Raw genomic sequence first — 43,268 nt, forward strand, 5'->3', positions numbered from 1 at the left:
CCGACCGTGGACACCGGCGCCAAGCGGCGCGGCCGGATGCGCGGGGTGGTTGGACCCAACACCTACACCGCCTAATTGAACTCCTGATACAGGGGGGGGGCCCGCTCGGTATTCCGGTGCGGGCCACCCGCGTCTTCGCGGCTTCCTAACTGCTGCCGAACATGCCCGGCCCGAACCCTTGTCCGTAACCCTGCCCGAAGGGGCCGCCGTATTGGTTGTAGCCCCAACCGAATAGCGGGTTGTTGTTGCAACTCCAGTTCTGGAACGGACCGAAATCGCACCGGTTGTAATAGGGGTCGTACCGGACCTGAGCGACCCCGGGGGTACTCGGGGTAGCCGAGGCCGGCATCGCCATCGCGGTCAACGGGATTGCGGCGATCGCAGCGGCGACGGCCACTCGGGCCGAGATGCGGCGTGCGCTGATTGTGGAGAACAACGTAAATCCTTTCGACTCTGCGGCGAGCGTTCCGCCCGCCATCCCCCGTGCGGGCCTGTCCACGGCCTAACCCCCGAGGACAGGTTCGGATCCACGGCCACCGCCTCGCGGTCGCGCTTACCGACGGGGCAACGACTGCACGACTTCACTCTTGCGCACTTGCCGCGAAAGGTCACGGGTGTTTCCTCCCCTGCGGGCCAAATCGAACCGCGGCATTAGGGGCTGCCCCTATGCGAGTTGCTGGTCGATCGCGGACCGGTCACATGGTGATTCACGAGGACGTCGGAACTCTCGATGATGTGAGGTCGCGCTGGTCTTGCCCGGTCGCCGGCTCGTTACTCGCTCGTACCGATGCCGGGGCCTAAGGTTCTCCCGGACAACGGGGTCAGGTAGCCGAAGATTCTCTGACCGAACGGATGGTGAGCCTTGCCCAACCCCACCGATATCGACCCGCACGCGACCGTCTCGAATCCGGCTTCGGCCGGTCGGCGTCCCGAGGCGATCCACCGCTTTCTCGTCCAACCCGCCGACGCGGGCATCGTGGGATCGGTCGACGGCGGCAAACTCCTCGAGTGGATCGACAAAGTCGCCTACGCGGCCGCGGCCCAGTGGAGCGGCCGCTACTGCGTCACCGCCTACGTCGGGAACATCCATCTCGACCGGCCCATCGCGGTCGGTGAGCTGGTCGAATTGCATGCCGGTCTGGTCCACACCGGCCGCACCAGCATGCATATCCTCGTCACGGTCTATTCGACCGATCCCACCCGGGTGAAGCCGGTGCAGTCGGCGCAATGCCTGACCATCTTCGTCGCGGTGGACGACGACCGGCGCACCGTCGAAGTCCCGCAATGGAATCCGACGACGCTGCTCGAATCGCAGCGGCACCGGCAGGCCCGTGCCCGCATCTCGGTGCGCAAGCACATCGAAGAGGCGATGGCCGCGCAGCGATACACCTCCGAGGGCACCGCGCCGAGCGCCACGCTGCGGTTCCTCGCAGCGCCTTCGGACATCAACTGGGGCGGCAAGGTGCACGGTGGCCGGACGATGCGGTGGATCGACGAGGCGGCGTACGTGTGCGGCGCGGACTGGGCCGGGCAGCGCGTCCTCACCTCCTACTTCGGCGGGATCCGCTTCTACCGGCCGATCGTGATCGGTCACGTCGTCGAGGTCACCGCGCGGTTGATCCACACCGGCCCGCGCAGCATGCATGTCAGCGTGCACGTCACCTCCACCGACGCGCATTCCGACGAACCCGCGCTGGCGGCGCACGGCCTCGCCGTGGTCGTCGCGGTGGACGACGACGGAAAAGCGCGAGCCGTGCGGCAGTGGGACCCGGTTTCCGGAGAGGATCGGGCGCTCGACGCGCACGGCAGGCACCTGATCGAACTGCGGTCGTTGGTCGAACCGTTCACCACGGCGAGCGCCGTGCCGTCCGACGCCGAGCCGAGTCATTTCCGGATACAGGGACCCGTCTAAGCTAGTTACCGATGAGTAAGTTCTTCGTGTCGGTCGATGAGGTGACCGAGCGCCTCACCGAGACCGGGTACCTCCCGTCCCTCGATATCGCCACCGCCGTGTTCCTCGCGGGCCACCTCGGCAAGCCTCTGCTGATCGAGGGTCCGGCGGGCGTCGGCAAGACCGAGCTGGCCAAGGCCGTCGCCGCCGCGACCACGTCCGACCTGGTACGCCTGCAGTGCTACGAGGGCATCGACGAGGCCCGCGCCCTCTACGAGTGGAACCACGCCAAGCAACTGCTCCGCATCACCGCCACGGACGACGAAGGCTGGGACAGCACCCGCGACCACGTCTTCACCGAGGAGTTCCTCCTCGCCCGCCCGTTACTGGCCGCCATTCGCAACCCACGTCCCACGGTGCTGCTCATCGACGAACTCGACAAGGCCGATGTGGAGCTGGAAGGGCTACTGCTCGAGGTGCTCGGCGACTATCAGGTGAGCATCCCCGAACTGGGCACCGTCACCGCCGTGCGCAAGCCGTTCGTCATCGTGACGTCCAACGCCCACCGCGAACTGTCCGAAGCGCTCAAGCGCCGCTGCCTCTATCTGCACATCGATTACCCGACAGCGGAGCTGGAGCGGGCGATCGTGCGGATGCGGGTTCCGGAGCTGGACGAGGCGCTGGGGGAGCCGGTGGTCCGCGTGGTCGGCGCGTTGCGTCAGCTCTCGTTGCGGAAGGCTCCGTCGATCGCCGAGACCGTCGACTGGGCGAGGACATTGGTCGCCCTCGGTGCGCGCAACCTGAGTGGCAGCGTTGTCCGCTCGACGCTCGGTGTGCTCTTGAAGTATCAGTCCGACCATCGCTCGGCGATCGAGGAACTCGGGCTCCTCGATATCGACGCCGAGCAGGGGAAGGCGGCACAATGACGCTGGTGCTCGATCATGCGGCCGGGTCCGATTTCGTCGCTCCGGTTGATGCCACGCCTCCCGCAACCGGGATCATCGTCGCCGCATCGGAGCCTGCCATGGGCGCTGCGCAACCGGGCCTCGTAACCGGACCAGATCCCACCCGTACCGGCGGCCGTGATGATCTGGCAGCGAGACCCAACCGCTGGACGGCCGATCGCCTGACCTCGACAAGTCGCGGCGAACCATGAGTACGGCGGAACGATCCGAGAGGCAGGCGAAGAGCCGTCCCGACTCGATGACCGACCGGCTCGTCGAGTTCGTCGGCCTGCTACGCGACCACGGAATCAACGCCGGACCCAGCGAAACCATCGACGCGGCCGAGGCGATGGTCGCCCTCGGAATCGCCGACCGTAACCGCCTGCGCTCCGGCATGGCAGCCTGCCTGCTGCGCCGCAATAGCCAACGTGCCGTGTTCGATCAGCTCTTCGACCTCTACTTCCTGACCGCGCAGCAGCCACAGTCCGCCGACCCGTCGACACCCGAATCCATCGAAGCGCTGCGCGATCGGCTCGTCCACGCACTGGCACAGGACGATTCGGAATCGGTCGCCGAACTGGCTCGCCAAGCGCTGACCGAACTCGGCGGCTACGGCGGCGCGGGAACCGGGCAGTCCTCCGCACCGGTCACCACCGCGTCCGGTGCCGGCTGGTCCTCCTACCTGACCATGAAAGCCCTACGCCCGGAAGAACTCGTCGATCGCATCGTCGCGGGCATGAACGGCTCCACCCGACTCGACACCACCGTTCACACCATCGAAGCCACCCGCCGCCTCGCCGCATTCCGCACCGCCGTCCAGACCGAGGCCCGGCTGCGCTCGGCGCAACTGCGCGGCACCGAATACATCGCCCGCCGCGGCGTCGACACCAGCACCGACCAGATCGATTTCCTCGGCGCCCGCGAACAAGACCTCGCCGAAATGCGCCGACTGGTCCACCCTTTGGCCCGCAAACTCGCCACCCGCCTCGCCGTCCGCCGTCGCAAAGCCGTGCGCGGCCAGATCGACCTGCGCCGCACCCTGCGCCGCTCGATGTCCACCGGCGGCGTCCCGATCGACCCGGTCCTGCGTGCCCGCAAACACGGCCGCCCCGACCTGGTCGTCCTCGCCGACATCTCCGGCTCGGTCACCGGCTTCGCCGAATTCACCCTCCAACTGATCCAAGCCTTGCAAGACCAGTTCAGCAAAGTCCGCAGTTTCGGTTTCGTCGACACCTGCGACGAGATCACCCACTTCTTCACCCCCGGCGAACCGCCGACTCCCGGCACAGCTGCCCGAATAGTTCGCTCCACGAAGGTCGCTCGCTTCGGCAGCTCCAACTACGGCGAAGCCTTCCAAGGGTTCCTCGACAATTACGCCGACGCGCTCGGTCCGCGCACGTCGGTGCTCATCCTCGGCGACGGGCGGACCAACCGCACGGACCCGAATCTCAACGCGGTGCGGACGATTGCCGACCGAGCGAAACACACCTACTGGCTCAATCCGGAACCCTCGCGGTCGTGGTCGACGGGGGACTCCGCAGCCCTCGTGTACGCGGAGTGCGTGACGATGCACGAGTGCCGGAACGTCCAGCAGTTGACCGAGGTCATCGCGCGGTTACTACCTGCGTAGGGCCGCGAATACGTTCCGGCGAGGGCGATGGCTCGCCCCCACCGCATCGAAGGCGCACCTGCGCGACTTCGCCATCGGATTCGAATGCCGGCTCCCGAATCACCTACCGAAGGTTGCCTGACAGGCGCGCTAGTTCGTCACGAGAGCGAATCGTTCCGCGAATTGCGACAATCGGTCGTGCTGCTCGTCGGCGGTCACCGGAGGCAGGTTTACGACGATCCGGGTGACGCCATGTTCCGCGAGTTGCTGGACCTGCTCGACCGAGAGATCGGCAGAGCCCCAGCGGGTGTACTCCAGGGCGGCGGGGTCACGGCCCGCTTCCGCGGCCGCCTTGCGCGCCAGCTGGATTTGCAGCTCGCGCTCCGCGTCGTCGAGCATTCCGCCCGCGAAGTAGCCGTTTCCGCGTAGACCGGCGCGGCGGGCGGCAGCCCGGCTGGATCCGCCCACGTGGATCGGAAGCTCCGCTACTTCGAGTGGTTTCGGGTAGCTGCAGAGATTGTCGAAGGCGTAGAACTCACCGTCATACCCGACCCCCTCGGGGCCGCCCGACCACAGCAGCCGCAACACATCGATCGCCTCGTCAGCGCGGCGACCGCGGGTGTGGAAATCGACTCCCATCGCCTGCGCTTCGCCCGGCAGGGCGCCGAGGCCGACGGTGAGCAGTCGCATGCGACCTTTGGACAGGACATCGATGGTGGCCAAGCGTTTGGCAAGAACCACCGGATGACGATATGGCAGCAACAGGACGCCGGTGCCGAGCAGCAGCCGTTGCGTAGCTGCGGCGACGAAGCTCAGGCAGTCCAGCGGATCGAAGTAGGGCGACGTCGGGGGCAGTTCTCCGGCACCGTACGACGCGCCGGGGTACAGAACGATGTGGTCCTGGAGATACAGGGCCTCGAAACCACACCTCTCGGCATGCTGGGCAAACCCGACGAGTCGATCGGGATCGGTCCCGTTGAATAGCGTGTTGTAGCTGATCGAGAATTTCACAAGCCACTCCTCTGTATGCGCATCGGCGGCGGAACCATCGGCGCAGTTCGGAGCTGTCGGGTGAGTCAGCACGTACGCGGAGGCCGCGATGCGGCCCGCGCGCTCGCTGCCAGCGCACCAGACTCTGCCGTCCGTAACACCTCGAACATGCGAGCGCTCGTCCCGGAACGATCCGCCACCTGCCCGACCGAGATGCGACCTCCTCACCACGCCAGCGTCGCAACGGTAAACCTTGTCGTCGACGTCAAGGCAAGACCGGGCGCAGTAGGATCTTCGTCGGCAACCTCGACGCAGCTCAGGCGAGCCGCGATCATCCGGCCGCAACGGCGACGATCCCGAATCGCGGTCGCGCGCAGAGCTTCAGGTCAGGTAGTGGTCGACGACTTCGCGACGCTCGTCACCGGACGCTCAGGTCACACGGCCGGATGTGACGAATTCCCACCGTCATATGTGATCCAGGTCATTGCCCGAGCGGGCGTGGTTGGGCATCGTCGTCACTTCGCTTCGGAAGAACCTGGTTGGAGATGCCTGAATGGCCGACCACAATTTTGCTTACGACCTCACGCTGGACGAGGCACGACGGCGCAGCGCCGTCGTCGCGGCGCTCGGGGACGACTGGGATCCGGTCGCGGTGCTCGCCGAAGAAGAGCTGGCCAACGACATGCTGTACTCGAATCTCGACGATGAGCAGCAGCGGATCTACGAGGAACTCGTCGGGGCCGGGATCCTGCCGGATCGGGCGACGCGCAAGGTCGCCGACTGATCCCACCGCCGAGTACGAACCATGACAGGCGTTCGGGACGCCGCCTCGTGACCTGGCTGCCCCCCGGCTGAGATTCGATGGATGCGCGGTGATGCGGCTCCCCGGCCATTTTCGAAGTTGGCCACGCGGCTATCCGAGGCTCGACCGGGGGGCTGAGCCTGCGCGGGAGCGACGGACATGAGCACCGCATCGGCAGGTAGGAACCCGAGACGATGTGGCGATCGACTCCCTCCGAGATCGCTGTTGCGACCGGTCATCAGGTTGGCTACGAGCCGACGCCGCCGGTGCCAGGACGGCCCTTGCCGAGCACGCCGCGCTGAATCGTGCCGCCACTGGTCGGAACGCCTCGGTCGTGGACTGCGGTTCCGCTCGGGCGCAAGAAGGTCCCGGCGGCCAGGACCACCGCGGCGCCGACCGCCGGGTACACCAGGGCGTCGGCGTGCCGATACCAGAAAGGGGCGTAGCGGCTATCGGTGGTGTCGCAGAGGTCATCGATCACCCGGGTGTCCGTTGTCTGGTCGACACAGATCCCGACGTGGATCGGCTGCGCGGTGTCGGTGGTCGGGGTGATCCGAGAAGTGGTCGTCGACGGTGGGGTAGTGGTGGTCACCGGTGGAGTCGTGCGAGGCGGGGACTTCGAGGTGGTCGCGTAGATCGTGGTGACGATCGGGCGAGGCGCGGCGGTGCCACCAGCCCCGCACCCACTCGACACAAGCGCCATAGCCACCAAGGCGGGCAAGGTGTACGAGACACGCCGCGACGCCATAGCCCGCTTCTGACGATCGCAGCCCGATGCGCCGCTCATTCCTCCCCTTCCGGTCCACCCGAAACCACGGTCACGAACCGCCCGATGCTAGCAACGAGCCAGAGCGCGCACGATCGATCCGCGGTTCGTGAAATGCCAATTGCCAGAATGTTTTTTCCCGCTCAGGCCCCAAGGATCGTCCCATGCCGAAGTACGCGCCGAACAACCGGAAGAACTCATCAACGCGAAGTGCGTGACAATGCGCGAGTGCCGGAACGTCAAGCAGTTGACCGAGATCATCGCGCAGCTCCTGCCGTGACTCGGTCGCTGAGACAGCGTCCTATCCGGATGCGACCCGAACTCGGTTCCGGGTGCGGTGCATTCGCCGATGACCGCTCGTTCGTCAGTACGTGGCAGCACCCCGCTGGTCCACGCGAGGCTGCTGAAGATCGCGCACCAGAACATCGAACCGCGGGGCACCCGGCCAACCCGGTCGGAGAGTGCCGACGCGATACCACCCCCACCGGCGATAGTTGCGGTACGCCCGATGATTGTCCGGGCGGACCAGGAGTGTGGCGCGCTGCTCGGGCCGGTTCGCGAGCAGTTCGTCGTGCAGAGTCCGTGCGATACCCCTTCCGGTGAACTGCTTGCGCACCATGACCTCGCTGAAAGCAAATGTGCGCGAACCGTTCTCGACCGTGAACACCGTGTGGTCACCTTCGTCGAGTCGCAGTCCTTCCCACCACGCGGTCTCGGCGGTGAGCGGCCAACCCCACGCCTGCCCGCAGAGTTCGCCATCGAGACGAGCGATCACCAACTCGAACGCACCCGCGCGGGCGGGATCGGTGTAGGCGTCGAACCGGTGCATGAACGCCTCGGGCGACTCGAACTCTGCGCCGGACTCGATCGCATCGACGTAGGAGTCCCGGAAGATCAACTCGACTTCGCCGCGCAGTTCGCGCGCCTGTGCGGCGGTGTAGTGCTGGAGACCAATGCCCTCTATCGGCCCGGATCGCTCGGGGCTCATGCTGTGACCACTCTCTCTGCCAGCTCATCGAATCGGGTCGTGAACTCCTCGGATCGGCCTTCGGCCGCGGCACGAACCGATTCGAGCCTTCGCAGGATGCGAGTGGAGGACACCGCCCCTTCGAGGTCTGCGAGCACCGATATCCCCTGATCGACGGCAGTTTGTACATCGCCGATCTTCGCCAGCGCCGTCGCCGAACCTGCGCGATAGCTCGCGGAGTTGCGGGCTCCGGCGTGTTCCAGCGCGAGTCCGTCGAACAGATCAGCGGATTTTGCGTGCTCGCCTAAACGCCCGTGGGCTCGGGCTTCGTGGTACCTGATTTCGGTGGCGTTGACGAAGCGCAGCCATGGCGGGCAATCCTCACGCGACTCGTGATCCACCGCAAAGTCGAATTCTCGCCAAGCTGTGGCGATAGCTTTGCGGTACGCGGCCCGGTCACCGAGAACTCCGTACGCCTGTGCCTCTCGTGTGGCGATGAGGGCATGGATGCGGCTGGGCTCGTGAGCATGGCCTCGCGCGAGTTGCCGGGCGCGGCCGGCGAGATTGAGCGCACGATGCGGGTTGGCCTCCTCGTTGCGTAACCGTGAGACCGCCAGCAGTGCGGCGTTCATGCACACATGCACGGTGAGTGGGTCGTCACCCGCCTGGTTCGCCAAGCTGAAAGCGTCGGCGTAGCAGCGGCGAGCGAGCGGATACAGGTCGGAGTCGTAGGCGAGCCACCCCGCGATGGTCGCGAGTTCGCTTGTGGCACGGATAAATTCGCGCCCGGCTTCCACGGAGAAAGCGCATGTGTCGAGCAGGTGCTTTGCGGTTTCTAGGGCTTGGACGGCGGTCTCCACCAGTGATGCGCCGCCGATGTCCTGTTCGCGGCGTCCGAGGTAGGCGGCGAAGTCGTTGAGCCGCCGCGCGTCGGCGACACCGATGCGCGGCGGAACAGTGTCGGTGTCGCCCGCCGGCGCCAGGAAGGCAGCGCCCATCAGAATTCCGAATTCGCGTCGCTTCACATCAACCTCGATTTCCGCCGCGCCGCGCTGGTCGCTCATATCCCTATCCAGGCTATCGTCCGCTGCGCTGGTGGGCAGCCGACGAATCAACGATGTTGCCGCCTCGCGTACGTCGTTGATCTCGGCGCGGAAACGGGCGCGCTGTTCGTCCGTGAGCCGAGCGAGTTCCGTATCCAGTGCGCTTGCGGAGTCATTGCGTACTGGCTTGTCCGCAGTGGCGCGCTCCCACTTGCGAATCGTCGCCACCTGAAAGCCCGTTCGCTCCGCGAACTGCTCCTGCGTCAGCCGAAGGGCCGCCGAGCGCAGTGCCCTGACCTCTACCTTCGTCCATTTGCTGACAATCATGCTCACCCCCTGTTCGCCCCTGCATGCTTGGTGGCGCAAGCGTATTACGTTCGTGCGGCTTTCATGTCTGGGATCGCACGCCGAACTCGGCGACGCTGGAGGAGGCCCCGCCGCCGGGTCGAATCCAGACTTTCACAGAGTCCCCGGCGGTGGGTGCCTACCACGTTGATCCAGCCGGAGGGACACCGAATGAGTTTGCCGAACGACATCAAGGACACGCCGTTGTCGGTGTGCCACTTCTACCGGACGGTGTGTGATCTACCCGCTGAGGTAGACCCGCCGCATACGGGGAGGATCGTGATTCGTACCGGCGTCGTGTGCGGATTCATGATGCCCGCCTTCATCGGTTCCGAGGTGAAGGCACAGATGCAGTGCCATGAACAGGAGACAGGTCCGATTCTGACGCATCCGCGCTCTCAACGCTGGACCTTCCTGGCGCATGCGGATCTTCCCGATGCGATCGGATTATTCGCGGAGATGTCGCGGTTGCAGGTATCCATCATCCGCAGTGGAGGGATGATCGCTCTTCCCGGTCCGGGCCGGCGCCCAGGTTTGTTCCGTGCATGGGTACAGCCGCCGCGCGACTCGTTCCGCCCGTCTGCACGCGCCGTGGTTGCTGCAATTCGGGAATGTGTTGTGCAGCAGACCAGCAAGCGGAGGGGGCTGGTACGCCATGCCGGATGACGCGCACGGGTGCGGTCCGGAATGCGAACCATGGATCACCGCCACTCATTGTGGTGTGGCGAAGTTCGACCACGCGACCGGCGAACTCCTGGCAGTGCGCTGCCCGTCGAAGACCTGCTGCGACCTTGTTGTGCCACTTGTCTCAGGCCGGATCGCACCGCATGCTGCACCGGTCGGTGCGGCACACGATCGGTGCCCATGGATCGGCGTTCGCGTAGTCGATGACCGTGCTCTGTTTCAGGCCGAAATCGCCGCGCCACGCCCAACCGACCTGTGCGTTCCCGATGACCGGTGGTCACAACCATGAACTCCGACGCCAGAGCGGAGGCGGAGATCGATGTGCTCACCGACGTGCTGACCACACTCGGCAAGGCCGCCAACACGCACGTCGGTCGTAGACTCGGCGACGCCGACCGTGCGCGCCTGTTCGCCGTGGTGCTGTACGAGTTGATCGTCAGTGCGCGCAACGTGGCCGGCCCCGACGCCGGACGGTTGTACGCCGCGCCGGTCCTCGATCCGATTATTGAAGGTCTCGCAGTAGCCGAGGAGGTATCACCGTTGGACCTGTTGATACCAGCGCTGCTGAACCTCCAGACCCCGCCTTAGCCAGGTGTCGCGGACGATCGGTCGCCGAGCATGCCACGCAGCGGCCCCAATGCTGTGACGATGCGTAGTCGCCGCGACGAGGCCTTCGGACTACGGCGAGGGAGAGCCCGATTCGCCGAATACATGTGCTGCGCGGACTGTTGCTTCTTCGGCAGGCATCCGCCCGCCTGCCGACAGCACTCCGACAACTGTTTCCTTCGCGATCTCCACAAGTTCTTCGTCCAGCGCTGATTCGTCCAGTGCTTCGAAGACGACGAACGGAGCCAGGCGAAGCAGCCGCTTCAGGAAATCTCGCAGTATCTCCCGGTCGGTCAGCCCTTTCAGATCCATGCGTCGCCACACTCGCAGGATCGACTTGATCAGGTGCGGACTGCCGCCCAAGGCTGCGCGCCGCGCGTAGATCTGGTCGAATGCTGCTTCGCCGAGGACTTGCAGCGCCGAATACGGGTCGGAATCGGCTGGGGAGTACACGAGGTGCGCTCGCCACCACATCCTACCGAACACATGACGAGTGAGATCGGAGCCGAGGACTCTGTCGACCGGCGGTCTAGGATAGCGCCAGTGGGCGACGTCGGGTAGGACGATCAATGCCAGAAACGCCCACACATCGCCGGCAGCGGCTTCCGCAGGCGCGATTCGCATTTCCTTGTGCAATGCAACGGCGAGGCTGAGATCGAAGGAAACCTTTTGGCGGGCGTCAGGTGGCTCCGGGAAGCCGGACTCCTTGGCCAGGTCGATGACGATGTCGCGAAGGGATCGCAACTTCTCCTGGTCGACTCGGGTGCCACCGGTCGCAACAAACACCGCTGATTCGTCCGCGATCGCCCAACGGTCGTGCAAGTCGAGCGGGGTGAGTTCTTTGTACTCGGTTGCGAGCAGTTTCGCGCGGTGGCGGAGCAACCGAGGGTACAGAAGTGTCATGCGACCCCCTCGAAAATCTTCACGGCCGCCTGCAACTCGGAGGCGAACAGGTTCGGGGACTCTTGTGCTGCCAGCCGGATGTCCGTGATCGACCGGCCAGGAAACAGTCGGCCGAATAGTTCCTGCAGTGTGGCACCCAAGGTTTCATCAATGTAGTGGGACTCATCGCCGAACTCGGCGAGGCGCAGGGCGTGGTCCACCATGGTGCGAGCCACGTCGGCATAGAGCGCGGACAGGGCGATTTTGTCTTCTACACGCGGGCTGCCTGCGCGTTGGAGGGCTTCTGTGATGACGGTCTTTTTTTCATTGACGAGCAGAAGGAGAGAGCCCATCGTCGCCGCATCGAGGTTCGTGCCGATCTCCAAATGCCACGCAGCGCCGCCGGGAAAGTTTGTGCGGTCGAAATCAACTATGGCGACCGGGAATTGGGGAGCATCACCTTGGAGGCGAATCTGGCTTCGGTCACTCCACAGAACCGAGCCACCGCGGCGGGGTGCTACCGGGCGACCACCGCCGTGTCGGCGCCGCGCAAGTACCAGCGCGGTGTCTAACAGCACGACACCGCCTAGGTCCGCGCCCGGAAGATCGGCTCGTAGTTCAACTTCGCCGTTCTCGGGCACCGCTGTGCGCATCACCGTTCCTCTAAGTTTCGATCCGGTAGATGTCCAGATCGCGGCCAGCACGAGTTCGGTACTCGGGTCCAATGTCGATTCGGCAAGGACTCGGCGCAGATCGACGGTGATAACTCGGCGCAGACTCAGTGTTGTCTGATAGTCCCAATGGGGGTAGGACTCCGGCAGCGGCAGTTCATTGCCGTCGACCGACAGCAACCACTCACCTGCCTGTACGGCGGTCGGTGACGGCTTCTTGTAGGGAAGAACGCGATGGGCCATCAGCCGACCGCCTCGGTGTAGAGCACGATATCGGTCATGGTGTCGGCCGCAGGCTTCACCACGGCTTTCCAGATCTGGCCGTCGCCGCCTTCGATGACGTATGACGGCACCTGATGGATCTCCCCGTGTGGGTCCTGCCAACCGACGAGACCTGGCATCTCGGCACCGGCGGGCGGGTCCATCTCGAGGCCACCGTCACTGTTCAGGGCAACGGCCAGATCGACGGTGACTCGTTGCGGAATGCCTACCGGCACCCGGAAACGCTGCACTACCACGGCATTTCCCCACAGTTCTTCGGGCTCGGGTTCACCGATATATTCGATCTTCGGGCGTCGCCGCCTTTGTTTGACGAGCTTTGCGGGCTCGGCGAATGGGTCGAGGTCGGAAGGATCGGTATCTCGCGCATGCCCGGCCGAGTCGCCAGGTTTACGTCCTCCGACGCTCGCGGTGTCCGGGGGCTCCAACTCTTCGACCTCTTGCCGTCGTCCACTCGGGCGCCGCGCGGGTGTCGGCCGAGCGGGCGGCGCGGTGTCACCTGGTTTGCCGTAGTCGGTGGCCGCCCCGATGCCCCACGCGCCGCCCACCAGAGGCGAGAGTCGTTCGCTGGCCGCTCCGAGAGACACCCGAGCGACCTCGACCCCGCTACTACCACGCGGCCCGAACATCTCTTCGACAGCTTCTCTCATGCGTACGAAGGTCATCTTGACGAAGGAGTAGTCGGGATAGTCCAGTGACTGATAGTTCCAATTGTCATGAGTCGGTGGCTCAGCCGCCGCATATACTTCGTCCATCGCGGGATCGGCGCGGAAGACACCCGCATACGCGGAGTACTCGCTCGCGGGTTTGGGACCGGGCCAATACGTCACCACCAGTTCGGCCGGGCGCATCAAACAGACGTGATGCACCATGCCGTTCTCGAAGCCCGCCATTCTCTCGGCGTCGGTGGGTTCGAACCGCTGCGCCATCGACTGGTGCAAGGCAAACCGCCCGAGCAGCTTCTTCGGCCTGCGACAGTGCAATTCTTGTGCCTCGCTGCCGACCATCTTTCGATAGGCCGAGACGAACAAGCGCAGCGACTTCATCTCAGCGGGTTCCGGCACCTTGTACTCGATACCGTCACAAGTCACCGAGAACCGCATCGGAACAACGCCACTCCGGTGAGGCATCATCTTCGGCCACAGCTGGCACGTGATCGTCTCCGCGAGATAACGGGCTACGTTCGCAGGTTCGGCACCCTCCAGATCCGGATCGAGGATCACGATCGTCGTTCCGGTCTCGGTGGCCTCGAACGGCCGTAGTCCTAGTTTTCGGGCCATCGCGTCGGCTTCGGCACCGAGGAGTGGCTCGATCACGTCCCCAGATGTGTCACCCCACCAGTGCCTACCGGTATAGCGCCGTTCGCGGTCGGATTCCTTCGCGTCATAGCTCTTCCACAGCGCGGCCCCCATCAGGCGGGTCTCATAGCGACCCTCGTATTGACATCTGGTGTGCACCAGAATCGTGCCCGATTTCGAGACGAGATACAGGATGCCCTTGCCGAAACCGTAGGTGCCGCCGCCTAATTCCTGATCACGTGGTTCACCGATATTGCGAAGAAAGGCAACGAAATCACGTCGACTTTCAGTGACTGCATCGGCTCGCGTCGGCCCTCCGAGTCCTCGGGTTCCTCGATCCGAAATCGACAACACGCGGATAGTGGGCTGCTGCAATGAGTCACGTAGCGGAAGAACCTGCTTCGCAGGAGCCCGACGCAGCAGATTGTCCCTCCAGGCGGGTGCATCGGCAGCGCTGACGGTCCGAAGATCGATGCGATAGTCCACCGAAGCGTCATCACTGCGGCGAGCATCCCAGCTGTTCTGCACTGATTCACGCACCAGGATGGTCAGGTGGTCGAGTTCAGGCTTGCCGAGTTGATTTCTGATGCCTTCTGCGGCGCTGGCGCCTTCCGGCGGAAACGGTTGGGATACCCAGGCAGGCGGGTTCACACATGCTCCTCGATCATCACCCGGATATGTCGTTCCACTTGGCTGTCCTCCATGGGGCCAGGCGTGTCACCCGAGAGGTCGATCGTGTAGTCGACATCGCGCACATTTGCGGAGACCGAGGCTGCTGCCAGGTCGATAGTGGTCAATCTCGGAAACGCGATATCGACGTTGTACCAGCGCTGTTCGTCGACCTGGTACCGGGCATGGCGGTAGTGGTCGTCATCAGCTTTGCGGTACCCGATTGATGCCAGCTGATTGAGAACGGCCGTCTCGTCGTCGGATAGCTCGAGCACGCGATTGATCAGATCGAGGAAGCCGATTCCTTCACGCACGGTCGGCTCCAGCCGAACCCAGACCAGCCCCAGGGTACCGTTGGCAGGAGGCTCCAACTGATCAAGGCCGTGGATTCGGATCTGACGACCGTTGGTGCTTGTCGATGTCTTCACCTCGATGGCGCCCGCGTCGGTCGCGAAATCATGACGATAGCCCGACGGCCCTCTCCACAAGAGGTGAGCACTGCTGTCATGTTCGAGAAGGCGCGCCAGCACGATCAGTTCACCGAACAGTCCGGCTCGTTGCTCCGGACCCAACGGCGGACCAGGGTTCTGGAACAGCGCCTTCCACCGATCGAGTACTCGGTTGAGAACCTTCAGCGGATTCTCGGGAGCCGCCTCGGTGGCGATGAGTACATCACCGCACAGCGTTGTGAAGATGTCGCTGAGATCCGGACGAAGACAGGCCAGATCGGCGTAGTCGTGTCTCGCCCGGTCGTCATCGAGGGTCCGCTTGTGCAACATCAGGACCGGTCCGTTGAGGCCTTTGCGTATGTTCTGATGCGCTCCGACCGGCACGAGCAGGTGCCGGTTGCCTGCGCTGTCGAGCGCGGCCGCCAGCGACCCGTTCGACGTCGGAACGGGTAGCTCGGAGACGGCAACGACCGACTCCATCGATGGCGGGTGGTGTTCGAGGCGTCGCCAGTGATCGTCCAGCACTCCTCGGATCTCGGACGACATCAGATGTCCTCGGCTTCGAGGGCGCTGAAGTCCTCCTCCTCGATCTCGACGCCGGACAGGTCTGCCGAGACGTAGTTGGCCTCCCATGCAACGGTGCTGTCGTTGTCCTCAGGCTTTGGGAAGACCAGGCCTACTCCGATGACGTGCTCTGGTGCATTCAGCGGTTTACGGCTGAGTTTTGGCGGTTTTGGATCCGAAACCTTGTCGATCGGGTACAGCACCAACAGTCCGGCGTCGGGTTGCTGTTCGGTACGAGCGTCCTTGATCTCTTCTTCGCTCGTGCTGGTCGTGATGCCGTCGAGATCGAGGCCTGCGTCACGACGGCTCATCAGTGTCTTGATGTCGGCGTAGTCCGGGGTAGAGGTGATCGAATCGATCTGAGATCGAACGATCGTTCCCACGCCGACCTGTGGTGCGAAGTCGAACCGCTCCGTAGCTTCATCAGCCGAGTTTCCGACCACTGCGATGTTCCAACGCCGGAGTGTCCCCGCGTTCCGAATGCGCTTCTGGATGTATCCGGCCATCAGCTCCGCATCGCATTCCTGCGACCGCTCATGGAACTGGTAGTCGCGTAAGAAGTCCAGCACGGCGTCACTCGACACATCGCGGATGAGATAGCGACCGTCCGCTCCGCTTCCCTCGACGCGACCCACTCGTACGGCCTCGCTCACGAGCTGGCGTGCTGCGTCTTGATTTTGCAGCAGCCATTCGGGTTCCAGTCGGAAGTATCGGGTTTGGACACGCAGTCCGCCATAGGAGGACGATGCCGACACCGCGTCCTTCATCTTCGCTGCTGCCGTCACCCGCAGTGCGGGGTGCGTCCGAAGACGGACCGCGAAGTTCATCGGTGTTTTGCCCTCAGTCATGTACACATCGATGTCGCGACGCATCTCGGTCTCGACCGTCGCGAGGTGGCGGAACCAGTCCTCGAGTTCCTTGGTCATCCAGATGCGTGGCAAGTCCGCGTAGCCCTTTCGGTAGCCGAACCAGCGGCCCATCTGCAGCAACGTGTCATATGTGGAGACCGAGCGCACGAAGTAACTAACGGATAAGCCCTCGAGCGTCAGACCACGCGACAGCGTATTGCCGCCAACGGCGATCGCGACCACGGGACCGTTCTCGTAGTCGAGGCGATCGGTGCTCTCCGAGTTGTCCATCACCACGCGACAATCGCGCAGTACTCCCGGCAGTTCTGCCGCGAGTTCATCAAAGGAGACAAACTTCTCTTCGAACTCGGCGGCGGGTACGCGAGAGGTCTCTTCATCCCAAAGTGTGCGCAACTCGCTCCGAAGCACCGGATCCTCCAGGTTGCGTCCGACTTCGGCTCGCAGAGACAGCATCGGGTCTCGGAAGCTGTTGTGGACGGCGGTGCGCACGCTGGTGTGAATCAGCATGGTGCAATGTGGATTTCCGCCGCCGCGTACTCGACGGGCAGCGGTCGTCAACCAGAAATACAGCACTGCGCGGCGCAGGGTTTCCGTGACGGTCGGGTAGAAGCTTTCGGCGTCCGCCCTGGTCTTCGGTCGGACGAGTTCCACATCGCCATCGGGGACAGTACGGATCATGTCGTAACCATCATCGACTTCATTTGGATCTTCGCCGTCCAGCGCGTACCGGCCGAACAGCACCTCAGTACCGAAATGACCTTGCGGCTGAGGCAGATTCACAATGAAGTGCTCGGGATAGAGATCCTCTGCCGCAGGATTGATCAGCAGGTTCGCGAACGGTGAGGCTGTGTAGCCGACGTAGGCCGACTTCGGAAGCGTGTTGAGGATCTGGCGAATCAACGGATTGATCGATTTTGTCGCGACAGTCGCCTGGTCGGCCTCGTCATCGATGATCAGCGCAGGGCAATCTGCCAAGTATTCCGAAGCGTCGCCGAGCCACTTCACCAGTTTGCGTAGCACCGTAGCGTTCTTTTTGACGACACAAAGCACGTGGGTCTTGTTCGATTTGCCGAAAAAGCTGGCTGGATTCGCGGTTGGTCGGAAATCGTGATCGAGGTCGGTGATCTGGGACCACAGCGTGGGGTTCGGCTCCACGAGCTGCTGGACCAAGCGGGCTTGGGTCTGTCTGCGGAGGCCGTTGTGAATCCCTGCGAGCACGATGAACAGCTTGTAGCCGCGATCAGCGGCCTTGGCCATCACGGCGGTGAAGTTGGTGGTTTTGCCGGACTGCACGTAACCGACGACCAGACCGCGCGTCGAGAATGTGCTCTGCCGTGGATGCTGTAGAAGTGAGACAACCCGAGTCGAGGAGCCGTCCAGACTGTCGATGGACGTCTTCGACCAGCCGTCCTTGGCCAGCCCAGCGCTGATCGAGGGCCACAACTTGTCATCGGGATGCGGCCCGGCGTACCAGGTTTCGTAGTTGTCGATTACAACGGAGTGCGGCTCTCGCATCTCCTTGATGCGCACGACCTCTCGCTCGTGACGGTCCACTATTCGCTTGATGACGTCATCGGGCATGTAACCCAAGCGGAGCTTCTTGATCGCCTCGGCCGGCGTATAGGTATCGAGCAACAACCTGAACAAATCGAACAGCTCGTCTTGCTCGTCAATCACATCGCTCACCGGCATCTCCCACTACGTGCTACCCCTACGTCGACGATGGGAGGTTTGACTCCCCCGCGTTGCGGGTAACTGTATCGGCTCGATCCGATGATCTTCGGGTAAGTGGACGAAGTGTTACCCCGCTGATGTCAGGTATCGGTCGTCGACGCGCGTTCGCTACAGGAGCGCGGCGTAATCGCTCGGATCGGCGCAGAAGGTGTGGGCCAACGCCCGACCACCTGCGTAAGCAGTCAGACGAACAGCTGCCCGACTCGCGCGAAGTGGTCCAGCGGCGCTGAGTCACGGGTGTCGATCCATGGACGATCGACAACCTTTCGCGCATCCTCGTGACTCACTTGCTTCCCCAGGGCAGCAGACAGGACATGCAGAGCGAGTACGGGTGGGATCGCATTGCCGATCTGCTGAGCGATGTCGTTGCCCGACCAGGGATAGTCGAGCGGGAAAGTCTGAAGTCGTCCCGCCTCGGCCAAGCTGAACCGGGGGCTCGCGATCCCCGCGCCGTCGACGATCTTGTTCCGAGACACCTTTCCGGTGATCGTGGCCGATGGCTCTCGAGAATGGCGACGACCTCGTAACTTGGGGTTGCCGCCTGTGCCGTAGTTCGAGACGACGTGGAATTCGTATCCGCGATTCAGCGCGGCGTCCATCGTCTCCCAGGGGAGGAGATCGGAATCACCCGCTGTGCGTTCGACACCTTTGCGGTACGGCCGGTGGGTGGCTTCCGGGAGTTTGCGCTTACCTTCGAGGCTGGCGATCAGGATGGCTCGACGCCGAGTCTGTGGAACGCCGAACTGTTCGGTGCGCAGTACGTCGCAGGTGACGTGATACCCCAACTTCTCCAGAACGGTGCCCATCGCTTGCCATATAGGCAGCACTGCCGGAACCTGTTCCAGCACAATGGCTTTGTATGGATCTCCACTGCTATGTGCGGCCAGAGCCCATCGCAAGGGCTCGAGTACGAGACCGGTTCGCTCGTCCTGCAGGGTCGCCAGGTCGGCGGAAACGTCCTCTTCGTTACCCATCCGGACGACGTACCGCAGGACCTCGTCCAGTGCCTTTCGGCCCGCCCCGGTGCCGGCGACGGTGAACGTCTGGCAGGGCGGGCCCCCGGCTAGTATCCAGGCGTTCGGCGCTGTCTCGGGTCCGAATCCACGTACATCGTGCGGGCGATCGTTCAGACCGGCAGCCGACCTTGTCGCGCAAGCGTTCTTGTCCCACTCGAACCCATAGACGCTCAGGCCCAACCATCGTGCCGCCACATCGAGCCCCCCGGGTCCGGCGAACAGGTCGATCATGTCGACCTGACGGGGCATCGGTTGCTGGTGTGGATCGGAGGGCATGACTCGCGATCTTAGCGGCGTGACGTGGTCTGCCAACCCAGTGCTCAGTAGTCGATCAACGCGGCCCGCAGGGCAAGGCCGACCGCGAACGCCGCGGGTGGGGGGGTCGCATTTCCCACCTGGCGATATCGCGCTGTCTTGCCACCTTCGATGCGCCAATAAGAGGGGAACCCCTGCAATGTAGCGACTTGATCAATGGTGAGTTTCACCATGCGATCGGAACCGAGGGTCGGACTCCAGACGAAGTCGGCAGCTGGTAGCTCGTCGCCGATCGATCGAGCGTTGACGCCGATTCTCGCCCAAGCTCGAACAGAGCCCTGAGGCCCGAGGTCTCCACCGCCGCGATCCCATGAGCCACCGACGATGGTCGGTGCGATCTCGTTCGCCTGTGCAGCCCACTCGTCGACCTGAGGCCAGCCGCGTGCACCCATGGACGGCCGCAACACCGTGCCGACGGTCAAGTTCAAGCTCGGAGGCGGAGCCGTCAGACTCATTTCGAAGCGTGTGATGCCGCCATCGCGCAAGGCGGCCAGCATACCCAGCAGTCGGTGCTGAGGTACCCCGAAGTCACGCGCGTCGACCACCAGCCAGCGGTACTCGTAACCAGCGGCATCGAGATACTTTTCGACGCATGACCTGCTCTCACGGTATTCGGGTCGAGTGACCATGTCGGGCACGTTTTCGATCAGCAAGGCGCGGGGTCGCAGTTCGGATGCCAACCGCCCCGTTGACTCGAGCAACTCCAATTCCCAGCCGCTGCCGCGCTGTCTCGATGCCGTTGCCGCAGATTTCACTCTCGGGAGGCCGGCGGCCAAGAGATCAATCTCTGTCGATCGCGGGAGATCGAACTGCGGTTCGAACTTCAGCAGGTCTTTGTTGAGGACATTCCAGTGAGGCCGATTCGTCCGCAGCGTCGCGCACGCGACGTCGCGATTGTCGAGAAGCAGGATGGGGTCGAATCCCGCCTGCTCTAGGCCGAGCGCGAGTCCGCCGGCACCCGCACAGAACTCCACCGAACGCATTCGCCGACCCGTGGGCACCACTCGAAAATCGTTGTGTTCTGCGTTGGACAATGCCTACCTCCCCGCCTGGTAGATGTTCTCACTCAGGATAGTGCGCAACTGTGACCACCCGTTCCGCTGCTCGGAATCGAAGGCTTGCACTACTCGAGGACTCAGTGTCCTTGCCGGTAGTGCGGGCGAGCCCTCGGACGTGCGTGCGTATGGCGGCGCTGCAAACCAGCGCTTCGTGGTCGTTGGGGAGAGGTCTCGTAGTCCTGATCGGACGGCGATGGTCGTGGGGACATCCACAACAAGGGGCTGACGTTCAGCCCGACGGCGGGGTCTGCGCCGCGGTCCGCAGCCGCACCGTCACCGGAAGATGATTCACCTCCAACGTGGCCCGCGCGACCTCGTGCACGCCGACTCCCGGAGTCAGCTCCAGCCGCGCCCGTGCAACTACCGTAGCCAGAATGGTGACCGCTTCGTACCACGCGAACGGCTCGCCGATGCAGTTTCGGTTGCCGAGGCCGAAGGGCTGATACACCCCGGACCGGGTCACGGTCTTGCGGTATTCCGGTGTCCATCGGTTCGGGTCGAACCGTGCCGGATCCTCGAAGTACTTCGGGTTGTTGTGCAGTGTGTACGGCGAGTAGAACAGCGTGGTGCCCGCGGGCAACGTGACTCCGGCGAGGTCGATTTCCTCGATCGTCTCGCGCGTGCCGAGCCAGGTCGGAGCGTATCGGCGCAGCGTCTCCGCCATCACTCGCTCGGTGTATTCGAGACGCTCAATGTTGTCGGCGGTGACCGGGCCGCCGCGTAAGACCTCGGCCACTTCCTCTTCGACGCGCTCCCGCACATCCGCTCGCCGCGCCAGCTCGTAGAAGGCGAAAGCCAAGGTGTTGGCGGTTGTGGCGAACCCTGCGGCATAGAGCGTCATCACTTCGTCGTGGAGTTGACGGTCGGTGAGCCCGGTGCCGTCGTCGAAGCGGGCGGCGAGCAGCATCGATACCAAGTCGCCGTAATCGGTTTCGCTCGCTCGGTATTCGGCGATGATGCGGTCGATCGCATCGGAGAGCCTGCGCACTGCGGCGTCGAACGTGCGGTTGCGCAGCGGTACGTGCGTCAGCCACGGCATCATGGTGCGTTTCGGTAGCTCGTCGACGATGATCGGGAACGAACGCAGCGACTCGGTGATCACCTCTTCGCCGAGTTCGCTGGCGAACAACGCCTTTGCGACGATTCGCATGGCCAGCACCCGCAACCGGTCGTCGAGCTCCAATCGGGCGCCGTCGCTCCAGCTGTCGACCATGGCGTCGGCTTCTTGCTGCATGGTTCGCACGTAGCCGGCGATTCTCTCGTAATGAAAGGCTGGTGCCATCAGACGGCGATGGCGCAGATGCTTGGGCTCGGCCGACACCGACAGGCCATCGCCCAACAGCGCTCGCATGGCTTCGAAGAACGCCCCCTTCTCGACGCTGTGCGCCGCCTTGCCGCGCAGCACCGCATCGATCAGCTCCGGCGCGGTCAGCAGGTAGGCGTCTCTGCTGCCCAATCGAATTCGCACCAACGGTTCCGGTGACCGGTGCAGTTCGGCGAAGAACTCCAATGGCCTGCGTCGGAGGGCCAGCCCGTGACCGACGACCGGCCACGCTCGCTGGACAGGGCGGCCGACAACCGTATGCGTACTCATGGAGGCCCCTCGTAAGTTCCTGTGCCATCTTCGCTCAGCAGTTCGTGTTTGTCGCGTCCGTCGACGAACATCGAGCAGCAGATATCGGGATGAGGTCGGGCGGGAGTTGCGGAATGAGTTTCAGACTGGCGGCGTATGCCGTATGCATCGAGGATGGGCGGGTGCTGCTCGCCCGTCACGTACCGCCCAGCGGCGAGAGCAACTGGACTCTTCCAGGAGGCGGTGTCGAGCACGCGGAGGATCCGTTCCACGCGGTGACCCGGGAGCTTGCTGAGGAAACCGGCTGCCACGGGGTAGTCGAACGTCTGCTCGGCGTGGACTCGAGGGTGATCCCCGCGGCCGCCGCGCGTGCCGGAGTCGAGCACCAGAACGTAGGCATTTTCTACCAGGTCCGCGTCACCGGCGGCCGACTCCGGCCTGAGCCCGACGGTTCGACCGCCGAGTCGATCTGGACTCCGATCCCCGACGTCGCGTGCCTGCGCCGGTCATCACTCGTCGATATCGGTCTCGCCTTGGCGCAGACCCTTCCGGCGACCGGCCACGTCGCTCCCGTCCCGGTCGGCGGTTTGATCCGGCATTGAGGTGCAGCCGCTTCTCGGATCGTCTCGGTTCGAGAGATCTCGGCGACCTCTCAGCGCCGAACTTCCGCTGTCTCGACAGCCCGGCCTTCCCGCCGCGACAGCTCGCACGCCTCGGCGATATAGAACGCCTGCAATGCGTCGACCGGTGTGCAGGGATTGTCGAGCTGACCGGTCGCGACTTCGATGAACGCCGACAGTTCATCGGCGTAGGCCGGACGGAACCGTTCCATGAACCCCGCATAGGGACGGTAGGGGGAGGGGCCGTGGCCGGGTTCGACGGAAGTCAGGGGCGCTCGGTCGTCCAGCCCGACGATCGCGTTTCCCTTCGAGCCCAACGCCTCCAGTCGCACGTCGTACCCCGTCCCGTTGTAGCGGGTCAGGGACACGGTGGCGAGGGTTCCGTCGTCCAGACGCAGTAGCACTGAAGCGGTGTCGACGTCGCCCGCTTCGGCGAAGAATGACGCACCCCGATTCGCCCCGAGCGCGTAGACCTCGGTGATCTCGCGTCCGGTCACCCACCGGATGATGTCGAAATCGTGGACTCCGCAGTCGCGGAAGATGCCGCCGGAGCGCGCGATGTATTCGGCGGGCGGTGGGGCCGGGTCGAGGGTCGTCGCGCGCAAGGTGTGCAGCCAACCGAGTTTGCCGGAGCGGATCGCTTCGCGCGCCGCGCGGTAACCGGCGTCGAAGCGGCGTTGGAAGCCGATCTGGACGGGGACGGGGGAGTTTCGGGTGTGGTCGATTACGGCGAGGGTGCCGGTGACGTCGGCGGCTACGGGCTTCTCGCAGAAGACGGGGATGCCCGCGTCGACGGCGCGGATGATGAGTTCGGGGTGGGAGTCGGTGGCGGTGGCGATGATCAGGCCGTCGAGGTCGGCGGCGAAGAGGGTGTCGAGGTCGGGAACGAATTCGACGCCGAGGTCGGTGGCGGTGGTGCGGGCGCGGGCCGCGTCGGCGTCGGCGACCAGAACGGTGGCCACGTTGGGCGATCTCCGCAGGGTTTCGGCGTGTGCGGTGCCGATGCGGCCGGTTCCGGCGAGGCCCAGCGTGACGGCTCGGTGGGAGGACATCGGCTCTCCTTCGTAGGAATCGCGGCGGGCCTCAGCGGCCAGGGGCGGTCGTGGTGGAGCGGACGACGAGCGAGGGTTCCAACCGGCGACGGACCGGCGTGGCGCGGCCGTCGCGAAGTCGTTCGGCCAGCGCCTCGATCGCGAGGCGGCCCATCTGGATGCGGGGCTGATCGATGGTGGTCAGCGCGACGTGACGCAGGGCGGCCAGCGAGGTGTTGTCGTAGCCGACCACCGAGACGTCTTCCGGCACTCGCAATCCCGCTTCTTGCAGCGCGGACATCGCCCCGACGGCGTTGAAGTCGTTGCCGCACACCAGCGCGGTGGGAAAGTTGTCGCGGGAGAACAGGTTCAGTAGTTTGCGCACCGCGGCCGTGCCGGCGGAGTCGGTGTGCTCGCTCGGCACGACCATCGGTTCCAGGCCGTGACGTTGCATGGCGGTCCGGTAGCCCTTGCGTCGCGGCGCGGAGGTCCACGCGCCGCCGCCGTCGAGGTGGACGATGCGCCGGTGCCCGAGCGAGACCAGGTGATCGACGGCGAGGGCGGCGCCTGCCTCGCCGTCGTCATTGACCGTGTCGATGCCTGCGACGGTGGAGGGGCGCGACACCAGCACGAGCGGAGCCTGCTGCGACGCCGCGCGAATCGCGGCGGCGGGCAGGATGGGCGACAGCAGGATGACGCCTCCCGGCCGGAACGAGAGCAGGCTCGCCAACGCGGTGTGTTCGCGTGCGGCGCTGCGCCGGCCGGTATTGAGGATCAGTTCGAGGCCGGATTCCTGCGCGGCGGTGTCCATGCCTTCGACGACGTCGGCGAAGAAGGCGTTGCGCAGATCGGAGACCAGCACGCCGACGATGCTGGAGGTCCGGCTGGCCAGTGAGCGGGCCAAGATGTGCGGTTGGTAGCCGAGGTCTTCGGCCGCGGCCAGCACGGCGCGGCGGCGGTGCTCGCTGACCTTCGGCGAGTTGCGCATGACCAGCGAGACGAGGGCGCGGGAGACGCCCGCGCGCGCGGCGACGTCTTCCATGGTCGGTCGAGCCACGGCGCCTCCGTTCCGCGATCACCTGCCCCTGCCGGACGGACGATACGCGGTGTGTCCGAGGGGATCAATAGAGCGCTCCAACCGTTCTCCGCCGTCCGCGAACGCATCGCAAAAGCCGTAATAACCGCTGGTAGAACCGCTTTGGCCAGCACGCCGCACCCTCTTGACACACTATGACCCGCGTTACATAGTTGGAGCGCTCCAACTACAGCGGCGTCAACTCGATATCGAAGGTCGGAGAAGTGCCGATGACCGAATCCCTCCATTCGCTGCGCCTCGCGGCCGCGCCGATCTCCTGGGGAGTCTGCGAGGTCCCGGGCTGGGGTCACCTGCTCGACGCACGCACCGTTCTGTCGGAGATGGCCGCGCTCGGCCTGTTCGCCACCGAACTGGGGCCACCCGGCTACCTGCCGCGCGACCCGAGCGAACTGCGGCGACTGCTCGCGGCCTTCGGTATCACCGTGGTCGGCGGCTTCCTCGCCGTCGTGTTGCACCGCGACCGGCACGATGCCCTCGCTCGGGCGGAGGAGACCGCCGCGCTGCTGGCCGCCGCGGGCGCGGAAGTGCTCGTGCTCGCCGCCGCGACCGGACTCGGCGGATACGACGATCGCCCGCGACTCGACGACTCGCACTGGCGCGCCGTGATCGACACCGCCGCCGAGATCCGCGATGCCGCCGCCGCGTACGGCCTGCGCACCGTGCTGCATCCGCATGTCGGCACGCATGTGGAGCGCGAAGCCGAGGTCGAGCGGTTCCTCGCCGACTCCGATCTCGACATCTGCCTGGACACCGGGCATCTGCTCGTCGGCGGCACCGACCCGGTTCGGCTCGCCCGGCGGCACACCGAGCGAATCGGGCACGTTCATCTCAAGGATGTCCGCGGCCCGCTGGCCGATCAGGTTCGCGGCGGAAAGCTCGAGTACAGCGAGGCGGTGCGCCGTGGGCTGTACGTCCCGCTGGGCGAGGGGGACGTCGACATCGCGGCACTCGTGCGCAGCATGCGGAGCGCGGGGTATCGGGGCTGGTACGTCCTGGAGCAGGACGCCGCGCTGCGCCCACACGCCTCGGCGGCGAAGCCCAGCGGCGACACCGGACGAAGCCTGCGGTTCCTCGGTGACATCGCGCTCGCCACGGCCGGGATCTAGGGGATGAGGATGTTCTCGCGATCACGACGCGGCGCGACCGCGCGTCACCGGACCCGCCTGCTGCCGTGGATCGCCGCGGCCGCTCTCCTGGCCGCGTGCAGCGGCCCCGGCGCCGACGCGCCCGCCCCGTCGCAGGCGCCGACCGAGGTCGGGACAGTGCGATCGGTCGCGGTGGTGACCCACGGCAGTCCGGGTGACGCGTTCTGGAATGTGGTCAAGAACGGTGCGGAGGCCGCGGGCAAGGATTTGGGGATCCGGGTGGAGTACAACGCTTCCGGTGATCCCGGTCAGCAGGCGAAGCTGATCGACAACGCCGTGGCGCAAGGCGTCGACGGTCTCGTCGTGTCTATGGCCAATCCCGAGGCACTTCGCCCGTCGGTCGAAAAGGCCCTTGTCGCAGGCATTCCGGTGGTGACGATCAACTCGGGCGAGTCGGAGAGCGCGGAGTTCGGCGCGTTCGTCCATGTGGGGCAGAGCGAATCGCTGGCCGGGCAGGCCGCGGGAAAGCGGCTCGCCGAGGCCGGGCGCGGGAAGATGCTGTGCGTCATCCACGAGGCGGGCAATATCGGCGCGAACGAGCGCTGCGCGGGCGCGACCAAGGCGTTCGGTGTCGCGACCACGCTTCAGGTGGACATCAACAACCCGACCGACGCGCAATCGAGGATCAAGGGCGCGCTGGAAGCCGACCGGTCCATCGACGCGGTCCTGACGCTCAACTCCCAGGTCGCCGCGCGAGCCGTCGACGCCGTCCGGGAGGCCGGCTCGCCCGCCACCGTCGCGACCTTCGACCTGAATGCCGATGTGGTGGAGTCGATCAGGGCGGGAAAGCTGCTGTTCGCGGTCGATCAGCAACAGTACGAGCAGGGATATCTGCCGATCGTGCTGCTGAAGCTGTACCGGACGAACCTGAACACCGTCGGAGGCGGGGCGCCGGTGCAGACCGGGCCGGGCTTCGTCGACAAGAGCAATGTGGACGCCGTCGCCGCGCTCGTCGCGCAGGGCACGCGCTGAGGTGGATGAAATGATCGTTGCCACAAAACCATCCGACTCGACGCAGGACCGGCCAGGTCTCTCGCCGCTCCAGCGTCTGGCCGTGCGGCCGGAGATCGGCGCCGCGCTCGGAGCGTTGCTGGTGTTCGTGTTCTTCTCGCTGGTCACCGACCGGTTCCTGAGCCCGCTCGGCGTCGCTACCTGGCTGGACGACGCCTCCACGCTGGGCATCATGGCGGTGGCCGTGGCGCTGCTGATGATCGGCGGCGAGTTCGACCTGTCGGCGGGCGTGATGACGGCCTCCACGGCGCTGGTCACCGCGTTGCTGGCGGTGCACGCCGGATGGAACGTCTGGTTCGCGCTGCTGGCCTCGCTCGTCTTCGCGCTGGCCGTCGGGGCGTTCAACGGCTGGGTGGTGATGCGCACCGGCTTGCCGAGTTTCATCGTCACGCTGGGCACCTTCCTCGCCCTGCAAGGTCTGAACCTCGGCGTGACGCGCCTGGTGACCGACACGGTGCAGGTCTCGGGCCTGCGCGGCGCGGACGGCTACGCGTCGGCGGGCTGGGTCTTCGCCTCGACCCTCGACATCGGCGACGCGCACATCCAGGCGTCGGTGGTCTGGTGGATCGTGCTGACCGCCATCGCGGCGACGATCCTGGTCCGCACCAGATTCGGCAACTGGATCTTCGCCGTCGGTGGTGCACTGCCGAGCGCCCGCGCGGTCGGTGTGCCCGCCGACCGCACCAAGATCCTGCTGTTCATGGGCACCGCGTTCGCGGGCTGGGTGGTGGGTTCCTGCAACATCCTGCGGTTCGCGAGTGTGCAGGCCAACCAAGGTGTCGGACTCGAGTTGCACTACATCATCGCCGCCGTGGTGGGCGGGTGCCTGCTCACCGGTGGTTTCGGCTCGGCGGTCGGCGCCGCGATCGGTGCGCTGATCTTCGGCATGGCGCGCCAGGGCATCGTCTTCGCGCGGTGGGACAGCGACTGGTTCATGCTGTTCCTCGGTGTGCTGCTGCTGGCGGCGGTCCTGGTCAACAACAGATTCCAGAAACGAGCCGAAAGGGTGCGCCGATGACTTCCCTCATCGAGGCCGTGAACCTCGGCAAGAGCTACGGCGGCGTCGTCGCTCTGCGCGAAGTGTCCACGGTGGTGAACGCGGGCGAGGTGACCTGCGTGCTCGGCGACAACGGCGCGGGCAAATCGACGCTGATCAAGATCCTGGCCGGGGTGCACCAGCACGACCGCGGCGAGCTGCGCGTGGAAGGCTCGGCGGTCCGGTTCGCCTCGCCGCGAGCGGCGCTGGATCGTGGCATCGCGACGGTCTACCAGGATCTCGCGGTGGTTCCGCTGATGAGCGTGTGGCGCAACTTCGTGCTCGGATCCGAGCCCACCTTCGGATACGGCCCCTTCCGTTTGCTGGACCGCAAGAAGGGATGTGATATCGCGCGAACGGCGTTGACCGACATGGGCATCGAGATCCGGGATATGGAACAGCCGGTCGGCACGCTGTCGGGCGGCCAGCGGCAGTGCGTCGCGATCGCGCGGGCCGTGCACTACGGCGCGAAGGTGCTGATCCTCGACGAGCCGACCGCGGCGCTCGGCGTCAAACAGGCCGGGGTGGTGCTGAAGTACGTCGTGCAGGCGCGCGAACGCGGGCTCGGCGTCGTGCTCATCACGCACAACCCGCACCACGCCTATCCGGTCGGCGACCGATTCCTGCTGCTGAAGCGGGGCGCGATGCTGGGCGCGTACAAGAAATCGGAGATCGACCTGCCCGAACTGACCCGCCAGATGGCAGGCGGGGCGGAACTGGAGGCGTTGCGGCACGAATTGCAGCGCGTGGAGACGCCGTGAACGCGCGGGCGGGTGAGCTGGAGGCGTTGACGATCGGTCGCGTCGGGGTGGATCTATATCCCGAACAGAGCGGCGTCGCCCTGGCACAGGTGCGCAGTTTCGCGAAATTCCTGGGCGGCACCGCGACCAACGTCGCCGTGTCCGCCGCCCGCCTCGGCCGTCGTTCCGCGGTTCTGACGAAGGTAGGCCCGGACGGCTTCGGCGACTTCGTGCGCACGGCGCTGGAGGACTTCGGCGTCTCGTCCCGTTACGTGACGACCGCGCCGAACCTCCAGACGCCCGTCGTCTTCTGCGAGCTGACGCCGCCGTCGGATCCGCCGCTGCTGTTCTACCGTGCGCCGATCGCGCCGGATCTGACCATCACTCCGGACGAGGTGCCCTGGGAGGTCGTGGATGCCGTGCCACTGCTGTGGGTAACGGGCACCGGAGTGAGCGCGGAGCCGGGGCGCGGCACACAGCGCGAGATCCTGCTACGGCGCGCGCGACGCGGGCACACCGTGCTCGATCTGGACTATCGGCCGATGTTCTGGCCCGACGTGGCCACCGCGCGGGCCGAGATCGGGTGGATGGTCGACCACGTGAACGTGGTGGTCGGCAACCGTAGGGAGGTCGAGGTGGCGGTGGGCACCGCCGACCCGGACGCGGCGGCCGATCGTCTGCTCGCCCGTGGAGTGCGTCTCGCGGTGATCAAGCAAGGCGGTGACGGCGTGCTGGTGGCCACCGCCGGGGAACGCTGGACTGTGCCGCCTTGCCGCGTAGAAGTGGTGTGCGGGCTGGGCGCGGGTGATGGATTCGGCGGCGCGCTGATCCACGGCCTGCTCTCCGACTGGGACCCACGGCGCATCGCCACTTTCGCCAACGCGGCGGGCGCGCTGGTGGCAGCGCGTCTCGCCTGCGCGGACGCGATGCCGACACGCGCTGAGATCGAGGAACTGCTGTGCGGCTGAATCGGCGAGGACCTCGAGGAGTTGCTGTGCGGCTGAATCGGCGCAGACGTCGGGGAGCGGCGATGTCGAAGAGCCGGCCCGGAGCTGGAGGAGGCGCCGTGCGGCTGAATCGGCGCGGAACTGGAAAGGTCGCCGTTCGGCTGAATGGGCGCGGAGCTGGAGGAGTTGCCGTGCGGTGGAGCCGGGGCGGAACTCGATGAACTGTTGTGGCGCAGCTGGGCGGAGAGGAGTAATGGTTCGGATGAGCCGGGCGCGGACCGAAGGAGTTGTGGTGCTGCCGCACCGGGTGCGGTCTGGAGGAGTCGCGGCGCTGGATCGGGCGCTGAGGGGAACAACCGTGGTGCGGCCGAGCCATCAGCGTGGAACGGAGGCGCCTTCATGCACCTGACCGACGAACGCTGGCGCGAGCTGCTGCACGTACGGGCGACGGACCCCGGTGCGGTCGAGCGGGCCTACGCGAAACGGGTGCGCCGCTCCGACCTGATGGCGGGCAAGCAGACCTTGTTCCTGGTCGCCGCGGATCACCCCGCGCGCGGCGCGCTGGGTGTCGGCGCGGACCGCACGGCCATGGCCGATCGGCGCACCCTGCTGGAGCGGTTGCTGATCGCGCTGGCCGACCCGCACGTCGACGGAGTGCTCGGCTCACCGGATGTGGTGGAGGAACTGCTGTTGCTGGACGCACTGGACGACAAGGTCGTGATCGGGTCGATGAATCGCGGCGGACTGGCGGGCGCGGAGTGGGAGATCGACGACCGCTTCACCGGTTACGACGCAGGCTCCTTGGCGCGGTTCCGGCTCGACGGAGGCAAGATGCTGCTGCGCCTGGTCGATTCCGACGCGGGCACCGTGCCGACGCTGCAAGCCTGCGCGCGGGCGGTCTCGGAACTGGCGGCGCACGAGCTGATGGCGATGGTCGAACCGTTGCCGTATCACCGGGACGAATCCGGTGCGCTGGTGATGAGCAAGGACGCGGTCTCGCTGTCCCGGGCGATCACGGTGGCCTCGGGGCTCGGTGTCACCTCTGCCTACACCTGGCTGAAGATTCCCGCGCCCAGCGACATCTCCGTGCTGGACGCCACCACGCTGCCGGTTCTCGTGCTGGGCGGTGCCCCGTCCGGTGACTCGGCGGTTGATCGCGCGTTGTGGGGCGGGGCGCTCGGACATGACGTCGTTCGCGGTCTGGTGGTCGGCCGCACCTTGCTGTATCCGCCCGACGGAGATGTCGCCCAGGCGGTCGAGAGTGCCGCCCGCCTGATGAAGGAAACCCGATGAAGCGCGGAAGCCTCGTCGGGCAGGTCTGCGCACTGACATCACCGCTGGCGACAAGTGGTGGCCTGCCGCGAACGTGGCGGTCGAATATGTCCTCCCACGGAGGAATCGGATCGCCGGTATCCGGGGAACCCGGACAGAGGAGGTGTGATGACACTGTATCGGCCCGAAGGAACCCTGTGCCACGACGGTGACCCGATCCTGCTGACCCCTGAGGACGCCGGATGGGCCTACGCAGGTCTGCGCGTGCTTCGCATAGGCGCGGGCGAATCGCGGATCGTTCGAACGGGTGAGTCGGAGGCGTTCGTCCTGCCCCTGGCCGGTGCGTGCACGGTGCGCGTGGACGGCGCGACCTTCAGCCTGACCGGGCGGGATTCGGTCTTCACCCGGGTCACGGATTTCGCCTACGTTCCGCGAGACGCCGAGGTGGAGCTGGTGGCCGAGGGTGCCGACCTGGAGGTGGCGCTGCCGACGGCCCGCTGTACGAAACGCCTGGAGCCGAGATACGGCCCCGCCGAGCAGGTGCCGGTAGAAGTCCGCGGGGCTGGAAGCGCTACGCGCCAGGTCACCAACTTCGGGATACCCGGCGTGTGGGAGCACGCGGACAAGCTCAATGCCTGCGAGCTGATCACCCCGGACGGCAACTGGTCGTCCTACCCGCCGCACAAGCACGACTCGGCCGGTGCCTGCGAAGTCGTCAACGAGGAGATCTACTACTTCCGCATCGCCGGACGGGACGGGATCACGCCGTCTCGCGAGGGATTCGGCCTGCACCGCAACTACACCGCCGACGGCACGGTCGACGAGAATGTGGCGGTCCGTGACGGTGACGTCTTCCTGATCCCGCGCGGCTATCACGGCCCGTGCATCGCGGCGCCCGGTTACCCCATGTACTACCTCAACGTGCTGGCCGGCCCGGCACCCGAGCGATCGATGGCGTTCTGCGACGACCCCGCCCACAGCTGGGTGCGGGCGCGCTGGGACGCCGAGCCTCTCGATCCACGCTGCCCGGTGACCTCGAACGAAGGACGGTCGGGATGCGACTGACCACGGCGCAGGCGCTGGTGGCCTGGCTGATCGCCCAGCGCTGCGAGACGCTCGACGGCCGCGAGGCGCCGCTGTTCCCCGCCGTCTTCGCGATCTTCGGCCACGGCAATGTGCTCGGCCTCGGTACCGCGCTGCACGAGCGGCGCGCCGAACTCCCGGTCTGGCGCGGGCACACCGAAGAGGGGATGGCGCTCGCGGCCGTCGGCTACGCGAAGGCCGCCCACCGGCGTCAGGTGGGTGTGGTGACCTCGTCGATCGGTCCCGGCGCGCTCAACATGGTGACGGCGGCGGGCGTCGCGCACGCGAACCGACTGCCGCTGCTGTTGCTGCCCGGCGACACCTTCACCGGACGGGCGCCGGACCCGGTCCTGCAACAGGTCGAGCACTTCGGCGACCCGACCGTCACGGTGAACGACGCGTTCCGGCCGGTGAGCCGGTACTTCGACCGCATCACCCGCCCGGAACAGCTGCTCGCAACCCTGCCGCAGGCGGTCGGCGTGCTCACGGATCCGGCCGATGCCGGTCCGGTCGTCCTCGCGCTCCCGCAGGACGTCCAAGCCGAGACCTACGACTTCCCCGACGCGCTCTTCGAGCCGGTGGTGCACCGTGTCGGACGGCCGCGTCCCGATCAGCGAGCGCTCGCCGACGCCGTCGACGCCCTGCGCGCCGCGCGCCGTCCGCTGGTGGTGCTGGGTGGGGGCGTCCGCTATTCGGGCGCGGGGCACACCGTGCTCGATTTCGCCGAGCGGCACGGCCTTCCGGTCGTGGAAACCACCGCGGGCCGCACCCTCGTGCCGCACGAGCATCCGCTGTTCGCGGGGCCGCTCGGCATCACCGGCTCGGCGTCGGCGAACGCGATGGCCGCCGAAGCCGACCTGATCCTCGCGGTCGGGACCCGTTTGCAGGACTTCACCACCGCGTCCTGGACGCTCTTCGCGCCGGATGTCCGGCTGGTCACGATCAACGTGGCACGCTTCGACGCGGTCAAGCACGGCGCTCGCGCGGTGGTCGGGGACGCCGAGGCCACCGTGCGCGAGCTGGCCGGGCAGGTGGGGCAGTGGCATGCCGACCCCGAGTGGACCGCGCGAGCCGCCGCACTGCGCGGCACTTGGGACGCGCACATCGACGCCTTGCGCGCACCGGCACCCGGCGTGCCGAGCTATGCCCAGGTGGTGGGTGCCGTGAACGACCTGAGCGAGCCGAGCGACTACGTGCTGACCGCCGCGGGCGGCTTGCCCGGTGAACTCGTCGGTGGCTGGCGGGCGAACGGCGGCGCGCCGGACATGGACGTGGAATACGGCTTCTCCTGCATGGGCTACGAGCTCGCGGGCGCGTGGGGCGCGGCCATGGCACGGACCGAAGGCATGGTGACGACCCTGCTCGGGGACGGCTCGTATCTGATGCTGAACTCGGAATTGTTCTCGGCGGCGTTCGCCGGGCATCCGTTCGTCGCCGTGGTCTGCGACAACGACGGGTACGCCGTGATCGCCCGCTTGCAAGAGGGGCAGGGCGGCGAGCGGTTCAACAACTTCTACGCCGACTGCCGCACCGCGCACGACCATCCGCCCCGCGTCGATTTCGCCGCCCACGCCGCCGCGCTGGGGTGTTCCGCTTTCACTGCCTCGGATCTGAACGAATTCCGGGAGGCGTACGCGCATGCACGGGCGGCGGCGATAGCCGAGCGCCGTCCGGCCGTGCTCGTCGTGCGGACACAGCCGTCGGCGTGGACCGATGCGGGCGCGTGGTGGGAAGTCGGCGTGCCGGACCAGCTGCCCGGCCGCGCCGCGTACGACGAGACGAAACCGCGTCAGGTGCGCTATCTCCGGCCGTGAACAGAACTTAAAGAACGGTGCGCGCGGTGCGCCCCGGACGTACGCTGATTTGTCGAAGTTTGCCTGCGGTACACTGAAATCAGTTGGGGCACAACACAACTGGTAGCGGTGGTGCATCGGTGCCGAGCCGCGTCGAAGAAGGAGTCCCATGAAGCCGGGCGCGGTGGCCCATCCGGGCGGGGTGTGCTCGCCGGGAGATGGCGACGGGCGTTTTTCGACGCGAAGTGCGGGTACCCGACAGACGGGTCCGGCGAAATCGCGCGGACCGGCACCCGACCGAGCGTGGGAGGTGACAGACCCAGCCCCCTGAGCGAGCGTCGCGCACGACGGAGCCGAGCGTCGTCGTGAGCGTTAGCTCACAGTTGGTGGTGCGGAACGTGAGTAATTCGTCGGATCGTGGCATCGTTGATCTACGAGGCCAGGGCATCTCATAACACCTACCTGGCTCGTCTACAGAAAGTATGAAATGGCTCAAGGCATTGTGAAGTGGTTCAACAGCGAGAAGGGCTTCGGCTTCATCGCACAGGACGGCGGGGGGCCCGACGTCTTCGTGCATTACTCGGCTGTTAGCGGCGCGGGTTTCCGGTCCCTCGATGAGGGGCAGCGCGTGGAGTTCGAGATCGGCCAGGGACAGAAGGGTCCGCAGGCCCAGGACGTCCGCGTTCTCTGATCGCGACTTAGCTTTCGAAAGGCCCCGCACCGGAATGGTGCGGGGCCTTTCACCTGTTCAGGGGGTCTTCACGCCGCGGAGCGGGTGAAGGTGACATGGGTGACGGCGGGGGAGTGCGCCACCGTAGCGACCTCGTAGCCCGGCACCGCGCCCCAGTTCGTCGTAAAGCCGCTCGCCCGCCCCGAGCAGGATCGGGACGACGGCCAAGTGCAGCTCGTCGACCAGACCCGCCCGCAGGTAAGCGCGCACTGTCGCAGCGCCGCCGCCCAGGCGTACGTCCTGGCCGTCGGCCGCGCCGAACGCCCGGCGCAGCACCGCTTCGGGAGTGTCGTCCGCGAAGTGGAATGTCGTGCCGCCGTCCATCGGGAGTGCGGGCGCGGGTGGTGTGTCAGGACGAGGCGGGACTGCTCAGCCGCGCCGACACGAGGCCCGGCCAGAAGGCCGAATACCGGCTTACCGAACCGGCCATCCAATTGGTGCCTATAATAGTGCAGCTCGGCGCGTGGGGATTGCGGCACCGCCCGACCACCCGGCGTCTTCGGGTGCGGGCCGAATTGCTCGAGGCGGGCTGTCCGCGACTCTGGGCGGAATTCATGGACGAACTACGCGCGAGCCACCTCGGGATTCCGCGCCCGGACCCGGACCGTCGGTCCGCGACGCAACAGCTCGCGCAGGCCTACGCCGACGCGGTCACCGAGTCCGCCGATGCGGAGGAGCCGGCGACCTCCGGGACGTAGCAGTCAGCCCGCCAGCGCCTCGGAGCGGAAGAACTCCGCGGTGATCGCGCGGGCACGCGTGCGGTCACCGCCACCGGACCTGCGGAACACTTCGGCGGCGCGGGTGAATTCGGCGGCGATGAACGCGGTGATCGGCGCGGGCACCGATCCGCTGCCCATCTCCCGGGTTCGCGACTTCAGGTCGGTCAGCTCGGTCACCGCAGCCGCCAACTCGGCAGGCAGCTCGCACTGCCGCAACAGCGTCGGCAGATGCATCGGCGCCACCGCCGCCGCGGGATGCTCGCGCAGCCACCGCAGCGCCATCGCAGGCCGCAGCGCGTAGAACACCTTCTTCAGCGATCCGGTGCGCTCGAACAGCGCCCATTGCTTGGCGCCCAGGTGCAGATAGTGCCGCGCGACCTTGTCGCGCTCGGCGACCTCGTCGGCCACCGCGCGCAATCGGTCGCGGAAATCCGCGTCGCCGCGATACACGATCGGCGACATCAGCCACTCGATGAGCACCGCGTTGCCCTGCACCAACAGCCGCAGCGCCTTGGCCAGATCCCAGCCGTTCACGTCGAGCAAGCCCGTCAGCGGCGTCTCCACCACGTCGCGGGTGCGCCACGGGGACAGGTAGGTCTCCAGCGTCGCGACATAGACGAACCGGCAGTCGTAGTCCGAATCCGGGGAAGGGAATCCCCAGGCCCGACTGCCGCTTTCGATCGCCAACCGGATCGAGACCCGGTGCTCCCGCTCGACCCGGTCCAGCTCACGATCGATGGACCCGACCACCGTCGGGTCCATCGAAGCCGGAATCGCGCGCAGAGACATGAACGCGATGGTAGGTGCCGAAAAGGGTTGACGCAGCTGGTTTTCGCCGCCGCTCATGGGCGAGGGGTGGCTGCCCGGAACGTGGCGACGAGCACGGCGACGACGGCCAGCGCGCCACCGAGCCACAGGGCGGCGGCGAGGCCGATCCCGTCCGCGGCCAGTCCTCCGATCAGCGACCCCAGTGCGATGGCGGCATTGAAAACTCCGGTGAACAGGGCGGACGCGCCTTCCCTGTGCTGGGGTGACGCGGCGAAGACCCAGCTCTGCGCGCTCACCGAGACGCCGCCATAGGACAGACCCCACACGATCATCAGCGCGACGGCCTGTGGGAGCGAGGCGCCGAGCAAAGGCAAGGCGATCGCCGCGCCGCCCAGGACCGATCCGATCACGACCAGAGTCCTCCGCGGTGCGCGCGCCGCCGCCGCACCCGCCGCGAAATTGCCCGCGACACCGGCGATCCCGTAGGCCAGCAGCAGCGTGCCGATCGTCTGCGCGCCGACGCCGGTCACCTCCTCGAGCACCGGCCGCACGTAGGTGTAGGCGGCGAAGTGGCCGGTGACCAGGAACGCGACCACGAGCAGGGCGACGCGCAAGCCCGGCTGCCCGCCCAGCCGTAGCACGCCACCCAACGCCATGGTCTCGACCGCGGGCAGACGCGGCAGCAAGGCCGCCATAGCCGCGAGCACCAGCAGCGCCAGACCAGCGGCGGCCACGAACGTGATCCGCCACCCGGCCAGCGCGCCGAGGAAGGTTCCCGCGGGGATGCCGAGCACCGAGGCGACCGCGACACCGGAGAAGACCAGCGACGTCGCGGCGATGACCGATCGCGCGGGCACCAGCCGCGCCGCCAGACTCGCCGCGATCGCCCACACGCCGCCCATGCCGATGCCGACCAGCACCCGCGCCCCGATCAGCACACCGAAGGTGGGCGCCCAGGCCGCACCGAAATTGCCCAGCGCGAGCACCGCCATCAACCCGCACAGCACCACCTTGCGCTCGAGCCGGCCCGACGCCGCGGTGACGACGGGCGCCGACACCGCGGCGACCAGGCCCGTCACCGTCAAAGCGAGACCGGCGCGGCCTTCGCTCACCCGCAGCGCCGAGCCGATCGGGGTGAGCAGGCCGACCGGCAGCATCTCGGAGGTGACCACCGTGAACGTGCCTGCTGTCACGGCGCCGACGCCGAGCCAGCCGCGCAGCGCCGAAACCGGTCGCGGCGCAACGATTTCCCGAACGTGTGTCATGTCCTCCAGGCAACGGTTCACGGCCGGAGGAAACAACACCGAAGGACTCATCGTTCTATGAGCTGGACTCATCGACCGTGGAAGGGAGCCCGATGGGCGGGTTGGAGATCCGTGAACTCGAGGCGTTTCTCGCACTCGCCGAGGAGCTGCATTTCGGGCGGGCCGGAGCGCGGCTGTATGTGTCGCAGAGCCGGGTGAGCCAGCTGCTGCGTGCGCTGGAGCGGCGCGTCGGCGGGCAGTTGGTGGAACGGACCAGCCGCACCGTCCAGTTGACCCCGCTCGGCGCGGACTTCCTCGCCGAGCTGCGGCCCGCCTATGCCGCGCTGCGCGCGACGGTCGACGGAGCCCGTGCCGCCGCCCGGGGGATGGACGGGATCTTGCGCATCGGGTTCCAGGGGGCGGGCAACGATCACCTGATGGCCGCGGTCGAGTTCTTCCAGCGGCGGCACCCGGACTGCGTGGTCGACTTGGCCGAGATCGCGCTTGCCGATCCGTTCGGCGCGGTGCGGCGCGCCGAGGTCGATGCCGCGGTGGTGCTGCTGCCGGTGGGCGAGCGTAACCTGGTGCTCGGACCGGTGTTCGCAGGGCAGCCGCAGACGCTCGCAATGGCCAGTTCCCATCCGCTCGCGGGCCGCGCGGAGCTGTCGGTCGAGGACATCGCCGAGTTCCCCTTGGTCGGAGTGCGCGCTCCCGCGCCGGAGTACTGGCGCAGGGCGCAGACGCTGGATGTGACGCCAGAGGGCCGGACGGTGCGCCCCGGTCCGGAGGTCGGCACGTTGGAGGAGGGCCTCGCCGCGGTGGCGGCCGGTCGCGGCGCGATGCTGCTGTGCCATCCGACCGCCGAATCGCATCGCAGGCGGCCGGTGACCTTCGTGCCGGTGATCGGGATCCCCGAGTCCCGGCTCGGGCTGGTGTGGCACCGCTACCGCGAGACCCCGCGGGTGAGGGCCTTCTCCCGGGCAGTGGCCGCCACCAAGAGAGCCGAGGGTGTGCGAATGGTCACCATGGAGGTTTCCTGACCTGTCCGCTGCCCGGATCGCTGCGGTCGCCGGATTCCGGTGCAGACAGGGGTAGAAGAATTCAGGAGCCGCCGGACAGGTAAATAAAGAGTTATTCACAGGCTCTATCGGTCAGGTCGGCGGCCGTCGTCGGAGTTGTGCGAATTATCCTACTGCTGGGCTGGGGGAAACTCGATTCCACTTTCTCCGGCGCATCGTTAGCCGAGCGAATTTGTGAGCTCAATTTACTGCTTGGACCTGGACATTTGACTAGATTCGCAGCTCAGATGCACTAGTTACTGTGGTAGCGACCACTATTGCGATCGAATGTGGTCTGTATCTCCATATTGTCGAATTACGTAACCGGAATCGAGTCGCTGCCGATGTGCCCCGTGTCAGCCAGTTCGACTGGATAATGTTTCGAGGAAGAGGTATTTCCATGATCCCCGTCATCATCGACACCGGCAGCGCTGCTCTGAACGGCCTTTTCGATACGCTCGGCGCTGCACTGCACGGCCTTGTCGACACGCTGTGGACGGGCTCCTTCGGCGGCCGCTGACCGACGTGACGGTCGAGGCGATCGACCGGGTTCCACGCCGACCGAAGGCGTGACCGAGCGGGCCCCCGCACCGGATGGTGTGGGGGCCCGCCGCTGTGGGAGGTGGGCGCTGACGGACTCCGGGCGGTGTCGCCGTGGGGGCGGATGACCGTGTGCAGTCGCGCAGCATCAACCGTGTGCCGCGACAGCGCAGGTCGACCTCGACCGTGCCGCGACGGCGTGAGCCCGATCAGCCGCGTGCTGCGACGGCGTGAACTCGATCAGCCGCGTGCTGCGACGGCGTGAACTCGATCAGCCGCGTGCCGCGACGGCGTGAACCCGATCAGCCGCGTGCCGCGACGGCGGAACTTCGGGCGAGTTCGGCCGCGAGCAGAGTGGGATGGGTCAACTGTGGGTAGTGCCCGGCGCCCTCGACCGAAATCGTCTCCCGGGCTGTCGCGACGGTGACCGGATCGGCCGAACCGGCGACGATCCGCACCGGCACGTCGAGTCGCTCGAGCAGTGCGCGCAATTCCTCGCGCCGTGCGGGGGCGCTCGCGTTGCGCAGCGCGGCGACGGTGCGGGCGGCGACGCCCGGCCTGCGCAGGTTCGCCGCGGCGCTCGCGATCGCGGCGCTCTCCGGCACACCGAGCCGATCCGCCAGGGAACCGGCCGACATCCGCCGCATTGCCGCCGCGGCCAGTGGCGAGCGCAGCAGCAAGCCGGAGTGCGGCTGGAGGAACGCGGGAGCCACCAGAACAACTCCGGAGACCCGCTCGGGATGCTCCGCCGCGTATCGCAGTACCGGACCGCAGCCGAGCGAGTGGCCGACCAGCACGGGTCGGGTACGGATGGAACCGAGCAGTTCGGGCAACGCCGCGTCGATATCGCCGGGCGCCGAGCGCCCCAGGCCGGGCAGGTCGAGGACGAGGCTCGACCCGTCCAACTCGGCGCGCATCTCGTTCCACGACTCGCCATCGAGCGGAAGGCCGTGCACCAGAACATAATCCGGACGCGCTCGATCGCCGCTCACCCATACGCCGTCGACGAATCCGGCGGTCGGATCGTCGGCCACCGCGCCGAACCGGCTGGCCACGAGATGGTCGGCCCACGTCAGCAAGGTCGCCTCGGTCGGCGGCATGGTGAGCCCGGCGCGGCGGGCCACCTCCCGCGCCGCCGACGTGTCGTAGCGGTCTTCGGCGATGAACGTCATCGTTTCCGGATCGGCGCCGGTCAGCGCACGCGGAAGTTTCGCGATGAGGCCGACCGGGATGGAGAAGCGCGGCGCGCGGACGCCGAGGTGCCCGGCCAGGAGCCGAATCAGTCCAGGCAGCTCGGGAGTTCGATCATCCAGCACCGTGTACGAGCGACCCGCGGTATCCGGCAGGGCGGGCAGGCTGATCAAGAAATCGGTGAAGTAGTCCAGGTCGACGATCGGCACGAAGGTCGCGGGGCCGCCGGGGACGGCGGGGAGCCGTCCGTTCCACAGGTCCTCGACGACGCTCGACAGCCCGACGTATTGACCGGGTCCGATCACGCTGCTCGGATTCGCGATGGTCAGCGCGACGCCGAGTTCATCCGCCCGCCGGCGCAGCAGCGGGTCGGATTCGAACTTCGAAGCGCCGTACGCGCCCCTCTCGTAATGCTGTTCCTCGGATTCCTCGACGGTGATCCGATATCCCGTGATGTGCACGACGCGTCGCAGCTCGGGCCGGGCGGCGGCCCACTCGAGCACCCGCAGCGCACCGGTGACGTTGACCGCGTACGCGTCCTCGCGCGCGAGCCCGAAGGCGAAGCGGGCGGCGCAGTTGTACACGTCGCGAGTTCCGGCGGGATCGAAATCTGCGGGTAGGCCGAGGTCAGGGGCGGTGACATCACACGCAACGATCTGCAGCCCGCCGGAGTCCACGCCTCGGCGGCGCAACCAACCGGTGAGCCGCTCCTCGCTGCCCGGCCGTAGGGCGGCGGTGACGGAATGCCCCTGCTCCAGTAAACGGGCGACCGCGTTGCGGCCGAGGAACCCGGCGGCTCCGAACACGATGCTGTCGGACATGACTTCTCCTTACTAGACCGGTCTACATATTTTGTGGACACGCGAAAAGGGCGGTGATATGTCCGCCCTCAGATCAGGGTGTGCAGGGTGCGTTCGACCCGTTCCAGCGGCTCACGGCTGCGCTGGGCGCGGGCCAGCAGCAGCGCGCCCTCGACCAGCGCCAGCACCGCTGCGGCCAAGTCGTCCGCATCCTGGCGGCCCTCGGCGCGCAGCCGCAGCCGCAACGCCTGTTCCCACGCGACGTACGCGGCGGCGCACTCCGCTTGGATCGGGTCGTTTCCGGCCGCGACGTCCAAGGCCACCGTGGCGACCGGGCAGCCCTGTTGCCAGCCGGACGCTTCCAACCGGTCGCCGAACGCGCGCAGCAGCCTGCTCGCGGCCGCGGCGGCGTCGCCGGGCTCGATCGTGTCGATCAACGCCGTGATCTCCTTGCCCGCTTGGGCGATCGCCGCCGCGACCAACTCGTCCTTGCCACCGGGGAAATGGAAGTACAACGACCCGCGCGGCGCCCCGCTGGCCGCCAGGATCTGGTTGAGCCCCGCGCCGTAGTAGCCGTGCCGCTCAACGAGCGTGCGCGCCGCGTCGATGAGTTTGCCGCGAGTTTCGGTGCCTTTCACGCCCATATATCGACTGTAGACCGGTCTTCATATTTCTGCCAGGCGGGTGACTGAGGCCGCCCGCCTACCAGGTGGTAGCCGGGGTGGAAATCGCGCGCACTAAGCTGTTCGGCGGTAATTGCCGACCCCATTCCCCAGGAGTACTCCACGTGAGCCAAGCAGGCCGTCCTGTAGTTCTGATCGCCGACAAGCTCGCCCAGTCGACCGTCGACGCGCTCGGTGACGGTGTCGAGGTCCGGTGGGTCGACGGACCCGACCGCCCGGCCCTGCTGGCCGCGGTGCCCGAGGCCGACGCGCTGCTCGTGCGCTCGGCGACCACGGTCGACGCCGAGGTCCTGGAAGCCGGGAAGAACCTGAAGATCGTCGCCCGCGCGGGCGTCGGCCTGGACAACGTCGACGTGCCCGCCGCCACCGAGCGCGGCGTCATGGTCGTGAACGCACCCACGTCGAACATCCACACCGCCGCCGAGCACGCGGTCACCCTGCTGCTGGCCGCCGCCCGCCAGGTTCCCGCCGCCGACGCCACCCTGCGCGAGCGCACCTGGCAGCGCGGCAAGTTCAACGGCGTCGAGATCTTCGACAAGACCGTCGGCGTCATCGGCCTCGGCCGCATCGGCCAGTTGTTCGCCGCGCGCCTGGCCGCCTTCGAGACCAAGATCGTCGCCTACGACCCGTACGTGTCGCCCGCGCGCGCCGCGCAGCTCGGCATCGAACTGCTCACCCTCGACGAGCTGCTCGAGCGGGCCGACCTGATCTCGATCCACCTGCCGAAGACCCCGGAGACCACGGGGCTCATCGGCAAGGAGGCCATCGCCAAGACCAAGCCGGGCGTGATCATCGTCAACGCCGCCCGCGGTGGCCTGGTCGACGAGGCCGCCCTGGCCGAGGCGATCAAGTCCGGCCACGTACGCGCCGCGGGCCTGGACGTGTTCGAGACCGAGCCGTGCACCGACAGCCCGTTGTTCGAGCTGCCGCAGGTCGTGGTGACCCCGCACCTGGGCGCCTCCACCTCCGAGGCCCAGGACCGCGCGGGCACCGATGTCGCGAAGTCGGTGCTGCTGGCGCTGGCGGGCGAGTTCGTGCCCGGCGCGGTGAACGTCACCGGTGGCACCGTCGGCGAAGAGGTCGCCCCCTGGCTGGACATCGTCCGCAAGCAGGGCGCCCTGCTCGGCGCGCTGTCCAACGAGCTGCCGGTCAGCGTGGAGATTCAGGTGCGCGGCGAGCTGGCCGCGCAGGAGGTCGGCGTGCTCGAGCTGTCCGCGCTGCGCGGCATCTTCTCCGCGCTGGTCGAGGACCAGGTCACCTTCGTCAACGCGCCCGCGCTGGCCAAGGACCGCGGGATCACCGCCGAGGTCACCACGGCCTCGGAGAGCCCGAGCCACCGCAGCGTCGTCGACCTGCGCGCCGTGTTCGGCGACGGCAGCACCCTGAACGTGGCGGGCACGCTGACCGAGCCGCAGCTGGTGGAGAAGATCGTCAACATCAACGGCCGCAACTACGACATGCGCGCCGAGGGCCTCAACCTGGCCATCCTGAACTACGAGGACCGGCCGGGCGCGCTGGGCCGGATCGGCACCAAGCTCGGGGAGGCCGAGGTCGACATCCTGGCCGCGCAGCTGACCCAGGACGTCGACAAGGAAGGCGCCACCGTCGTGCTGCGGGTGGCTCGCGAGGTGCCCGCCGACGTGCCGCACCTTACCCGGCGTGGTCGCGATGGCAACTTGGCCGCGAATGCAACGGCTCACCCGTGGATCCGCCTCCAACCCAGAGACATCCGCCTCG

The 43,268-nt window shown here is 66.6% G+C and carries 40 protein-coding genes; 20 read left to right on the forward strand and 20 right to left on the reverse strand.

The window, feature by feature from the left end; translation table 11 throughout:
- Positions 1-145 precede the first annotated feature (145 nt).
- Positions 146-436, reverse strand: coding sequence for a hypothetical protein (locus tag ACFU5M_RS22170; protein WP_379052208.1), 291 nt, complete (start codon positions 434-436; stop codon positions 146-148).
- 501 nt (positions 437-937) lie between these two features.
- Between ACFU5M_RS22170 and ACFU5M_RS22175 the strand changes: the two genes are divergently transcribed.
- The 4 genes from ACFU5M_RS22175 to ACFU5M_RS22190 are packed head-to-tail and all read left to right on the forward strand — an operon-like array spanning position 938 to position 4,465.
- Entirely contained in the window at positions 938-1,912 is a 975-nt protein-coding gene (locus tag ACFU5M_RS22175) for an acyl-CoA thioesterase (protein WP_379052303.1), read from the forward strand.
- 11 nt (positions 1,913-1,923) lie between these two features.
- Positions 1,924-2,817: an AAA family ATPase gene (locus ACFU5M_RS22180; protein WP_379052211.1), complete on the forward strand. Its 894-nt coding sequence runs from the start codon at positions 1,924-1,926 to the stop codon at positions 2,815-2,817.
- The gene (locus ACFU5M_RS22185; protein WP_379052214.1) at positions 2,814-3,047 is read left to right on the forward strand and encodes a hypothetical protein; all 234 of its coding nucleotides are present in this window, start codon (positions 2,814-2,816) and stop codon (positions 3,045-3,047) included. The genes ACFU5M_RS22180 and ACFU5M_RS22185 overlap by 4 nt, the downstream gene beginning before the upstream one ends.
- Positions 3,048-3,094: 47 nt before the next feature.
- A complete protein-coding gene (locus ACFU5M_RS22190) occupies positions 3,095-4,465 on the forward strand; it encodes a VWA domain-containing protein (protein ID WP_379052216.1) in 1,371 nt (456 codons plus the stop codon).
- A gap of 129 nt (positions 4,466-4,594) precedes the next feature.
- Here ACFU5M_RS22190 and ACFU5M_RS22195 read toward each other — a convergent pair whose 3' ends face one another.
- Entirely contained in the window at positions 4,595-5,455 is an 861-nt protein-coding gene (locus tag ACFU5M_RS22195; protein ID WP_379052217.1) for a TIGR03619 family F420-dependent LLM class oxidoreductase, read from the reverse strand.
- A 532-nt stretch (positions 5,456-5,987) separates the two neighbouring features.
- On the opposite strand from ACFU5M_RS22195, the gene ACFU5M_RS22200 reads away from it, so the two are divergent.
- Complete coding sequence (locus ACFU5M_RS22200; RefSeq protein ID WP_379052219.1) at positions 5,988-6,218, forward strand: DUF6400 family protein; 231 nt, start codon at positions 5,988-5,990, stop codon at positions 6,216-6,218.
- 265 nt (positions 6,219-6,483) lie between these two features.
- Here the strand turns inward: ACFU5M_RS22200 and ACFU5M_RS22205 are convergent, their stop codons facing one another.
- The 3 genes from ACFU5M_RS22205 to ACFU5M_RS22215 all read right to left on the reverse strand — a co-directional run bounded on the left by ACFU5M_RS22205 (position 6,484) and on the right by ACFU5M_RS22215 (position 9,339).
- Entirely contained in the window at positions 6,484-6,828 is a 345-nt protein-coding gene (locus ACFU5M_RS22205; RefSeq protein WP_379052222.1) for a hypothetical protein, read from the reverse strand.
- A gap of 538 nt (positions 6,829-7,366) precedes the next feature.
- Complete coding sequence (locus ACFU5M_RS22210) at positions 7,367-7,990, reverse strand: GNAT family N-acetyltransferase (protein ID WP_379052225.1); 624 nt, start codon at positions 7,988-7,990, stop codon at positions 7,367-7,369.
- Positions 7,987-9,339 (reverse strand): helix-turn-helix domain-containing protein, encoded by a 1,353-nt coding sequence (locus tag ACFU5M_RS22215; RefSeq protein WP_379052228.1) that lies wholly within the window; start codon positions 9,337-9,339, stop codon positions 7,987-7,989. Before ACFU5M_RS22215 ends, ACFU5M_RS22210 begins: the two co-directional genes overlap by 4 nt.
- Positions 9,340-9,528: 189 nt before the next feature.
- Between ACFU5M_RS22215 and ACFU5M_RS22220 the strand changes: the two genes are divergently transcribed.
- Positions 9,529-10,023 (forward strand): DNA-directed RNA polymerase subunit beta, encoded by a 495-nt coding sequence (locus tag ACFU5M_RS22220; RefSeq protein WP_379052230.1) that lies wholly within the window; start codon positions 9,529-9,531, stop codon positions 10,021-10,023.
- A gap of 303 nt (positions 10,024-10,326) precedes the next feature.
- Positions 10,327-10,629 carry a hypothetical protein gene (locus ACFU5M_RS22225; RefSeq protein ID WP_379052233.1) on the forward strand — a complete coding sequence of 101 codons (303 nt, stop codon included), beginning with the start codon at positions 10,327-10,329 and terminating at the stop codon, positions 10,627-10,629.
- Positions 10,630-10,719: 90 nt separating this feature from the next.
- On the opposite strand, the gene ACFU5M_RS22230 is transcribed toward ACFU5M_RS22225, so the two are convergent.
- From ACFU5M_RS22230 to ACFU5M_RS22265, 8 genes are all read right to left on the reverse strand, one after another.
- Positions 10,720-11,469: a DUF6339 family protein gene (locus tag ACFU5M_RS22230; RefSeq protein ID WP_379052235.1), complete on the reverse strand. Its 750-nt coding sequence runs from the start codon at positions 11,467-11,469 to the stop codon at positions 10,720-10,722.
- A gap of 77 nt (positions 11,470-11,546) precedes the next feature.
- The gene (locus ACFU5M_RS22235) at positions 11,547-12,443 is read right to left on the reverse strand and encodes a hypothetical protein (protein ID WP_379052237.1); all 897 of its coding nucleotides are present in this window, start codon (positions 12,441-12,443) and stop codon (positions 11,547-11,549) included.
- Entirely contained in the window at positions 12,443-14,428 is a 1,986-nt protein-coding gene (locus tag ACFU5M_RS22240) for a hypothetical protein (RefSeq protein WP_379052240.1), read from the reverse strand. Before ACFU5M_RS22240 ends, ACFU5M_RS22235 begins: the two co-directional genes overlap by 1 nt.
- The gene (locus tag ACFU5M_RS22245) at positions 14,425-15,528 is read right to left on the reverse strand and encodes a PD-(D/E)XK motif protein (protein WP_379052242.1); all 1,104 of its coding nucleotides are present in this window, start codon (positions 15,526-15,528) and stop codon (positions 14,425-14,427) included. The genes ACFU5M_RS22240 and ACFU5M_RS22245 overlap by 4 nt, the downstream gene beginning before the upstream one ends.
- Positions 15,441-18,014 (reverse strand): Z1 domain-containing protein, encoded by a 2,574-nt coding sequence (locus tag ACFU5M_RS22250; protein WP_379052244.1) that lies wholly within the window; start codon positions 18,012-18,014, stop codon positions 15,441-15,443. The genes ACFU5M_RS22245 and ACFU5M_RS22250 overlap by 88 nt, the downstream gene beginning before the upstream one ends.
- A 230-nt stretch (positions 18,015-18,244) precedes the next feature.
- The gene (locus ACFU5M_RS22255) at positions 18,245-19,390 is read right to left on the reverse strand and encodes a DNA cytosine methyltransferase (protein WP_379052247.1); all 1,146 of its coding nucleotides are present in this window, start codon (positions 19,388-19,390) and stop codon (positions 18,245-18,247) included.
- A gap of 8 nt (positions 19,391-19,398) precedes the next feature.
- Positions 19,399-20,427: a DNA cytosine methyltransferase gene (locus tag ACFU5M_RS22260; RefSeq protein ID WP_379052250.1), complete on the reverse strand. Its 1,029-nt coding sequence runs from the start codon at positions 20,425-20,427 to the stop codon at positions 19,399-19,401.
- A 253-nt stretch (positions 20,428-20,680) separates the two neighbouring features.
- Positions 20,681-22,045, reverse strand: coding sequence for a cytochrome P450 (locus ACFU5M_RS22265; protein WP_379052253.1), 1,365 nt, complete (start codon positions 22,043-22,045; stop codon positions 20,681-20,683).
- Between the two features lie 113 nt (positions 22,046-22,158).
- Here ACFU5M_RS22265 and ACFU5M_RS22270 point away from each other — a divergent pair, with 113 nt between their 5' ends.
- Positions 22,159-22,626 carry an NUDIX hydrolase gene (locus tag ACFU5M_RS22270; protein WP_379052256.1) on the forward strand — a complete coding sequence of 156 codons (468 nt, stop codon included), beginning with the start codon at positions 22,159-22,161 and terminating at the stop codon, positions 22,624-22,626.
- A gap of 50 nt (positions 22,627-22,676) precedes the next feature.
- Here ACFU5M_RS22270 and ACFU5M_RS22275 read toward each other — a convergent pair whose 3' ends face one another.
- Positions 22,677-23,696, reverse strand: a complete 1,020-nt coding sequence (locus ACFU5M_RS22275; RefSeq protein ID WP_379052258.1) for a Gfo/Idh/MocA family oxidoreductase — start codon at positions 23,694-23,696, stop codon at positions 22,677-22,679.
- Positions 23,697-23,727: 31 nt separating this feature from the next.
- Entirely contained in the window at positions 23,728-24,732 is a 1,005-nt protein-coding gene (locus tag ACFU5M_RS22280; protein WP_379052260.1) for a LacI family DNA-binding transcriptional regulator, read from the reverse strand.
- 248 nt (positions 24,733-24,980) lie between these two features.
- Between ACFU5M_RS22280 and ACFU5M_RS22285 the strand changes: the two genes are divergently transcribed.
- The 9 genes from ACFU5M_RS22285 to ACFU5M_RS22325 all read left to right on the forward strand — a co-directional run bounded on the left by ACFU5M_RS22285 (position 24,981) and on the right by ACFU5M_RS22325 (position 34,489).
- Positions 24,981-25,877 (forward strand): TIM barrel protein, encoded by an 897-nt coding sequence (locus tag ACFU5M_RS22285; protein WP_379052263.1) that lies wholly within the window; start codon positions 24,981-24,983, stop codon positions 25,875-25,877.
- A gap of 9 nt (positions 25,878-25,886) precedes the next feature.
- Positions 25,887-26,888, forward strand: a complete 1,002-nt coding sequence (locus ACFU5M_RS22290; protein ID WP_379052266.1) for a sugar ABC transporter substrate-binding protein — start codon at positions 25,887-25,889, stop codon at positions 26,886-26,888.
- A 10-nt stretch (positions 26,889-26,898) separates the two neighbouring features.
- Positions 26,899-27,945 carry an ABC transporter permease gene (locus ACFU5M_RS22295; RefSeq protein ID WP_379052267.1) on the forward strand — a complete coding sequence of 349 codons (1,047 nt, stop codon included), beginning with the start codon at positions 26,899-26,901 and terminating at the stop codon, positions 27,943-27,945.
- The gene (locus ACFU5M_RS22300; protein ID WP_379052269.1) at positions 27,942-28,724 is read left to right on the forward strand and encodes an ATP-binding cassette domain-containing protein; all 783 of its coding nucleotides are present in this window, start codon (positions 27,942-27,944) and stop codon (positions 28,722-28,724) included. The genes ACFU5M_RS22295 and ACFU5M_RS22300 overlap by 4 nt, the downstream gene beginning before the upstream one ends.
- Positions 28,721-29,671, forward strand: a complete 951-nt coding sequence (gene iolC, locus ACFU5M_RS22305; RefSeq protein WP_379052272.1) for a 5-dehydro-2-deoxygluconokinase — start codon at positions 28,721-28,723, stop codon at positions 29,669-29,671. The genes ACFU5M_RS22300 and iolC overlap by 4 nt, the downstream gene beginning before the upstream one ends.
- Before the next feature lie 378 nt (positions 29,672-30,049).
- A complete protein-coding gene (locus ACFU5M_RS22310; protein ID WP_379052274.1) occupies positions 30,050-30,943 on the forward strand; it encodes an aldolase in 894 nt (297 codons plus the stop codon).
- Positions 30,944-31,090: 147 nt separating this feature from the next.
- On the forward strand, positions 31,091-31,987 hold the full coding sequence (gene iolB / locus ACFU5M_RS22315; RefSeq protein ID WP_379052277.1) for a 5-deoxy-glucuronate isomerase: 897 nt from the start codon (positions 31,091-31,093) through the stop codon (positions 31,985-31,987).
- On the forward strand, positions 31,978-33,819 hold the full coding sequence (gene iolD / locus ACFU5M_RS22320; protein ID WP_379052280.1) for a 3D-(3,5/4)-trihydroxycyclohexane-1,2-dione acylhydrolase (decyclizing): 1,842 nt from the start codon (positions 31,978-31,980) through the stop codon (positions 33,817-33,819). The genes iolB and iolD overlap by 10 nt, the downstream gene beginning before the upstream one ends.
- A gap of 466 nt (positions 33,820-34,285) precedes the next feature.
- Positions 34,286-34,489 carry a cold-shock protein gene (locus tag ACFU5M_RS22325; protein ID WP_054814460.1) on the forward strand — a complete coding sequence of 68 codons (204 nt, stop codon included), beginning with the start codon at positions 34,286-34,288 and terminating at the stop codon, positions 34,487-34,489.
- A 57-nt stretch (positions 34,490-34,546) separates the two neighbouring features.
- Here the strand turns inward: ACFU5M_RS22325 and ACFU5M_RS22330 are convergent, their stop codons facing one another.
- Complete coding sequence (locus ACFU5M_RS22330; protein ID WP_379052282.1) at positions 34,547-34,852, reverse strand: dihydrofolate reductase family protein; 306 nt, start codon at positions 34,850-34,852, stop codon at positions 34,547-34,549.
- Positions 34,853-34,869: 17 nt separating this feature from the next.
- Between ACFU5M_RS22330 and ACFU5M_RS22335 the strand changes: the two genes are divergently transcribed.
- Positions 34,870-35,226 carry a winged helix-turn-helix transcriptional regulator gene (locus ACFU5M_RS22335; RefSeq protein ID WP_379052285.1) on the forward strand — a complete coding sequence of 119 codons (357 nt, stop codon included), beginning with the start codon at positions 34,870-34,872 and terminating at the stop codon, positions 35,224-35,226.
- A 3-nt stretch (positions 35,227-35,229) separates the two neighbouring features.
- Here the strand turns inward: ACFU5M_RS22335 and ACFU5M_RS22340 are convergent, their stop codons facing one another.
- Both ACFU5M_RS22340 and ACFU5M_RS22345 read right to left on the reverse strand, forming a co-directional pair.
- Complete coding sequence (locus tag ACFU5M_RS22340) at positions 35,230-36,036, reverse strand: DNA polymerase beta superfamily protein (RefSeq protein WP_379052287.1); 807 nt, start codon at positions 36,034-36,036, stop codon at positions 35,230-35,232.
- 53 nt (positions 36,037-36,089) lie between these two features.
- On the reverse strand, positions 36,090-37,280 hold the full coding sequence (locus tag ACFU5M_RS22345; RefSeq protein ID WP_379052289.1) for an MFS transporter: 1,191 nt from the start codon (positions 37,278-37,280) through the stop codon (positions 36,090-36,092).
- A 92-nt stretch (positions 37,281-37,372) separates the two neighbouring features.
- On the opposite strand from ACFU5M_RS22345, the gene ACFU5M_RS22350 reads away from it, so the two are divergent.
- The gene (locus ACFU5M_RS22350; protein WP_379052292.1) at positions 37,373-38,299 is read left to right on the forward strand and encodes a LysR family transcriptional regulator; all 927 of its coding nucleotides are present in this window, start codon (positions 37,373-37,375) and stop codon (positions 38,297-38,299) included.
- Between the two features lie 860 nt (positions 38,300-39,159).
- On the opposite strand, the gene ACFU5M_RS22355 is transcribed toward ACFU5M_RS22350, so the two are convergent.
- Positions 39,160-40,869, reverse strand: a complete 1,710-nt coding sequence (locus ACFU5M_RS22355) for an alpha/beta fold hydrolase (protein ID WP_379052294.1) — start codon at positions 40,867-40,869, stop codon at positions 39,160-39,162.
- A 68-nt stretch (positions 40,870-40,937) separates the two neighbouring features.
- Complete coding sequence (locus ACFU5M_RS22360) at positions 40,938-41,492, reverse strand: TetR/AcrR family transcriptional regulator (RefSeq protein ID WP_379052297.1); 555 nt, start codon at positions 41,490-41,492, stop codon at positions 40,938-40,940.
- 143 nt (positions 41,493-41,635) lie between these two features.
- Here ACFU5M_RS22360 and serA point away from each other — a divergent pair.
- On the forward strand, positions 41,636-43,268 hold a 1,633-nt coding region (serA, locus tag ACFU5M_RS22365; protein ID WP_379052300.1), incomplete at its 3' end, for a phosphoglycerate dehydrogenase.

The sequence above is a fragment of the Nocardia sp. NPDC057455 genome, from assembly GCF_042802775.1.
GTDB lineage: Bacteria > Actinomycetota > Actinomycetes > Mycobacteriales > Mycobacteriaceae > Nocardia.

What these genes read in the sequence shown, in the direction of transcription:
- ACFU5M_RS22180 (WP_379052211.1), top strand. Translation starts at nt 1,924, where the DNA reads ATGAGTAAGTTCTTCGTGTCGGTCGATGAGGTGACCGAGCGCCTCACC.
- ACFU5M_RS22185 (WP_379052214.1), top strand. Translation starts at nt 2,814, where the DNA reads ATGACGCTGGTGCTCGATCATGCGGCCGGGTCCGATTTCGTCGCTCCG.
- ACFU5M_RS22190 (WP_379052216.1), top strand. Translation starts at nt 3,095, where the DNA reads ATGACCGACCGGCTCGTCGAGTTCGTCGGCCTGCTACGCGACCACGGA.
- ACFU5M_RS22200 (WP_379052219.1), top strand. Translation starts at nt 5,988, where the DNA reads ATGGCCGACCACAATTTTGCTTACGACCTCACGCTGGACGAGGCACGA.
- ACFU5M_RS22210 (WP_379052225.1), bottom strand. Translation starts at nt 7,990, where the DNA reads ATGAGCCCCGAGCGATCCGGGCCGATAGAGGGCATTGGTCTCCAGCAC.
- ACFU5M_RS22215 (WP_379052228.1), bottom strand. Translation starts at nt 9,339, where the DNA reads ATGATTGTCAGCAAATGGACGAAGGTAGAGGTCAGGGCACTGCGCTCG.
- ACFU5M_RS22220 (WP_379052230.1), top strand. Translation starts at nt 9,529, where the DNA reads ATGAGTTTGCCGAACGACATCAAGGACACGCCGTTGTCGGTGTGCCAC.
- ACFU5M_RS22225 (WP_379052233.1), top strand. Translation starts at nt 10,327, where the DNA reads ATGAACTCCGACGCCAGAGCGGAGGCGGAGATCGATGTGCTCACCGAC.
- ACFU5M_RS22235 (WP_379052237.1), bottom strand. Translation starts at nt 12,443, where the DNA reads ATGGCCCATCGCGTTCTTCCCTACAAGAAGCCGTCACCGACCGCCGTA.
- ACFU5M_RS22245 (WP_379052242.1), bottom strand. Translation starts at nt 15,528, where the DNA reads ATGGGAGGCCAACTACGTCTCGGCAGACCTGTCCGGCGTCGAGATCGA.
- ACFU5M_RS22265 (WP_379052253.1), bottom strand. Translation starts at nt 22,045, where the DNA reads ATGAGTACGCATACGGTTGTCGGCCGCCCTGTCCAGCGAGCGTGGCCG.
- ACFU5M_RS22270 (WP_379052256.1), top strand. Translation starts at nt 22,159, where the DNA reads ATGAGTTTCAGACTGGCGGCGTATGCCGTATGCATCGAGGATGGGCGG.
- ACFU5M_RS22275 (WP_379052258.1), bottom strand. Translation starts at nt 23,696, where the DNA reads ATGTCCTCCCACCGAGCCGTCACGCTGGGCCTCGCCGGAACCGGCCGC.
- ACFU5M_RS22285 (WP_379052263.1), top strand. Translation starts at nt 24,981, where the DNA reads ATGACCGAATCCCTCCATTCGCTGCGCCTCGCGGCCGCGCCGATCTCC.
- ACFU5M_RS22290 (WP_379052266.1), top strand. Translation starts at nt 25,887, where the DNA reads ATGTTCTCGCGATCACGACGCGGCGCGACCGCGCGTCACCGGACCCGC.
- ACFU5M_RS22295 (WP_379052267.1), top strand. Translation starts at nt 26,899, where the DNA reads ATGATCGTTGCCACAAAACCATCCGACTCGACGCAGGACCGGCCAGGT.
- ACFU5M_RS22300 (WP_379052269.1), top strand. Translation starts at nt 27,942, where the DNA reads ATGACTTCCCTCATCGAGGCCGTGAACCTCGGCAAGAGCTACGGCGGC.
- ACFU5M_RS22310 (WP_379052274.1), top strand. Translation starts at nt 30,050, where the DNA reads ATGCACCTGACCGACGAACGCTGGCGCGAGCTGCTGCACGTACGGGCG.
- iolB (WP_379052277.1), top strand. Translation starts at nt 31,091, where the DNA reads ATGACACTGTATCGGCCCGAAGGAACCCTGTGCCACGACGGTGACCCG.
- iolD (WP_379052280.1), top strand. Translation starts at nt 31,978, where the DNA reads ATGCGACTGACCACGGCGCAGGCGCTGGTGGCCTGGCTGATCGCCCAG.
- ACFU5M_RS22325 (WP_054814460.1), top strand. Translation starts at nt 34,286, where the DNA reads ATGGCTCAAGGCATTGTGAAGTGGTTCAACAGCGAGAAGGGCTTCGGC.
- ACFU5M_RS22330 (WP_379052282.1), bottom strand. Translation starts at nt 34,852, where the DNA reads ATGGACGGCGGCACGACATTCCACTTCGCGGACGACACTCCCGAAGCG.
- ACFU5M_RS22340 (WP_379052287.1), bottom strand. Translation starts at nt 36,036, where the DNA reads ATGTCTCTGCGCGCGATTCCGGCTTCGATGGACCCGACGGTGGTCGGG.
- ACFU5M_RS22345 (WP_379052289.1), bottom strand. Translation starts at nt 37,280, where the DNA reads ATGACACACGTTCGGGAAATCGTTGCGCCGCGACCGGTTTCGGCGCTG.
- ACFU5M_RS22350 (WP_379052292.1), top strand. Translation starts at nt 37,373, where the DNA reads ATGGGCGGGTTGGAGATCCGTGAACTCGAGGCGTTTCTCGCACTCGCC.
- ACFU5M_RS22355 (WP_379052294.1), bottom strand. Translation starts at nt 40,869, where the DNA reads ATGTCCGACAGCATCGTGTTCGGAGCCGCCGGGTTCCTCGGCCGCAAC.
- ACFU5M_RS22360 (WP_379052297.1), bottom strand. Translation starts at nt 41,492, where the DNA reads ATGGGCGTGAAAGGCACCGAAACTCGCGGCAAACTCATCGACGCGGCG.